We start from the raw sequence: 48735 nt of genomic DNA, 5'->3' as shown, positions 1-48735 counted from the left end.
GATTTCCATTCTTATATTTCAATCCACGCTCCCCATACAGGGAGCGACGTTCATCGATTATGATGTCAAATTGTTGGATAAACTATTTCAATCCACGCTCCCCATACAGGGAGCGACGCAGGATTATCTTTCCACTGTAAGGCGACTGCATCTATTTCAATCCACGCTCCCCATACAGGGAGCGACTGCGAGATATTGACAAATCCAACATTTCGCCTCTACATATAGTAGTCTATCCATTACTTTTCACTAATTCAATCAAAATTCCTTCTATTTCCTTAAGTAAACATGCATATTCTGCGCGAACCTCCCTGGAAAATCATGGTCACTTCGGGTTCGCGCATTAAAAAATCAGTGGCTTTTCTACTTCAAGCGACGGTTTAGCACCTATATGCTTCACCTTATTTTCATAATTGTTCCCTAAGCGATAGAACCGAAGACTATCAACAGATGGATCGATGATTGATTCTAAGCTTAGTTCCAACTGGCGTAATTGCGTACTGTCCACCACACACTCAAATACAGAATTCTGCACTCGGACCCCGTATTCCTCACACTTCTTAGCTACTTTTCTCAATCTCTTTTGGCCACTCGCAGACACCGTCTGGACATCATAGGTTACTAGTATTAACACTTTCTTCACCTACCTAAGTAAAATTGGAGGATATGCATCAAGGTCTCCCCTTAAAAATCTGGCTAATAATAATGCTTGCACATGCGGGATTAATCCCCAGGAGATTTTTTCTTTTAAATACGGGTGAGTAATTTCAGACTCCTTATTTTCCTGCCATAGCTGCAGAAATTTCCTTCTCGCATCATCTTTAAGGATGACAGCACCATTTTCTTTAATAACAAAATCCTTTGCATGAATCTGTTTTCTATTAACTATCTTTAAAACAAATCGGTCTGCAATCAATGGTCGCAACTCTTCCATGACATCTAAAGCAAGAGAAGTTCTTCCTGGCCGGTCACGATGCAAAAAACCTACATACGAATCAAGTCCGACCCCTTCTAGAGCAGCCGCTGTTTCCGATGCCAGTAAAGAATACGAAAAAGACAGTAAGGCGTTTATTCGGTCTAATGGCGGTCTCCGGTTACGATGCGAGAATGTGAAATCTTCTTTATTCTGCAGAATGCATTCGTCAAAAACACTATAATAAACACTTGCGGCGTTTCCTTCAATTCCTCTTAAATCTTCTAAATTGATGCATGTAAGTATGTGCTGTCGGGCTTTTGCAAGACTACTGATTGCATGTTTAATCCGCTCTGAATTCACGCGCAGTACATGGTCTCTCCACGTACGATTTAACAGTTGCTCACTGTTAAAGATTTTCCCAACGATCATATGTCTAGCTACCCGTAAGCTTTCATCTTCTGAGTCGGAAATTCTATATTGTTTTTTCCGCAACAAAACGTTGCCATTCGACTCTCCCGTTAGCCGCCCGCGAAATCTGCCCGCGCTTGTGAAAAAGGTGAGACTAATATTTTGTTCCATGCATTCAGCCATTAGTGCTGGGCTTGCTCCTTGATGTCCAAAGGTACAAATCGCCTGGATATTATGAAGCGGGACACGTGCAATTGATTCATCTTCTTTTATAAGGTTTAGATTTTTTCCTTTAAGAGCCAAATAGATATCGGGCTGAGAAACGTAAACAGTATTAAGTAATTTTTTCATTCCGCCAACATCCTATTCATGTACGCAGATACTTTTTCTCTTTCCAGCATTTCCGGCAAACAGATATCCCGTAATGAGCATCTTAAGCAATGTTTTCCAGTTTTTACCCTTGGAGTGTGCTTTCTACCATAGTAATGATGCATTTCTTTTAACATTTCTTTTGCTCTATTCCTGAGATTATTTGTGATAGGGACTGGTTCCCTTCGTTTGATTTCATGGTAGTAGAGTGCAGCCTCCTCAATCACTGTTCCGAGCATTTCCTCGAGACACAGGGACTGGGCAGCTAGCTGCAAAATATCGGCATCATGCTTTTTGGGTTTGCCCTTTTTATATTCTATTGGTTTTACAGAATACAGCCCTTCCTCTTTGTCTAAAGGAATACCGTCTTCATCTCTTGTAAATTCCACCATATCGCAGATGCCACTGATGCCAAGCGAGCTTGAATGAACAGGCAGCGCGCGGACAAAAATGGTATCTCCCCTTTTTTCGCGTATGAAAGGGTCGTCAGCCTTCTCATGGAGGGCATTTCCTTCTACCGTCAATACATTCTCAGCCCACTCCTGCTCCACATGAATAAGCGCCCACTGCCGCTTGCAGAATACAAAATGCTGGATCCCTGAAAGCATCAGATAATCTTGTTCATTATAGCCCGTCATGTTCTTCAACTGGCAGTCCTTCCAGCTCATCTACTGTAATCTTGTAATTTTCAATAGAATGAGGAAGATTGTCTTCTACCTTTTTCACGTGTACGGTCCGATGAACTTTAGCAGAAGAATAATTTCCTAATTTCGAATCATGCTCCCACCAGAATACTTTATTTACCTCCATACTACCGTCTGGTCGTGCGGAAGATGCATCGTTTGCGAACAATGTTTTTAACGCTTCTTTCAGTTTTTGTGCATCTTCATAAGTAAATCCAGTACGTTCAGCGAGCTGCGGATTAATGCTTCCGTAAAATACATATACACCAAAATCTACTCGATGTTTCATCCCCATCGTGTCGGATGTTTTTTGACCCGGATCTTTTGTATTTGTGATCGAGTTAACACTCTTTGTAATCTGCATACTAGATATATCTACCGGCTCCACACTTGTTGCAGTATGAATAGATACCGGACCGCGGATGCCGATAGACATTTTTGTCCCTTTAAATGCAAACACTTGTCCAAAAGCACGCACATCATACCAGGTGTTGCTTGCTATCATTTCAGCTGATTCTTCGTCTGCTCCTGTTGCTTTCGACTTGGTCAGTAATTTTTTCAATTCTTCCACTGAATCTACCCTGTCTTTGATACTACGGAATGCATCAGATCGCCTTTCATCCGACTGAACAAGAATTTCCTCCCCATCATCCTGTAATCTGTTACGTAACTTCCGCTTAATTGCCACATCAGATACCTCTCCATATCCTAAAAAATCCTGACGTGGACGATTACCATTTAACGGGTCCCCGTTTGGATTTGCTTTATCGACTGTAAATACTACTGCAAAGTCAATTTTATTCTGCAACGCTGTCATTTTCATTTTCCTCCTTTTTTGTATATAAATGTTGGATTTGACTGCTGTACCCCAATAGGAAAACTGGGCTGAGCGGGGCGTCGGTCATATTCTCCACTGCCAGCTTATCTTCTATCTGCTGAATGAGCATTGCATAATATCCTGTTTGTCCTCCGGAACGCTGAAAATATGGATTGAGCTGCTTTCGGATGACCATCCAGGTACGGGCAGGATGCTGAGAAAACGCATTAAAATATCTGGTGGCATTCGTTGCTCTACCTTCATCTCTTTCTTTCAGTTGTCTTTGCTCCATTACTTCCGCAATACCCAGCAATCTTCCAAACAAATAATCTCTTGATGAGTTCTCTCCCTGTAACGCCACGGTAAATCCCTCCTTTTCGTATTGCTTATTAATCAGTGCGCATGCAATGTTTATAACAGAATTCCACTGTCCCAATCCCTCAAAGCTAAATGGATTTTTTACCCTATTAAACAACGTCTGAACGATATCTTTCGGGATTGCCTTCTTTTCTGTAATACTCGGGAGCAACCTTGTATATAACTCTTTCTTCATCCTTGGATCTCCATTCCTCCCATAGACAGCTTCTACAATCTGATAGGTGGAAGGAGCACCATGATATGAAATCCATTTATTTTCATTTTTAAAACTCATAAGCCAGTAACATGTACGATGCCAATGGGCTAGTGCTTCATAATATAAATCCGCATTTTGTTCCTGATAGTACACAATAGCAAGCCTGCCTGGCGTTGCAGCATCCACGGACATAACGATAATATTTTCCAACATATCTTTTTTCAGCTCATGCCTTTTTCCTTGCAGCGCCTTATTTAATTCCTTCGCTACAATTTCTTCTGTATAAATGTGCGTTTTAGTATCTTCATCCATTTCCACAGAGAAGAAATCGAATAAATGATTTGCTGTTCCTTCAAGCGGATCAGCCACCTCTACTTCCTCTACACCAAATGAAACAAAGTAACGGGAATCCACATAAGTCCCCTGTCGTTGTAGGAGCCAACGCAGTGCATGATGTGCTTTTTGAGAGACATCGTAGCCGATTTGTACTGCTTCGGTTGGTTTTGCGAATCTTCCGCGGTATGTGTAACCGCTGTTGTCATTGGCAGAAATCAACTTCGACATGTCACCGGCGTTTCGAATCCGCGAGCCATGCTGTGTGGTCAGTATCGTTTCCTTTCCCGTAACATAGCAGTAGCCTTTTTCCATCTCTGCAATTGTTTCCTGGTATTCGATATAGTCATCAAATAATTGTTTATCTTCCCAGATAAAAGGATCATCTGCTCTTTCGTGAAGCACATCAAATCGAACAAATGCAGATAGAATGTCACCAGGTACCACTTTATAAATCAATGGCTTTTCCTCGGATGAAGTCCACTTGGTGATTACTTCATTGTTGCTGTCTACCGGGATTACTTTTTCATTAATTAGGTCCTCTATCACATTTCCTTTTTTGACATATTGATAGATTGCTTTCACTTTTTTTGGTGCGTTTGGAAATTCAGCCCATTCTTTCATTTGCCCTAGGTAATCCTGATGATGTTTTTCACGCTTATTCTCCCCGGTATAAGCTACGTAGTCGCCGGCAACGTAAAACAATTTGTCATGGATATAGTGGGGCGCACTCGAATTACTGCGGTTTGCTGATGCGGAGGTAGCAGGCACAATCGTCCGCGCATTCTCTTTCTCAATAACTTTCGCACTCACAAATTCTCCATCTCTATTAATCAAAATTTCAATTTGGGCACTCTGCATAACGTGAGAAACAGGGAGCAACGTTATCCGCTGATTCTGCCTTTCCTCAAACTCTCCAACATGGTCCATATTATTTTCATACACTTTGCTTAACTGCTGCATCCAGCTCATTTTCACACCTCCTTAAACATCTCTTCGTATTCTTGATCCACATCGGTGAAGTTTTCTCCTTTGGTAAATTGTTTCATGGAGCCTTTCCGGACGTCCCGGATGATTTCACATTCCTCCGGGCGCTTGAATCGGATAATTCCGTTTTTCATCGTAGGTACCCAAATTCGTGCCTGGAGCGTTTCCTGATCTCCCTCATCCGGATAAGTAAACCCGTGGAACATCGGACCAAAACTTACTTCACCATAATCATCATAAAAACTTTCGCCTTCACCAAACGCGCAATCTTCTACATACCCCTGACATTCACGTGTTCCGAGAAATACATCACGCCGACCGCCTTTTTTCACCGCTCGCTTTGCGATGTTGTGATGTTTGTGCTCGTTTCTGTCATAAGCAAGATCGGGTCTGTTTTCATTGAATTCAAAATGGGCCCGTACTTGGTAGACAGGCTCACGTAAGTAGGTGTAGTACATTAAATCATTGGAATTGCTTTGATATTTGATCGGACGAACTCCCTTAACCTCTGTCTGGATTGGGTTCATGACACGTACCTCATCGATATACCAAGTCAGCGTTGGCTTCCAGTACACCGATTCTACGATTCCCTTTAAAGCTTGGTATGTGGGGATTTGGTATGTAAATTTCTCCCCGCCAATCCGAGTCACGGGATCGGTGAACAAGGCATATTTGCCATGAACAACAAATTCAATCTGGTTCCTCATTGGTATCACCTCCTTAAAAGTTATAATCCATCATCGAACCTTCTCCATCTATCGTGACGCCGAAATCTTCATCATACGCCCGCTCCGTGAGACAATAAATCGAATTGTCGTAAAGGGGTACGAGCAAGTTATTTTGACTGAGTTTCTGTATTTCATAGTCAAAGAGATTTACGGAATATTGCTGTGCCTGTTTCATAATGTTGCTGAATTCTTTGATGTCGAGGTCTTGGTTGAGTGAAGCAATAATATCTTCGCCTCCCGCGTAAGGAACGATCACAGATGTTGTAGGCGATTCAATTGCTTCAAAATGCTTTTCTACTGTCTTAAACATACCTTTAGAGATGGTGCTTGCTTTTCCCGCGTTAGGATGTCTCCCGTTCAGGTGACTAATAAGAGGGCAATCCAACGGTGGTGGCACTACTTTTATCACACGTCCAGCCTGGGCATCGAAATGTCTGAAATAAGTCTGGATTGCCAAAGGACTTAAATAATTGCCGTCAAAGTCTTCATTATTCAAGATATAATTTGCCAGCACTTCTCCGCCGATTCGGATTTCGGGCAGTCTTGAAAGATTTTCTTCTGCGGAGCGGATGATATAAACTTTCCCTTCTTCTCGCTCCCCATTTCGGTTGCAGCGACCAGCCGCTTGAGCAATCGAATCGAGTCCCGCCTGAGAGCGGATCACGGATTCAAAGCTAATATCGACACCAGCTTCAATCAATTGTGTACTGACACATATGATTCGTTCTTTACCCAATTTGTCCCGTATCTTATCCAGCTTCTCCATTCGGTGCGCCGGGCACATTGAGGTGCTGAGATGATAAACTTCCGCTATATTCAATTCTTCCAGCAGCTTATAAAGCCTCCGGACTTCTGACTTTGTATTTAAAATGATCAAAAGTGATTGGTTTTCTGACATGACTTCTTCTGTGAATGATGCTATTTTTTCGAGATTCCAACCGCCCTTGTCCACTTTATTGATGATTGATACTCTTTTAAACGCGTCGACAGTCTTCACAAGGTCTGGTACAATTTCCGCATTTTTCCCCAGGTGTATTTTATACTTCATTTCAGCTACTTCCGGCTGTGTTGCTGTACAAAGCAAGATGCTGCTATTTCCGACCATTTGGAGAAAATTCATTGCTGTATTAAACAGATGGAAATGTTTGTAAGGAACAGACTGTACTTCATCCACGATAATTACGCTATTCGTGAGATGATGGAGACGCCGGCTTTTTCTCGTTCCTTTTTGGAAAAAGGCATCCAGAAACTGCACCATTGTCGTAAAGATAATCGGATAGTCCCAATTATCACGCCCGAGCTGCAACTGTTTATGATATGCCTCCTGATAATAGTCCGGTTCATCATCCAAACCGCTGTCATCAATGACATTCGCATGATGTTCAAGGACAGCTTCTGGCTGTTTGATAATATCGCGGACGGCCGTAGCATTTTGTTCCAGAATGGTTGTGTAAGGAACTACATAAATAATCCGTTCTTTTTTGTACTGCATCGCATGTTTTAAGGCGTAACGGAGGCTTGCAAAGGTTTTCCCGCCCCCGGTCGGGATGGATAAAGTCATGATAGATGAGGCTTCATCCGCTTTTCTATCACAACTCTCGGACATCTCGTTCCGCAGTTTATAAATGGGTTGAACCGCCTCTCCCCATTCGTTCACTTGATTCATCAGGTTTTTATATCCTTCTTCAAAAACAGCCGAATGATCTGAGAGCGTTACTTCCGTATCCTCTTCAAAACAGCGAGTATCAGTACGGTCCGCATCGATCAAGCAACTAAACACGAGTTTTTGCATATAATTTAAATGAATGGTTCGTTCTTTTCCATTTAGGTGCTTAATCCGCTCCATAAATTCCTCGACTTCTTTTTTAGCTTCTTCGATCAATTGAGTTACCTTTTCCACGTTTCCAGAAACAGCCTCAAAGTTGGCTACTACCTCTTGATAGTGTGGTAAATCAACATTTGTCACACGGCGGATATAATCCGATTGACTCGTATCGGGCTGGATAAAATTCTGCAGGCCGGAGTGGTGAGATAAAATAGCCATCCCTACCGTTTCTACTACGAGATTTTGCAAGGGATCCTTCCCATAATAATTTTCATATAAATATTTTGCTCCTGCGGTGGAGTGATCAATCTTAGTGCTCGCCACATCATCATAAAGCACCGCGTTTCTTATGTAGGTCGTAAAAGCTTCCGTGTATTTACCCATATCGTGGAGTAAACCAGATAATTCTGTGTGAGCAGCTAGCGCTATCAATTTACCATATCTCCGCGCTAGCCAGGCAACCCCTTCAAGGTGGTCTTGAACCGTTTGGATTACATGATCACTTTTGCGAATATGAGCTATAAACAAAGGACACCCTCCTCTAAATTTATTAATTTTCCATATTTCTATTATAAAATAAAACGCTTACAAAAAATTGTATACCTTAGATGTTATAAAAAAAATATACTAGACTATCAGAAATAAAGAAAATATCCCCATTACTTTACAGCATACCTTAAGACCCGAGTAATTTCTACCATTTTTTGCTTTTTCATACCTGAAACGACCCGATATTTGTTATATTTTTGTTAGATGGAAACTTGAAAAAGCCTTTACTATATTTAAAGCATCTATTAGCGGATGAAGTTCTTTACTTATTACCTTGTGTTTGACAGTCTCTATTCTTATCGTCGGAACCAATTCTGAATCAAAAAATACTTGTGACAATCTGTATTGAAACAAGAAGTGCCACTATATTGCTAATGCGCGGACCTGAAGTGAACATGGTTTTGTGGGGAGGTTTGCGCAGAAAATGCAGGTTATGTGCATGAAATGAGTGAATTTTTGACGTGAATCAAGGAAAAGAAATGAATAAAACTACTATATAGAGGCGAGGTGTTAGGTTTGTCAATATCTCGTGTCGCTCCCTGTTTTGGGAGCGTAGATTGAAATAGCAATTAAATGGGCTGGGTGACATAGCTTGTGCGTTGCTATATTGGGAGCACGGAATGTTATCATAGTTTTATATATCCAGCTCTTTCAACTAATCTTCAAGAACTATAAGCAGTTGGTTCAAAGAATTAGAAGATGCTCAACTAATAGAGAAATTGCAGTTCGAACTAAATGGAACAGCACACACATTTATTAGGCCTTACGTTTCCAAAACGATTAATTTAAAAGATACTTTATCTGATAATTAGTGTGTTTACCTATATTAATTTTGCTTTTTACTTATCATATTGCTGATAGAAGCCCCCTATTTTATCTGATTTTTGCGGGAACCTTCCACTTAGTAAGGAGAAATTCTCTTACAACCCTTTGTCACTCCCATATTGGGAGTTTGAAGATCAAAATATTCATAACGGTCTATGATTGCTTACAGGAGACAGTTGCCATGTTTGATTTTGTTATTCTTTTCTCAAATCTTCAGCATAATTACATTTGCTCTAAGCACTTTAGTACAGGCTTTCCTCATTTCGCGAGAAGGAATGTAAACGCTGTTAAAGCTATTTATAACCTGTTGTATTTTCATATAATTTGAATTTGTTGATTACCATGAAGTTAGTGAGCATACCTCGCCCTTAAAGTCCTTCTATTAATGCCTTTTTCTCTGTTTGTATGACAGATAGCTCCTTTGATTTTCCCTCCAAAGTCATTTCTAATTTTTGAATAATCGTTACGACACCAGCATGTTGATCCCTAGCTTGCTCTAAGGAATCTTTAATTCTCCCTTGGACCATCCAATCTACAATGAAACCATCAAAGAAAAAGTCGGCAAATTTCAGCATTCCTGAAATATCTATTTGCAAATCCGACACATCATCAACATCTAATAATTCCTTTTGAAAGTTCCGCATGCTCGTTTGCGCTTGGTGAATATAATCTGTTGCCTTATCAATATGATCATGCTTTACCATACTTGAAATCATCCCACCACCAAACATGTCCAATGTCCCCCAGCCTTCCGCACTTTCTAGTGACTCTATAACATTGCTAAGCGCATGCTTCACTTTGTTCCCAGCTTCTATAGCTTCATCAAGTTCCGTCATGTATGCTTCCAGATCTCCTTCATTCTCATTTAATTCGAACAAACGATTCCCGAATTCAGCATCTCTTTCCTTGATGATTCTTTCCTTTTCAGCTAAAAGGAATTGATAGTTCTGCTCAGCCTTCATAACCTCTTGTAATTTATTATGCAATTCATTCATTGATTCATTAATTTCTTGCTTCGTTTTTTCAGCTTCTTCAAGCTGTAATTGTATCGCAATTACTTCTTGCTTTTCCTGTCTCAGCTTTTCGTGCTTCGATCCAAAAAATGTTTGTATCAGGTTTGTTATACCAATTCGCTCTAACCTTCTAACATCTTTTTTCTCAGCAATAAGCTCCTTTTCCAATCTACTAATCTCATTTTCAACCTCTATTAATTCCGTATGATAATCAGCAAGCTGTTTTTCCCACTTCAGTTTCTTATTGATTGCACCTCTGACTCGAATCAATTTCCCATTTATTTCTGCATACATAAAATGCCTCCTAGAAATATAGGTTCTGTTTTTAATTACGTTGAAGCATGAGGATTGGTTTCATTTTGTAAAAAATATCAGTAAATAGAACCAATGAAATCCATTGATTTCCTGCTTCAATCGTACTTATGGATGCTCCTTTTTTATAAGGCATTTCAGTTGATTTTCTATCATCTTAAGGTTGTTTTCTCCCCAAACATTGCAAATCCATGCTTCCAGCTTTTAATCTGTCATATATTTGTTTACTAATTCATAACTTCTGTCCTTTGTAGATTCGTATAAAGACATATATAATGCAACATTTTCAAAAGTTCCGCCTTCATATTCCAGTCTTTCTTTATTTGCCTTATCTTCTTTTTGGTCTATCCATTGAATTTGTTCTGCTTTTAAATCCTCCATGGTCTCTGGGGACAATTCTTTTTTTAGTAAAGCATAAATCTCATTTAATTCCTCGTCATACATTTCATAAGCACGCCCATAATAGTTTTTCATAGCATTGGTGACACCTTTATCAGCATGTTCCTTTTCTGGTAAAGCATCAAGTTCCTTTTGGATATTGTCTAGTCTTTCAAGAAACTCTGCTCTCCTTCCCTCTACTTTTTCCTCTTGACTTTCACTTGTGATATTTGCCGAAGTAGTATCTTCTGTATTATCAGCCTGCTCTTGATTATCTTCTACTTGAGTACTTTCAGAATGCGTATCATTTGATTGAGATGAATCATCTTTGCTCTGTGGCGTACTTTCAGAGTTTGACTGATTTTTAGTTGAGGTAATGTCATCATCAGATGAATTGCTGCTGCAAGCGGACATTCCGACTAATAAAATAACTAGCAGAGATGCCGCAATTAAGGAATTTCTTTTTTTCATGTAAATAGCTCCAATCTTTTTTAATTATAGTACAAGAGTGCATAAATTATTTTAACATAACGAATAAAGTACTTAGGGAGCTTATTGGAGGTTCATTTATAATGGAAGCATATCATTTCTTAAATTTTTTATTATTTTTTCCAGATCAATACGTTCACCTAAAATAGTATCGAATAGAATGAGATAATCCTTCATATTGAACTCCTTGAAACACACGGAGAAATAACTTTCAATTATCGGATCGCTCCATCCGCATAACGATATAACGTATCAATAAGAATACTATTCCAATTGGAGCAATGAATAAACTCAGATGGAATATAACAAGGTCAAAAATAATCATTAATTGTTCAAGATTATGGGTAGGGCCTTGTTGCTTTTTAAGTATATATCTTAACTTAAACCCAAACAACCTATCGATTAACACTTTCGCAAAAGGATATAAAAGGAAGCTTACAATAATATAAAATAAATGATTATTATTTTTACCAGTAAGTAAGAACAAAATAAACGGGAAAGCAAATAGAATAAGGTCGTACCCGTAAGATTTTAAAAAGTATGAACGATTGATGGATCGATCAATCTGCTGGAATGGATCATACTTTTTCATAAAGTCTGCTTCTTCATTGATTGCATTGTCATTGACGGGAGCTGTGTCGCTTCGTTTTTGTTGAATAATAAGATCCAACATTTTTAATAATGCAGGGCGTTCCGGTTTTCGAACGGCTTTTGGATTAATCGTAAACAGAGAAAGCCCAGCTATCCGATTCATAAATAATCTCATTTTATTATGAAACGATAGTTGAGCAAAATAATCACCTTCGTTATATAAAGCAATCTCTATGACACTTTGAAACGTAATTTCAAATACCTTTATGTATTCAATATCCGTAAAATAAAGGCTTACTTCACTTTTCGTAAACGAATCTAATTGAAGATATTCATCTGTGATCGTAATATAAGGATACCCTCGGATCACTTTCAATATATTCGAAACGGCAAAGAAACTAAATAAAACAATTATAAATAATGCCAAAGTGATAATTAGTATCGATTCTTCCATATATGCAAGATATGCCATAAAAGCGCCAAAAGCAACAAATAATAATGAAAAAATGATTCCGAGAAAAAGCTTCCCTTTTGATTGATAAAACTCTCTTTTATTTTCTATCAAAATAAAAAACTCCTTACAATTAAAAATACAAATAGATGTCTTTCAGACTATCACACCAACCTTTTCAAGTAAAGTGGCTGCTTTTAGTTTTACACCTTATTCGTGCCTGGAAGGACTCAGAATTTGTCATATTTTTATTGGCTTGAAGCAGGAATAAGCCTTTACTAGATTGAATACACCTTTAGTAAAGACTAACGGATTAAGTTCTCTAATATTTAGTTACTATCCTCATTAATTTGAATGTGCTGCACTTAGACTATACATCTATTATAACTAAGATATGAAAATAATTTAATTGAAAACTATGAACAAAATACGCGAACATGAAGCGCCCATGAATTCCCCGGTAGATTCGCACATAAAATCCAATATATAAGACGGATACTTTCTGATTAATACCTTGTTTTATAGATAGTGAAAGTGATACGATACTACATATAGTAAGATAGAAATATTTTTATCAATATCTCGCTGTCACTCCCTGTATTGGGAGTGTGGATTGAAATCGACGATGGACCAAGACAAAGGTGCATACCTTGGGTCACTCCCTGTATTGGGAGTGTGGATTGAAATTCATCATTTGTGTTTTCGGTAGTTTCTGTTTCCGTCACTCCCTGTATTGGGAGTGTGGATTGAAATAGAAAATAGGAGGAATGCAGTTGGGGAAGGCAAGGTCACTCCCTGTATTGGGAGTGTGGATTGAAATTATTTTGCTCTTTGTGCCATAAGCGTAAAAGGTAGTCACTCCCTGTATTGGGAGTGTGGATTGAAATTCCTATCGGGTCTCCATCTAAAAACGCAAAATAAGTCACTCCCTGTATTGGGAGTGTGGATTGAAATATCTGCCAAAGAAGAAATGGAGTCAATGCAATCTGTCACTCCCTGTATTGGGAGTGTGGATTTAATCGTTAAGTCCTTCTTGTCTTTTAAATATTTCGCAACTTCTAAAGTAGTTGTACCAAGATCTATTATTAATGTTTCCCCATCATGAATTAATGAAGCTGCAAGTTTACCAATCATCTGCTTTTCATTAGGGCTTACTCTTTCCCTTGAACGATAGGAAGGTTCTGCAGCTGATTTACTGTGTGGTACAGCTCCACCATATACTCTTTTTAATTTACCTTCTCTTTCTAAATGTTCTAAATCCCTTCTTACTGTTTCAATCGAAACATTAAATATCGTGCACAAATTAGCGACTTTTACAACCTTATCACTTTCTAGCATATCCAGAATAATTTTGTGCCTCTCTTGAGCTAACATGCTATCCCCTCACTTCGAAGCTTTTCTATAAGTTTTTTGTATTTAAATTTTAGACTTAAAAATTATATTTCTATTTTACCAAAATAAAACAAAAGAAGTGAGACATTCAAGTTATCTTTTATGCCTCACTTCTAAATATAAATTTAAAATATATTAAATTATTACATACTCTCCTTTGCTTGATTCACCTATACATAAATATGCTTTATTTTCTGAAAGGTTCATTACGAGTGAAAACACTGTCTTCATTTGCTTGTGTTTTGGAAATGATGGAACTATTGGATGGGAGATAGTAATTGGAATAATTAACTTTATCGGATAGCCGTGTTTGAATATGCTCACTGGTTACATCATAACTTTTCTTAGTTATAGTAAATTGATTCCAAGATAAAAAGCGGTAGAAATTCAATATCCACATTCTGAGCATAACTGAACTAACAGATGCAAAATATGTATTTGCAAGTACTGAAACTTATTGTAACGCTTCCTATGTTTTAAGACTTGAACGATGTACATTTGAAGTTAATTTTAATATTTTTATTTCTGTCTTTAGCTTTTTATAAACCAGAAAACATCACAGACCTAAAATAAATCTCAGTTTAGCATAAAATTGCTTACAGTTTTAAACGCCTTCAAATGAGTTTTACGTAATCCGTTATATTGCTTTAAATTCTCTTCAACATCTTCATCATAGTGTGCTGGTCGAAGTAAAGCTTTCCGTTTTGAGACATAACCATTACTTATATAAAAATTACTCGTTATAAAGACGCATTTTTTTCTTAGAACATACTCTATTACCTTAAACAATTTATCGATATTCCTTGTCAGCATTTTAAAGCAATCAGTATAAAATACTGGTTGTAATTCTGGCGATATGCGCATCAAAACCTCTAAAAGACCTTCTTCTAACTTTTCATCGATTCCACTTTGTATTTCTGTAACGGCCACTTTATTTTGCAGATTAATTGAAGTTGTTATCTGGCGTAATTCAGCTATTTCTAATGGTGTATATTTAAGGCTTTCAAAAACCTGTGCTTTATTGGACCATTTACCCAACTCTGACAAGGCTTTCCACGCTACTGGATATTTCTCTTTTAAGTCACCGTAGAGATCATTACTGTCACTAATTATTACATTCCTTGTCAAAATCCGTTTGCTTGAAATGCCTTATTGCTTCCTGTGTAAAAGTTTTAACATCAGTTTCTGGTATAGGTGACTTTTTCAATCCCAATGCTAATGCAGCCTTTCGATTACTAACAAGATTTTCAAACAAGCTATTTCTAATAGCAACCACAACAAAACATCTTAATTCTAAATTCACATTAGGTTCATAAAAGGTTGCCTCTTCTAGCCCAGTTGTTAATAAGACTCGCCTAAATTCAATCTCATTCCAACGAATCAAAAGAGAATAAATTCGATCTTCTATATCTTTAGTAACAACTTCAATAACATTCTTTGGTATATTATATCTCGCAAAAAATGAAGGCAGCACATCTTTAATATAGCCATTTATAAGGTTGTTCATCTTTTCCTCTCCCCTTCAAAAATTAGATATAATTGAAAATGTAATCTAGATATAAAATTTAAAATACCCATATTTTCAAGTTCCTTCAACATTTTAGCTATCATTGTTTGTTTATTTGTCCTGTCTTTAAAATTTGTTTCAATTTTTTAATCCTCTATTCCATTCACTTTTCGAATATTTCGCATTATAATTAGCTTGTTCAGTATACTTTTTTCTCGACTTGATTAAGAAGCACGTGCACTACTACTAATTAAAACTTCAATTCACCCTCTCAATTCGGCCCGCACCATCCTCTAAAAAAAGGGAGCTCGACTACACTGCCAGCTCCCTTTTTTTAACCTTTTGTTACCATACTTATTAAACACACTTCAATGCTAAACAACTAATTCTATTTATCCCAGAGCGCCAGTATCGTTTCATGACAGTTGCAGCGAACATTGTATCATCTTAAATTCTCCATAAAACACCGCACCAATCCATTCACCTACCGCATCTCCACCGGCATTTCCCAATAATCAATATACCCCTGCTCTATTTTCTTACCCGATTGCGCTCTAATCTGATTAACCAATGCATTCCATTTCCCATTTCTCGCTTGTTCATTTTTAGCAGTTTGAACATCCATAGCTTTCTTCAATAACCGTTTTTCCATTTTTTCATCGAGATAACCTTGATCTTCTCCTAATTCCACTAATTCATCCAGTTCAGATAGGGAGAGAATTGCTTCTACAGGAAACACTTCTTCCGTGACATGCCCTGCCTCATCACGTGCAATAATTTTTATTTCATAATTTCCAGGTGTATAATCTAGAGGCTCAATCGAAATATCATTTTCCATTGTATTGTCTTCCATCTCAATAATGACCTGAGCTAAATCTCCATCTTCATCATACACATCAACCGGAATTTGATAAGATTCCGTAATATCAAATGTCGTGAAATCTGGAATAGGGTTAATGATTGGGGCAGAACCAGAATCTGCCGTCTTCTGGATATGGTCTTCATCCACTACTAATAATTGATACGTATCTTGAAAAATCGAAGCGATACCAGATACCGAAACTTTTTCTCCCTCTTCATAATTGCTTACAAACGCTTCATAGGATATATTCGTTCGGTCATCGACTCGCACTCTCGTCAAATTTTCACCGTTTCTTACATCAAATTCAAATGCATTCCAGTGGGACACGATATTTTCAATTTCACCCTGAATCGTAACACGCTGCCCTTGGTTGGCATCGTCTATTTTGTCGACCACTGCAAATTCCGGGAGTTCACTTTCACCTATTACATCGATTTGTTTCAGATCTGAAATTTGCTTTAAACCTTGAAATGTTGTTACGACACCTTCAAGCTTCACTTTATCTCCAGGACGAAACTGCTCGTCATGTTGAAACACATAGATTCCTGATGTTTCATCTTGTAAATAAAAACCTTGCCCACCGAATAGTCCTGGTTTTGTCGTAATAACGCCCTCTACTTCTACAGGTTTACCATCCGCTAAAGCACGAGCTTCCTGAATTGAAAGTTTTACAGTTTCTTCCGCTTCTCTAATCAGCGCGGGATTTGTAAGGACGTTTGTTGAACCTTTACGCAAGCGTACATTCGCATTTCCATCCGCATTTTTATCAAGCTGTACGTTTAAGGTTTGCTTTGCAATACCGTCACTATTTGCTGTAAGTGAAAATTGTTCACTATAACCATAATCAGAAGGCCAGCTTCCATCAGCATTCTGAACTTTGGCTACTTGCTTTCCACCATCTAAATAAACACCAAGGTTATACCCCGTAATCGTTTGCCCGGGATTTAAACCTTCTGCCACAACTTCAATGGTAAAGAGCTCGTTTTTTGGTAAAACAGATGGATAACTCAAGGATAGTTCCGGTTCCGCAACCGGATCTTCAGGTGAACCAAAAGAGCCTGGTGCGAATGTTGCTGGATCAAACCAATCATAAGATTCTAACGGTGTAGACCAAGGTTCCTCCTCGGGTTCTGTTGAATTTTCCGGTATTTCCTTGTCCAAGAAGGGCGAAGGTTCATCTAACGGGATACCTACCTCGGCAAAGTTCTCATAGGATTCATCCTCCGCTAGCCAATCAATCATATTTAATAGTAATTCTCCGTTGTCAGCATCTTTAAATCCATCATACGTTGTTTTCTTTGCACCGGTTTCTTCATTTCGGTATTTCGGTGTCGCATCTTCTACAGGAGAGGAGTCGCCAATAAAGGCAGCTTTACCTTCCTTCAATTTGGAAATAGCGGCATATGGACCTTCTTCTACTCCACCACCATGATAAATTCCTTCATCCACTGCTGGTCCCCATTTATCGCTTTCATCAAGACCTTCTGGCAAGTACAGAATTCCTTTTGCTATTTCTGGATCTGTTATAGCTAGTGTCGAACCAGCATGCATCGTTACTTCGCTCACACCTTGTGTAATCCCAAATGTTTCTGCTGGGTCCACTACTTGATCTGCTATTACTGTCCCCGCGGCATTGTACCTGAAACGGATACCAAAGTTATCACTTAGCCAATCGGACCCTTCCACGCCTTGCATGGCTTCAGAGTTCTTTTCTTCCTCTGACATTCCTTTTGTTGGATCATCATGTGCTCCGCGACGGTATCCATTCATCACTTCCGAAGAATCCCAGCGATTTTTATTGCGATCCGCATTATAATGATCGGAAATAAAGAATATACTTCCACCATTTTCAACATACGTAATCATCGCATCCTGTTCTTCTTTCTTGAACGGAATATTTGCCTCTGGGATGACAAACACATCATAATCCTCCAAGTCCTCTACAGCTAGCGGACCGTTTTTCCGAAACTCTTCCACATAATACCCATTGTCGGCTATCCCTTCCGCAAAATCGGAGAAAGCCCCATCAATCACCCAATCTGCTTGTCCAGCCGTTTGTGCGTGGGTATTATCAAATAATACTTTCTTTCCATTTGGGGTTTCCGGCTGAATGATTGGAGCTGGGTCATCCATTGTCTCCGCCTGAAATGGCATTGGTAAAACGGTAATACTTACGATTAGCGTGAGCAGCAACATCCATAAAGCATAAGCATTTCTTTTCACTTTTACCCTCCTAGTCAGATCATTTATTTTTTCATATCCACTCTATCAAATCATTGTTGTATTCCTAATGAACCTCCCTCCACTTAAAGATGAACATCTTTTGAAATGGGGGTTTCTTATCTTAAAGAAAAAGAGTTCCCGTGCGCATCGGTTAGGAGACGCTCCACCTGATGGTGGTGGGTGTTCTTTATCTCATAATAAGCAACACATCAATCCATGTGGGCGGGAACACGCCATTTACTACTCATTGTTTTATGCAACTCGTAGATACGTTATCTTCTTGCTTGTCGGTACCGGCAGCATCTTTTTGTATTTGGATTTCGTTAAGATGTTCGCTGCACCATGCAAATCACGATGCGCCTCGTAACCACAAGAACAAGTATAGGTTCTTCCGGATGGTTTTCGTCTGTTTTGACAAACAGGACATGTTTGTGTGGTGTAGGATTCATCTACTAATACGACCTGGATACCTGTTGCCTCCGCCTTATAGACGAGGTAACCTAGTAGCTGTCCTACATTCCAATTCGACATTTTTTGTCGATTGGTTCTGTTCAATCGTTTTCTCTTTTTCGTATGTTTACTGACATTTCGTGCGTCACCAACATGTAACGTGTGGACCGATTCTTCCACCGCCCACTCCATGAAATTTCTCGTAATTTTATGACTCGCATCACGTAATTGTTTATCACTTTTTGACAGGATGTACTTTTTAGCACGCTGGTATTTTTTCCATTGGTTCGAGCCTTTTTTACATTTACTCATTTTGCGTTGCAGTTCTTTTAGCTTTTGATTGCGGAAACGGTGAATACTTCGCAGCTTCCGGCCAGACAGAATCACACCTTCCCCATTTTCAGCGATCGAAGCGAAGGAATGGATTTCTCCCATATCGACACCCGCCTCTTGGGTTCCTACTCGCTCTTCTGGAAGCTGGCCATCATCAAAGGAAACGGACAAATATAAGCCGTTGTCATAACAAAGCTCGATTTCTTTGATATCGCCAGATGGTAAATCCGAGACGAAGACAACAATCGGTTTACGTTTAGCCCCCATGGATAAGGTGATTTTGTTTCCCTCTATTTTGAAGGCTTTGTCCACCCACTTCGTATTATAATGGCGTTTTTTCTTGTAGGGATAGCGGGCAGTAGAAATCCCTTTTTCTCTGGCTTTCTTCGTGCTATCTCTGGCATCCAAGTAATTATGTGCCACTGCTTGGATACTTTGACTGTGAAGAGGGACCATTTTCTTGATTGCTTGTTGTAAATGGGTTCGATTGATCCACTTACCTGCTTGCAGATGATGGTTTTTAGCAACTTCTAAACAAGCATTCCACACATAAGCGGACAGACGATTGCATGCAAACAAGCGATCGATTGCTTCCTTCGATGCATGAAAAGAAACTCGCTTTCCACGATACATGATACTCACCCCCTCGATCGGAACGTTCGTTCTATTGTAACCGAAAAGAAAATAACTATCAATAATTTCTGACAAAACAAACGATTCATCTCCCACCACACCATGCTAATAGGAGGGAGACTTCTCGTTTTAATTAGTTAAAAATCTGTAAATTATAGTTTATACAACAAAATGGATATCCTACCCCCGTACGAGTTTGTTCCGAATTCGATTAGAGAAAAATTCGACCAATAATATTAGCACAACTAAACCAATAAGAATCGAACCAACCTCAGACCACCGGTAAGCATTCATCGCAAAGATTAGTGGCGCACCAATTCCCCCTGCCCCTACAATTCCAAGAATCGATGCTTCTCTTAAGTTCATATCGAAACGGTAAATGATGATGGAAAGAAACATGGAAAAAAGCTGTGGCCATATACCGTAACGGATTTTCTCAAATGTATTGCAGCCAATCGAGTCAAGAGATTCCAAGATATTTGTATCGAGCTCTTCAATCACATCGACGAATAATTTGGCGAGCATCCCGATTGATGCAAGTGAAATGGTCAACACACCGGCAAATGGACCTGGCCCTGTGACGCGAATAAACATTAATCCATAAACAAGGGCCGGAATCGTACGAATGATAATTAATAAAAGTCTCGTAACACTCGCAACAGGTTTTGGTACAATCTTAGAGGCGGATAGAAACGCAAGCGGAATCGCCAATATCGAACCCATAATCGTACCGAGAAAAGCAATTGCTATCGTTTCAATAAGTAAATACAACACACCCTGGGATGTAAAACTAAATAATAAATCTAAATCCGGATTCAGAATCCCTCCAATAATCCCTGCAGCAATCCCCAACCCGCTTTCAGATACATTATCTAGATTCACAGTAGTGAGCGACCAAATAAATAAAAGCAGGATGAGTATGGCTATGGTAAAGATATAGCGTAAATTTCGCGGTGAAGCATGAAGCTGTTTTTCGATTGCATCCATATGAATATACTCCTTTAGATTAACTTTTTGCGAAAATGCTCGCTGACTTTTTCAATGAGATATACCGTAATAATCAGCATGAGCAATATCATCCCAACACTTGAATAATCGCGCCAGCCAAGTGATTCATCTAGCAATAGTCCAATCCCGCCAGCACCGACATACCCTAAAATTGCGGCATACCTGACGTTTCCTTCAAAGGAAAATAGCGAGGTTGACAAGTAGTTAGGCAAGACTTGGGGGAAAATCGCATAACGGAACGCTTGCAGACGGCCCATTCCAATTGATTCCATCGCCTCAAAAGATCCCATGTTGGCATTTTCAATTTGTTCATATAGCAATTTCCCAACATAAGCAATCGTAAATAGAAAAATCGCTACCGTACCTGCCAGTGTCCCGAGGCCGAATATAAAAGTAGCAATCAATGCCGTAACAAGCGTCGGCAATGTGCGGAGAATACTCAGGAAAAACTTTGCCACCGCAGCTACTGGCTTACTTACGATATTAGAAGATGCGAAATAAGCTGCTGGAACGGCAGCAATCGAGCCGAGAATGGAACCCAATAATGACATCTTAATGGTATCGAGGAGCGGCTTCCAAATATTATTTAAATAATCCCATTTTGGTGGAATCATTTGACCGATTATCACAAAAAATTCATGCCCTCGCTTAAACAATGTATTCAAATCAAAATTTGTAAACCGGACCGAAATAATCGTAGCGAGCACAAGCAGTACGAGAATGATCGGTGCCCGCGACTTTTTCTCATAAACGATCTTTCCATTTGGGAGTGTAATTTTAGCTGGGGGGAAAATTCTATCATACATCCGTTTTCCCCTCCATTTCATTTGATTGCAATTCTTCTGTCTGCCCTTTATATATGTAATTAAGATTTTCCTCTGTTAAATCCTCCGCTTTTCCATCATAAACAATTTTTCCTTTTCTAATCCCGATAATCCGGTCCGCATATTCAAGCGCTATTTCGACATGGTGGATGTTGATAATGACAGAAATATTCGTTTCCCGATTTATTTTTGTGAAATCATCCATTACCTGTTTAGCTGTCACAGGGTCGAGGGATGCAATCGGCTCATCAGCTAGAATAATGTCGGGGTTCTGCGCAAGTGTTCGTGCTAGTGCCACACGTTGCTGTTGTCCACCAGACAATTGATCAACTCGGACATACGCTTTGTCCAAAATTCCAACTTGGTCAAGTGCCGTCAACGCCTTCACTTTATGCTCTTTAGTATACAGCCCGAGCACTTTTCTCCAATAGGGAAGCTTTGGAGCGAAGGACACGAGGACATTTTTTATAACGGAGATTCTTGTAACAAGATTATAAGATTGAAAAATCATGCCAATACGCTGCCTGAATTTGCGAATCTCTTTTCCTTTCAATGAGTTTACTTCCACTCCGTCAACAATTAATTTTCCCTCAGATATATCATGCATTCGGTTGATGCAACGAAGCAATGTAGATTTCCCAGCACCTGAAGGACCGATAACCGCAACGAATTCACCTTTTTCAATCCGCAAATTAATATCTTCCAGTGCTTTCATGTTATTCGAATAAGTTTTTCCAACGTCGATAAATTCTATCATCTCTTACTCTCCAATCTTGAAAAATGAGAACATCAACAAGTGATGCTCTCATTTAACTAGCATTCTATTGAATGATGCGTTTGATTAGTTCAGACTTTGAACCATTTCCTGTGCATCTCTTTCATTGTCATAATCGGCTGGATCAGCTTCTTGGTATCCTTCGTGGTTGTAGATAGAAATGACTTCTTGTCCTTCTTCTGACTCACCAATATTGATAAAGGCTTGCTGAATAGCTGCTTTCAAGTCATCATCCATAATTTCAGAATTCTTACTGACACTAACCGTGTCATTATAAATAGCAGGAGTTACACCAATGACATTCGTTTCATCCCAGATCGTTCCTTCTCCGCCGAATTCATCTTGCCACTGGTCTTCATTGTCACGTCTTGCATCTGCGTATGCTACCATGACGTCAATTTGACCTGCTGCAAGTCGTGCAAATGAACTTCCATAAGAATCAGATTTTACTACATTATCAAGGTCCGTAATCGTATTTCCATAGTTTTCATCCAACCATAGAGCAGGGTAAATATAGCCTGCCGGTGAAGAGGAAGACATCACAGCCCAAGATGCACTATTCACATCATCCCACGTTAACTCTTCGCCATTATTTACCTTTTCCGACAATTCCTGTCCTTTTGCAGACGGACCAGCGATAATCAAAGCACGGTAGCTTGTCGTCTGTTCATCGGAGTCTTCTGTCGGCTTATTATCATTCCACTCTTTTGCATCATCAGATTCAATACTTAATCCAGCTCGTGTTGCTGTCAAAACAGCCTCTGCACCATCATCATATAGCACATATGTACCACCAGGAATAAGCCCAATATCCGTTGTCCCAGCTGAAAGTGCTTCACCAACCGCCTCGTAGTTTGTCCCTACTGTAATATCGATTTCACCTATTTCATAACCTTGAGCAGACATTTCCTCTTTCAATAAATCTTTCAAAGGTTCTGTTGCTGTGATAATTTCTTCTGGCTCTCTTGATGGAACAAACCCGATGGATAGCTTGTCAATCGACGTTTTCCCATCTTCTCCAGATGAAGATCCTCCTTCATCCTTTCCTCCACAAGCCGCTAATACAACAATAATTGCACTTACCATGAATAAATATAAGAATTTCTTCAAAGCAATCTTCCTCTCTTTATTTAATGGTGGTAAAGACTAGTTTATAAAATAAGTCTTAAATAACTATGAACGGCAGGTAAACATTTGTAAATTTTTATAAAAGTTTTTTTACGTTGAAACGTTTTCTTTTTCCATTATCATCATTATATGTAGCTGCTTCCCTCTCCCCTAACGCTTCGTAATTGCCCCCTTCTGTTTTAAGTGACGGGATTCCTAAATATAGAAACCTATTAATTTCTAATGGGTTAGCTCCACGAAAGTGCTTGCGGTTTATTCGCAATACTTTTACGAGATTTACTACTTGTGTTAAGGTTTAAACAAATGCTGCCCTTAGCACGCTTCCCATTTTTCTCAACCCATCACGTTTTAACGTTTGCTATTTTTAAGTATATTACTAATAGACAAACCCTACATTCTCATTATGTCTTATGTCACAGTTTTTGACAATATTTTATTATAAAAATATAGCTTTCTTTTGGTAAACTATTATTAGGAACACTTCTCCAGGAAAGGATGAACACACTTGACGGAACAAACGACTATTAAAGTGCTTTATACAAGCGATATTCACGGGAATATTCTCCCGATTAACTATGGAACAAACGAAAAGGCAGAGCTCGGTTTAGCAACATACGCTACACTTGCCCGGAAAAAACGCCAGGAAAATGAGCATCTGATTGTGCTCGACAATGGTGACCTTATTCAAGGGACGCCACTGATGTCCCATTACGTAAAAAATCATGCAGCAAAACCGAATCCAATGATTGCAATTATGAATCGAATCGGTCTTGATGCAGGTGTCCCCGGCAATCATGAATTTAATTTTGGTAAAACGATTTTACAGGACGCTGTCAATCAGTCAAACTACCCGTGGCTATCCGCTAATATATTGGATAAAAAAACGGGAGAACCTTATTTTGGTCCGTCCTACATCATTAAAACATTAAGTAATGGGATTAAAGTGGCGATAACCGGCGTGACAACGCATTATATTCCAAATTGGGAAGCACCGGAACATAATGCGTTGTGGCGATAACCGGCGTGACAACGCATTATATTCCAAATTGGGAAGCACCGGAACATATTCAAGGGATACAATTTGCGGATGCCTTTTCCACTCTAAAAGATGTCGTAAAAGAAATACAATCTAACGAAGACTACGATCTCATCATCGCCCTCTATCACGGAGGATTCGAAAGGGATGTTGAAACAGGAGATATAACAGAAAATTTAACTGGTGAAAACCAAGGGTATGAAATGGCGGATAAAATAGACGGGATCGACATCCTTTTAACCGGCCATCAACACCGAACCTTAACTGGTACAATTCGTGATTGTCTTGTCATTCAGCCAGGAAATAATGGAGAGGCCTACGGAGAAATTGATGTAACATTCAAGCGGGATGAAGACAGCTGGGTCATAGCAAATAAGCAAGCAGACGTGAAAACGTTAGAAGGGATACAGGCGGATCCAGTTATTTTAGAAGAAATGGAAGAATTGGAGCAATCCACGCAAAATTGGCTGGATGAACCAATCGGAAAAATCGAAGGCGATATGATCATCAGGGACCCATTCAAGGCGAGAGTGAATAAGCATCCCTTTATTGAACTGGTGCAAAAGGTGCAAATGGAGGCGTCAGGTGCAGATATTTCAGTCACAGCTCTGCTGGGGAATGAAGCAACTGGATTTCCTTCGAGAATAACGATGCGTGATATTGTTACAAACTATAAGTTCCCGAACACACTCGTCGTTCTTTCACTAACTGGAAAGGATATCAAACAAGCACTGGAAAAAAGTGCAAATTATTTCACGCTTGATGCGAATGGAGAGTTGACCGTCAACCCAGATTATCTCATTCCGAAGCCGGAGCATTATAATTATGATATGTGGGAAGGGATCGAGTATTCCATACGAGTATCAAACCCTAAAGGAAGCAAAGTGGAAAACATTACGTACAAGGGCGAACCACTAGATATGGAAGGAAATTACAATGTCGTCATGAATAATTACCGTGCAAGCGGAGGCGGCGACTTCGATATGTTTAAAAACAAACCGGTTGTAAAAGAAATTCAACAGGATATGGTGGAGTTGATTAGTAATTACATAGAGGAGCGGGGAACGATTCGGGCGAGTGTGACGGAGAATTTTTGGGTGGAGGTTTGAGTGTTAGGAACTAGAGAGCAGTTATTACTACTTGGAGTCAGATGCAAGTATTGTATGTATTGTCAAAATTTGTAATTGAGAAGACTGCTATCTGGACATTTGATGAAAATTATTTAAAAACAGCAGAATTTAAAGTTACTTGCAATGATTTATACAAAGCTAAGAAAGCTGCACCCAAATTCCTTTCGATTTTTCAAATCCTAATAAAATGCAGTCCCTTCAATTAGAGACTGCATTTTATTATACCTCGTGACTAAGCTGCCAATGTATTCCAAATTTATCAGTAACACGTCCGTAGAGTTGACTCCAGAAAGTTTCCTGTAACTCCATCTCAACGATTCCACCATCTTTCAGTTTTTCAAACCATTCCTTTAACTCGTCCTGCTTGTCACTAAGCAATGCCAATGTTACATTGTTGCCCTGCTCGAAAGGCTGACCTGGGAATGTATCAGAGAACATGGCCCTGCTCCCGCTAATTTCAAGTCGGGCATGCATGATTCGGTTTTTTGCCTCTTCGGGAAGTGTGTAATCCGGATGCTGTGGTGTATCCTCGAAAGTAGTTAGATCTGTGATTTCCGTTCCAAACACCTGTGAATAAAACTCCACTGCTTGGCGACAATTGCCGTCAAATACGAGATAAACTTCTACTGCCATTTTAAAACACTCCCTTTTATTATATGCTCCTTATTATAGCGGATCTGCAAAATAATAATCAAATCTTGAGCGATTAGCCTTGTTTAATTCGAAAAATGATGTAATAAAGATGTGTTCAAGATACGGGGATAATCTAATCCTTTTTATGTAATCTACATACCACCTAGAAACTTTTACAACCCCCCGATTGTAATTTCTGTTTTTGTCCCATAGCTTCTTGCGGCACCTTGATAGACACATATGTAGCCGGCGCATCTCAAACTTTACCGTTTCGTATCCGCTGATTCTATCTTCAATGCGTTGTTCAAGGAAAATAAGACCTCTATTCCTTTCCCCTTTTCCCAACCATAAATTACACTACTATACACAATCCAACTTTTCATATTGGTTTACAATTATCTAAATATCCAAAATACTATTGACTCATAAATGAAATATAGCTATAATAAACAAAATATTAAGTGAATGATGATAATTTTAATACAATTGCAAGAGAGGTAGGTGATAATATGATTTTAGAAAAGAATAGTCCGATTCCTTTGCATAGACAAGTCAGACAATATTTAGAAGGTAAAATAGACTCTGGTGAGTGGGAACCTGGCTTTAAGATCCCAACTGAAAAAGAACTTTCATCCCTATTTAAAGTAAGTAATATAACAGTAAAAAGAGCTATTCTGGATTTAGTCAACAGCGGTAAGTTGTACCGACAAAGCGGAAAAGGAACCTTTGTAAATAAGCGTCAAGAAACTAATTTATCACAACTTGTTTCTATCCATAATAGATTCGAAGATGAAAAGTCGTATCCCCATCGCCTACTGAACTTTAGCACAATAAAAGCAGACTGCAGATTAGCAGAAAACCTACAACTCAAAGAGAATGACGAATTATACTATATATCCCGACTCAAACTAGAAGAAGAAAAACCTACAGTAATTGAACATTCCTGGATTCCAAAGTCGTTATTTCCTAATTTAACTCAGGAAGACATTGACAATAAACTTTTTTATAACATCTTTTCCAAGAAATATGGACTTCAACTGGATAAAGCAAAGGTGTATATTTCCGCTCAGACAGCTAGCAAGGATGAGGCCGCACTCCTTAACATACCTATCAAAGAGCAACTGCTTGTGATGGATCGATTCACTACTACAAATCAAAAGACTATCGTGGAATACTCAAGCTTCATAGCACCTTTTAAAGATGCACAGTACTATCTTGAAATAGATTTATAAACTTATATTCTTACAACTACCAAAGAATGAACATAAATAGTATAACGTTATAATATTATAATTTGTAACTAAAAATTTCTGATTATAGTTAATATTACAATCACCTTAAGAGGAGGATGGAAATGCAAATAAAAAAACATCCCATATTAGGAGAAAAGTTCACGGAAGAAATTACATTTTACTTCAATGAGAAGCCATTAAAAGCGATGAAAGGACAAACTGTAGCTGCAGCATTAATGAGAAATGGAATTCGTAAATTTGGAGTTAGTCGAAAACTTTTTAAAGCACGCGGACTTTACTGTGCAAACGGTAGGTGCACTAGTTGCTATGTAACTATCAACGGACTCGATCATGTATTGAGTTGTTCCACTCTTGTAGAAGATGGTATGAATGTTCATTCAAATGAAAGTGATCCAGATGTTGGGGGGATATATAATTGAAAACGGATTTACTTATCATCGGGGCAGGCCCTGCTGGTATTAATGCCGCACTTACAGCTGATGCAGCAGGAGCTGAAGTAATCCTTGTCGACGAATCACTTCAGCCAGGAGGGCAATTAAGACAGCAGACACAACTTTTCTCTAACTTACCAAAAAATAAGAAGAAAACTAGAGGTACCTCATTAAACAACCATTTAGTAGAAAGTTTAAATGCTTCTAATGTAAAAGTACTCTCAAATCATGCAATGGTTGGCTCCTACTTGAATGGAAATATTGGTGTAACAGATGGATTTAAAACTTTTGAAATCCATGCTAAAAAATACATTCTTGCTACAGGCGCTCAAGAGGAAGGTAAGATTTTTCCAGGTTGGACACTTCCTGGCGTCATGACTGCCGGCGCAGCTCAAATACTCATTAATAGAGAACTGGTATTACCCGGGAAAAATGCTGTTATTGTTGGTTCGAATGACTTTGCATTTGAAGTAATTAAACAACTTAGAATTTGTGGCGTTTCAATAAAAGCAGTAGTTGAAGATAAGGATCAATTACAAAGTGAGAAGCAAGATTTACTAAGTGATCTTGGAAACATCACTTTTTTGACAAATAGTACGATTGAACTTGCTTCTGGTTCTGGAGAGGTAGAACATGTCTCTATTCGGACTCCAAGCGGTATAAAAGAATTAGAAGCTGACTTCATCTGTATTTCAAATGGATTTACACCGATACTTGAACCCTTCGAAGTAATGAATTGCAAATTCACTTATAAAGAAATCCTTGGTGGCTGGTTACCTGCATATAACATGAATTTCCAAACAACAAATTCTAATTGTTATCTAGCAGGAAGTGCAGCAGGTATCACAACTCTAGGCCCCATTTTATTAACTGGAGAAATTGCTGCTTGGAGTGTTTTAGAAGAACTAGAATTCATTAGCCCACGAGAAGCCCATAATCAAAAAAAAGAGTGCTGGGAAGAATTAATGACGCTTGAGAATAATAATGTATTCCAAAAAAGAACTGAAATAATTGCGGATTCTCTACTTCAAGATAATTGGAATCCAAAAAGCTATTTTACTGAGCTACAAGGAGGGCAAATCCATGGATAAATCAACCATCGTCTGTCGCTGTGAGGAAATTAATATTGATGAAATTGAAAATGCCTTAAAAAATGGAGCTCAAACATTTGATGATATTAAGCGTTTAACAAGAACCGGAATGGGTTCTTGCCAGTCAAAAGTCTGCCTCCACCCTGTCAGAGAAATTATAGCCGATTATCATAATAAAGACCTCCAAGATGTTGGCATTTCAAGAATGAGGATTCCTTTAAAACCAATCAGAATGGGAACACTTGCAACCGAAAGCAAAGATAGTAATGTAGCTTCCGTCTTTGGTGAGTCTGTGGAGGAAGGTGATGAGAATCGATAAGACACATGATGTAATTATTGTTGGAAGTGGTGTTGTTGGAAGCAGTATCGCTTACCATCTATCCGAAAGAAAAAAGCATAGTATTTTGCTAATTGATAAGGGTTTCCCACTCTCCGGAACATCTGGTTCGACTCAGGCTTGGGTCTGGGTTCACAGCAAAGTCCCTTCATGGTATGGAGAATTAAGTTTGTATAGCGCAGAACTTTATCCATTTTTAGAAAGAAAAATCGGCGATGTAGAGTATAAAAGAACAGGAGGTATAGCACCTTTCTTCACGGAAGCTGAAAAGGAAAAAGCTTTGAAACTTGCCGAAAAACAAGCAGAGGTAGGGATAGACATTGAGGTGCTATCAAGGGATGAAGTTCTTGAAAAAGAACCATATCTTTCCCCGAATATTGCTGGTGCAACTTTCAGTAAAATAGATGGAAATGTCAACCCTTTTCGTCTTGTTGAACTATATATAAAATCAGCAAAAAAGAACGATGTTCAGACTTCATTTTATAATCAAGTTATAAGCATTCAAAAGAACGGAGATATCTTTCACTTAGAAACACTCAAAGGCACTTTTAAAACGAAAAAGCTAGTTATTGCTGGCGGACCATGGTCAAAAGAACTTGGGGAAATGCTGAATGTAAACATTCCTATTAAACAAGTTCGAGGTCAAATTCTAATTACAGAACCACTCCAGCCATTTTTAAAACATACCATTGGAGGAGTTCGCCAAGCAGACAATGGAGAAGTATTGATTGGCTATTCAAAAGAAGAGGTGGGATACGATAGAAGAACAACATTAGATATTGTTCAGCAAACTGCAAAAATGGCCATTGATTTCATTCCCCATCTAAGAAGAGCAAATGTAGTCCGTTCATTTGCGGGGATCAGAGTAATACCCCTTGACGGTTTTCCCATTATCGGTGAAATTCCGGAAGTAGAAGGTGCATATATAGCAGCAATGCATAGTGGAGTAACTTTATCCCCTCTTGTAGGTACTCTTTTAACCGAGTTATTAATAGATGGAGAAACATCCATCGATCTTTCCCGTTACAGTCTAGAGCGATTTAATGAATCAAATATAAAATCTATTTAAAGTAAAGGAGGTAAATCATGAGTGAAACAGCAGCAATTATTATTAGTTCGATTGTCATTTTGGGGATTGGTGTAGGTATTTCAATTTATGTAGGGAGAAAGCAAAGAGGGATTGAGAACTGGAACGTCGGAGGTCGATCACTACCGATGTATGTTATTGCAGGAACACAATTTGCTACAGGAATGGGGGGAGGTGTACTCGTAGCCCACGTGGGGATAGGGTATAGTGCAGGTTGGTCAGCTATTACTTATAATTTACTTTATTCATTGGGGATTATACTTCTTGTATTGCTCGCAGGATGGCTAAAAAAACACGACTTCTCTACCCTACCAGATATTTTTAAAAAGCTATACGGAGAACATAAAATAATGATGAGTACTGTTACATTACTGGCCATTATTGTGCCTTTTGGTTGGCTGTGCACACAACTAGTAGCCTTTGGTAATTTATATACCGAAATCACTAATGTTTCCTTTACCTTGTTAGTTGTTATATTTGCAGCCATTAGCTTATTATTTGTCCTGCCTGGTGGAATGGCTTCAGTTGCATGGACAGACTTTATATTCGGTTGTTTTATGCTTATACTTGCCTTGGCAAGCGGGGTGTATATGTTAAACCTAGCTGGAGGCTGGTCAGAAATTGTATCAAATGTCCCACAAGAAATTGTTGGATTCCCAGAAGGAATGGGAGCAGTCGGACTTACAACAATCATTCTTTGGATTTTTGCCATTTTCCCCGGGGCCCTTACGAATCAAATGTCTTATCAAAGAATTTATTCTGCTAAAGATGCAAAAACTGCTAAACAAGGGTTTTTCCTAGCAGTTTTTGCAACAATTACTAGCGGAATATGGGCATCCTTTATGGGTATTGCGATTCTCTCCCAAAATCCTGGAATGGAAAATGCTGAAATGGCGTCAGGATGGTTTCTTACACAAATCCCAACCTGGTTTCTGGCACTTTACTCTGGATTCATTATTGCAACGATTATGTCTACTGTAAGCAGCGCGATCCAATCAGTAGTAGTGAATCTAACTAATGATATTTATAAATCATACATCAACCCAGAAGTAAGCGATAAAACTTTACTCGTATATTCTCGTCTACTTTCCGTAGGGATTATCGTTGTTGCTGTTTTATTATCTTTAGTTTACCCTCAGGCACTCGGCTGGCTACAAGCAACCTATGCTTATTCAGCTGCTGGATTACTTGTCCCAATCTTCCTTGGTATTGCTTTACGGAAAACAAAATTTCTTTCAGCAAAAGGCGCTCTGGGAGGAATCTTTACGGGTATATTTGGTGCAGGAATCGCTCAGATAGTAGATGCTGCAATTCCCTATGCTGTATATGGCATTGCTTGTTCTTTAATCGGATTTCTATTCTTCAGCTTCATTTTTAAAGAAAAAAATACAGAAACGAAGAAAGTAGCTTAGTATACAACACTTTTAATTTCCAGAAAATAAACTATAAAATGAATAATAAACTTATTATTGTAAGCTAAGTACAAATAAACGAGGAGGAATAATTGTGGATGCAGAGGTTGGGATTATTGGTTTAGGAACGATGGGAAGTATGACAGCATGGCAACTCGCTAAAAATAGAGTTACTGTTCTTGGGTTTGAAAAGTTTGGAATAGGAAATGATAGAACCGCAGCAGGTGGCGAATCCAGGCTATTTCGAACAGCTTACATGGAAGGACCAGAATATGTTCCCCTCCTTAAAGAAGCAAAAGTACTTTGGCGAGACCTAGAGCAGGAAAGTCAAAACTCTCTCTTAACTTTAAATGGTGGACTGATGATTGGAGAAGAAGACAGCGCAGAAATAAAAGTTATCAAAGAAAGCATCGAAGAGTTCCAATTAGAACATGAAATTTTAGACAAAGAAGCAGCTAGAAAACGTTATCCCCAATTTAAATTATACGATAACGATGTGGTCATCCTTGATAAAAATGCTGGATTCATCCGACCGGAGTTGGCTGTTGTGTCCGCAGCGTACCAAGCAAAAAAGTATGGTGCTGAATTAAAACCCTACTCCAGTGTTGAACAAATTATACCAGATGATGATGGCGTAGAGATTATTACCTCTGGAAGAACTTTCAAGGTTAAAAAGGTTGTTGTCACAACTGGAGCATGGTCATTCAAACTTCTTCCAGAACTGAAAGATAAATTGATTCCTAAAAGATTATTACTCACCTGGTTTGCACCTAAAAATCTCGATCTTGTTCTTCCTAATAAATTACCTATCTTTGCCAGATTGCGTGGGGACTTTCGATTAACAGGAGCTCCTACTTTAGATGGAACGATGGTGAAAGCTTCTTACACGAAGGATCCGTTAACGATTGATGATCCCGATTTATTATATAGAGATGTCTACCCAGAAGAAATCGAAAAACTTACAGAATCCGTAAAAAGACTTTTACCTGTTTTGTATCCAGATCCTGTTCGGGCAACCCCATACATGGATGCATATACACCAGACAACCACGCAATGTTAGGAGCGCTGTCAAATTTAAAAAATGTCTTCATTGCAAGCGGATTTTCTGGTCATGGATTCAAGTTAGCCCCGACCATTGGTAAAATTATTTCTGAATTAATCATTCATGGGAAAACAAATTATGATGTTTCCCACCTTGATCCGAACAGGTTCTCAAACATTCAGCTACAATGAATAACAAAAAGTAATTAAGATACTTTTGAATCCACTTCTGATAGGACATTGAAGAATCATGCATCCTCTATCATGATGAAATTGAAGGTTATCGGATGAATGCCGTGCTTGCTGCAAGAAGAAATAATTGGGTGAGTATGTAAGCATCCACTCTCTGAAAAATATAATGTAAAGAGACGAAAAGATCAAAATAGGATTCTTTTCGTCTTTTTGTGCTGACTACGTGTTTTTCCTTTAGTGTACATAATATTCTTCAATACCTGATTTGGCCGCTTTCTAGCATGGGAGATTCCCACGAAAAGTCTGAGTAACTATCTAAAATAACGAAAGGTATAAATGGTTCCAGCAGTTTATTTCCAGTTACTCTCACACCATCCCAAAACATTACCAAGAGAAAACTTTTTCTATACACCTATTCACCTCATATCAATTAGGCAGTAATAAATCGATAAAGCTTTCTTGGTCTACCGCGAGAACCTAACTGCATTTCTCCACATAGCTCTATAATACCTGCCTTTTGCATTTCACTTACAATCCTTCTACCGTTACGCTCTGTACATTGAACCCAGCGCGCAACATCTTGGGACGAAAATTCAAGCTTTCCATATTGCTGTGTATATGCCTCAATTTTCGAAACAACTACAGGACTTACGTTATTCAGCTTATTCATCCAGGCTTCACCTAGCTGAACCGGTCGATAAGAAAAATTAACCTCGTCCGGACCTTTTACGACAATAGAATGGTCATTCTCTACAACTATGATCGACTCATCTGCCTGGCTCTGATTAAAACCATATCTTACATGGTGTTCTGCTTGGAGAGCAGTTTCCCCATATCCAATGGAAATACTCAAATCGATATTGTTTTGAAGTTTCACATCTTCTTTGATGATAAATAAATCTTTTTCTCGAACTGGTCCAAGCTCTCCTCTTGTTGTGAATATAAAAAACAGACCATCCCCCAACTGCATGAAAGAGCCATTTACCTTTTCGGTAAAATGTAACAAAGTACGTTTAAGATCAAGTTCTTTATTCTTTAATTTAAAGGAATAATGGAGATCATCCTTCTCCCTTGTATTAAACTCTCCACGAAAACCGATAATAGCCATTTGTGCATTTTTATAACGATTCGTCTGCGCCCTCTCTATCAATAGTTCAAGCGAAAATCGAATCGCAAGATAGGATGGAGTTGCTCGGTAGGCAGGGATTCCTTTTTTTTGTAACGCTGTACAAATTTCTCGAATAGATGTGATTGCAATTTCTGTTCGTCCGCTTTCATATTGTTCTTTATGAAATTCTACTAAGTCAGAAATATTTTGATAGCCTTTCCATTGGCTATTATAAAAAGTCAGATTACTCAGGTTGCTAAAGTGTAACACGTTATCCATTTCTTCCGATTTAACAACGTCCACACTAAAATGCTTATAGATTTTTCTATCCTTCACCTGCGCTTCTAGAAGTGTTTCCAGGAAACTCGAACCATATAGTTTGGGATAGATTGCCCTGTCTTTATCTATTAGCTGATTCTCAATAACATAGGAATAATTCAAAATCCCAGAAAAGTACCATTGATCATATCGATGGCCATTTTCTTTTAGAATCGCATCCAGTTCGCTATGCTTTTCATAAATAAAAGCATCGAAAGTAGCTTCTGGAAATCCTTTTGTGACAGTTTTTATTTTTTCAACTGAGTCTTTAGGCCCTACGATAGCAATCCGTATGTTCATGCTATTCACCAGCTTCATTTTTTAAATAATATACCATGGTTCGGATACCTTTTTCAACATCAGCTATCTCTGCATGCTCCTTCGGGTGGTGGCTAAGTCCGTCTCTACAAGGAATAAATATCAACCCTGCTGGCCATTTTAGCGCCATATTCATGACATCATGGCCAGCACCACTGTTCATAGATAACGTCTTATATCCCTTGGTACGACTTGCTTCTAATAAGTTTTCATGGACGCGATCATCAAGCATAACTGAATCATTATCAACCAACGTTTCAACCTTTATCATTACATGTTCCTTTCTTTCAATGTCACTGCAAAATGCTGTTACTTCTCTTGCAAATGTACGTTTTAGTTCATCATCTACACTTCGAATGTCAATTCCAAGCTCAACTTCTTCTGGGATCACATTCATGGCATTGGGCTTCAATTGAACTGTACTCACGGTTGCAACAAGTGGAACATCTGATGTTTCATTCCATTTCAGGGCCTCTTCTCGAACAAAGGTAATTAAGGGAGCAATTGCCGCGAATGCATCTTTCCGTTCGTTCATCGGTGTTGTACCAGTATGATTTGCGTGACCCTTTACTTGAACTTTTAGTCGAACCGGACAGGCTATTCCACTTACAATACCAATTTGGGCCCCTGCATCTTCTAAAATGGTTCCCTGTTCAATATGAAGTTCAAGAAAACGTTCAATTTTCTCTTCCGGGACCTCTGCTTGGTCAATCAAGTCCCATTTGACACCAAAGGATTCCATTGCATCCTTTAGATAAATGCCATCTTTATCTTGAAGTTTCGCCATCTCTTCCTTATTCAGTTTCCCTATAACTGCTTTACTTCCAACGGTAGATACAGCAAATCTTGCGGACTCTTCCGACACAAAACAAATAACTGCCAGATTCTTTTTCGGAACAAACCCTTCCCTTTTCATCAGCTTGATTACTCCAAATGCCGCCAATATCCCAGCTGTCCCATCATAGCCACCACCGCCATACACCGTATCCAAGTGAGAGCCCATCGCAATGATTTTTTCATCTGGGCTCACTTCCCACAATGCCCATTGGTTTCCAATTACATCCTGATAGGTTGTTAGTTCAAGTTCAACTGCAATATTTTTAAATTGCTGATGCGCCTCTTTTTCCTCTTCGGTAAAACTGAGGCGTGAAAAGCCATCAGGAACATTCATCGTTTTCGTGAGGTTTAGTTCAAGCAATTTTTCTTCCAGCCATACGTGAAATTCATTCATTTCCATGCGCCTCCCTAATCACATTTATAAACGCCTCAATCGCTACAGACAACACTACTTCCTGAAAATCAAACGGGGGATGATGATGCGGATAATTTAAATTCATTCCAAACATCATATAGGTCGCCTTGCCTACACGCACTTGAACACGGTTTATCATAAAACTGCAATCCTTAGAGCCAGAAACAGCTACTTCTGGGAAGATTTCTCTTGCATAGAAACTCTCTTTACAAGCCTGCTGGACCAAAGGAATAATCGCATCATCACATGTAAATGGATCGATAACACCAATATGATCTATCTCACAATCAACATCATGCATCGCCGTCGCCTTGTGATGCGAATCACTTCACACTGCATGGATGCTGCTGCAGTCGCTGCGAACAAATCTATGGCATTCTCACCTATAAAATGTCTTAAACTTAAGTTTCTGTAGTTATTTATCCAACTTATACGTGGTCACATATTCCATAAACCCTAGTTCTGGAAACTGATAAAAATCTCGCCGCCACCCCTAAGGCGTCAGTGTTAACTTATTTAGAAATCCACTCATTTTATTCTTCTCCCCGTAATCTCTCTAATGTATCCACAGCAACCTGCGCAAGTAATCCGGTTCCATTGGACAAGGCAGCTTCATTTATTTTAAAATGGGGATCATGTAGTGGCACTCGCTCCTCTTCATTCTCAAGTTGTACACCAAGCCAAATAAAGCAACCAGGATATTTTTTTAGGAAACGTCCAAAGTCTTCTCCAGCCATCGAAGGTTTGACAACTGGGGTCGCATCTTCTCCTAACACTTTTCTTGCAGACTGCCTAACTGTCTCTGCCCATTCCGGCGTATTCACAGTTGCTGGATAACCATCTTTATATTGAATAGCTACTTCTGCTTCAAAAGCTTCTGCAACTTGATTAACCATCGTGAAAAAACGGTGTTTTAACTTTTCACGAATTGCTTCACTGTACGTTCGAATCGATCCTTCCAAAACCACCTCAGTTGGAATGACGTTCGGCATACTGCCAGCACGGAGGACACTTACCGTAACGACAGATGCTTCTAATGGATCCAGATTTCTACTCACAATCGTCTGTAGGCTCGTAATTAAATGCCCTGCAGCTACGACTACATCACTTGTCTGATGTGGCATGCTTGCATGACCTCCACGGCCTTTTAAGACAATCTTAAATCGGTCAGATGCCCCCATCATTTCCCGGTCGGTTACACCTACTTGTCCAGTTGGAAGCGTTGGCCATACATGCTGTCCGTAAATAACATCTGGTTTGTAGGTATCGAACACCCCATCATCCATCATCACTTGTGCTCCACCAATTGGCGAATCTTCTTCCGCCGGTTGAAAAACAAGTAGTACGGTCCCGTGCAACTTCTCCTCCATCTGTTTTAGTACATACCCTGCACCAAGTAACATCGCCGTATGCGCATCATGCCCACATGCGTGCATGACGTTCGGGTGCACGGATACAAAGTCATGATCGTTCTCTTCCTGCATTGAAAGCGCATCCATATCTGCCCGTAAAGCAACCGTTTTTCCAGAATGCTTCCCTTTAATAATGCCAAGCACTCCATATGTTGCAAATCCGGTTTCAAAAGAAATTCCATATTCCGTTAATTTTTGTTGAATATAATTGGAAGTTTCTTTTTCCTGGTTACTAAGCTCAGGATATTTGTGAAGATGTCTTCTTATCTCGATAACTTCCTTTTCAATCTGATTCACGTAATTCTTTAATTTCACGATAAAAACCTCCATCAAAATAGGAAAATGTCCATATATATTCCTTTATTCAAATTATACATAATATCTGTTAACTTGTATAGTACTGTAGGAAGGTTGTTTGTCTTCAGGGAATTGTTTCGTTCTGGGCAGCTGGATAATTTACAGATTGGTTTGCAAGCCATGTTCGAATCTTCAGCGACGTTGTTGCTACTAAACGAACAATCCAAGCCATTGTCAGATAAGTGTTGAACTTGAAATAAACAACCAATCCCCTTAAACCAGGAAAGTACGAACCATTATTCAAATATGGAAATGCGAATTCTATTACATATACAGAAAAAACCATCCACAGATAAACGTGGACGATTTTTTCTGTTTTTCACACATGCTTACTCAATTTTAAAAGAGCATGATATAACACTTCAACTGATGGTAAGAGCGTTTCTTCATTAATATCAAATCTTTCATTATGATGTCCTGCTGCTAGTTCCGTTCCAAAGATGCAATAAGTTGCCAAACCACCATTCTTCTTCACTTCTTCCATGAAGAAGGTCGCATCCTCAGAGCCAGCACTTTCATTGCTTTCTAACAATGATTTTTCAAAGAAAGGATGTTCCTTTGCACTTGTACTTAATATTTCTGCTAATTCTATCGATCCAGTACTACTTTTCGCTTCACCAACAACCTTAATCTCATATTCATTTTGATACATTTTTGCTGCACCCTGAACAATTGATTCAATTTGCTTTCTTACATATTGATTAATTTCGGATGTCTCTCCACGTGTCTCCACTTTCAATGTCGCCTGATTCGGAATAATGTTTCTTCCTGAACCTGCGTGCATTTCTCCAATATTCACACGTGTTACTCCATGGGAATGCCGTGGTATTGCATAAATATTTAATGCAGCAGTTGCCGCAGCGAGTAAAGCATTACGACCTTCCTCCGGTTTACTACCAGCGTGAGAGGCAACACCATGAAAAGTAACGTCTAGCTTAGATGTAGCTAAAAATCCATTATTCGAAGCAACAAAATGCCGATGCGGAACCCCTGTTCCAACGTGGATGGCAATGAAATAATCAACATCCTTTACAACATCTGCTTCTACCATCGCCTTTGCACCACGAGTTCCCTCTTCAGCAGGCTGAAAGATTAATTTTATAACTCCGGTAAGGTTATCTTTATTCTCAGCAATCATGGTTGCTAGTCCCAATCCAATCGATGTATGTGCATCATGACCACACGCATGCATCTTATGAGGAACCTTTGAGCGGAAACCTTCTTTTACGGGAACATGCTCTTCATCTAAAACTTCATCAATATCCAGTGCATCCATGTCAACTCTAACTGCAATGGTAGGACCTTTTTTCCCAGTATCATACGTGGCAACGATTCCTGTATAACCTTCTTCAAATTGATACAAATAGCCAACCATTGCGCCATTTTCTTTTGCCCACTTCAAATGGTTAGTCGTTTCCATCTCATTAGGCTTCCCCATACAAGCCTCTTTTGCCATAACCTCTTTTCCTAACTGTAGAGAATAACCTAATTCATCTAAAGTAGAAGCAACAATGGATGCTGTTCGCATTTCCAAGAATCCTGTTTCCGGATATTGGTGAAAATCACGTCTCCAGTGAATTAATTTTTCTGCTAATGACTTGTTCACTATTAATCTTCTCCTTATACATCAACTATGTAAATCCTAGATCACTAGCTTCCTAACTAGTTTCAACCCTAAATGGATATCTTATCCCATTTGGTTTGGTTTTTAATTTCTACTCTAAGAATACTGGCGATCCTGGACCTAGTGGCATACCAGTGAAGTAGAAGATTGCAATTAAAATAATCCATGTGGTCAAGAAAGCAAGCGAATATGGAAGCATTAATGACATATATGTTCCGATGTTTGCATTCTTATCGTACTTTCTCATAAAGGAGAGGACGATAACCATATACGGAAATAGTGGCGTCATAATATTTGTCGAAGAATCCGCTACCCTGTATGCTACCTGCGTAAATGCAGGGTGGTATCCTAATTGCATAAACATCGGTACGAAAATAGGTGCTTCAATCGCCCATTTAGCGGAACCAGATGTAATTAAGAAGTTAAGCAATGATGTAAAGATAATGTATCCAAATATTAAACCAAATCCCGTAAAGTTAATACTAGTTAGGAACTCTGCACCGTTCACCGCTACCCATAACCCAAGGTTCGACCAATTGAAGTAGGCAATAAACTGTGCGATCGCAAATACTAGTACAATGTAACTCGACATTTCTTTAATGGACTCAGACATATAACGACTAACATCTGCACCCGACTTCACTCTACCAACCGTAACACCAAAGGCGACACCAATTGTAATAAAGAGTATTAAAATAATCGGGATGATTCCATCAAGAAACGGGGAAGGTACAATCCCACCTTGTTCGTTTGTAAGTGGACTGTTTGGTACGAAGATAACAATTGCAACAATAGCAATATAGGCTAAACCAGCAATAATTGCATTGATAAAACCTTTTTTGGCATTTGGTAACTCTTCTTCACTACCATCTTTTTCTACAGCCCCGCCTTTATATTTACCTAATCGGGGTTCAACAAATTTATCAGTAATTAAACCACCTATGATTGTTAATATGAAAACTGAAATAATATTGAAGTACCAGTTGGCTAAAGGTGTGATAACAAGCGTTTCATCAATAATCGCTGCAGCTTCGGTTGAAATACCCGCCAGTAGTGCGTCTGTACCAGCTATAAATAAATTCGCGGTAAATCCAGCTCCTGCTCCAGCAAAACCTGCAGCAAGACCTGCAAGCGGGTGTCTTCCCACTTTATAAAACACTAGCGCTGCTAGTGGTGTAATAATTACTACCGCAGCATCAGATGCTAAGTTACCTAAAATACCAACGAACACGAGAACATACGTCAGCAAAAATGATGGTGCCTTTAATACTGTCTTACGAATCGCATAATCTAATAGACCAACCTTCTCTGCTAACCCAATACCAAGCATCATAGATAGTACAAGACCTAATGGCGCAAATCCAGTAAAGTTATCAAGCATCGAAGTTAATATAAATTGTAGCCCTTCACCCGAAATCAAGTTATTAATGTCTAGTTCTTCTCCAGTCCCAGGATGAACAACACTTGCATTAAACAAACTAAAAATCCATGAAACAATAATCATTGCAACTGCAAGTATTACGAATAAAATAAATGGATCGGGAAGTTTATTACCGACCTTTTCAACAATATCTAAAAACCTTTGAAAAAAGCCTTTCTTCTCTTTCTTCATGTCATCACCCGCTTTTTAATTTTCTTTAATCTTTCTTAAACTTTGATGGTTTAATATGTTGCGGAATTGGATTAAAATAGTTATTCTTCTTCCTAAATGCTTGAAATTCTTGCTGGACTCTTTCTAATCTTTGTGGGTTCGTAACCATTTCTAAACCCGTTAGAGCCATGCTCTGTGCCGCACGAAACATACCTTTATGGGCTATAGTCGTTAATCCTTGACTCGTCATCTGCCAGGAATGTAAGGTCGTCCCTAGTACAGAAGTAGCTGAAGTTAATTGCGCAGTGGGCACAACCCAACTGACATCGCCTACATCTGTAGAGCCTTTCAACACTTGTTCAGATGCTTGATAAGGAGAAATAGAATCAGAAAGATATTTTCCTTCAAATTCTTTCTCGTCACCAACATAACCAAAGCCCTTCATCACATTGACAAAACTACTCTTTTCACCATCTGTAAGCGTATTCCATATATTTTCAGCAAATGATTTTTCTTCTTCCGTGTAAGGTTCTACCCCTGTTTCTACAAACTTTTCATGTAAAACCTCTTCCAATTCACGATTCGGTACATAATTAGAGCATGCTTTATCAAAGTCGATCGATACGTCTGTCTCGGTCATTAGCGCAGCACCCTCAGCAATCTTACAAATCCGTTTATAGATACTATCCACCTCATCAAGCTTTGGCGCACGAATCAGGTAAAGAACCTCTGCGTTTGCTTGTACCACATTTGGGGAGGTCCCGCCTGTATTCGTAACAGCATAATGAATTCTTGCATCTTCAATTACATGCTCCCTTAAGTAGTTGACACCCATGTTCATTAGCTCGACCGCATCTAATGCACTCCGTCCTAAATGTGGAGAGTTAGCAGCATGAGATGCCGTTCCCTTAAAACGGAAATATACTTGATAATTAGCTAAACTCGATAAACTCATAATAGAATTAGAAGGAGACGGGTGCCATGTAAGCGCAATATCAAGACCTTCAAACACACCTTCTCGGACCATAAAGGTTTTACCAGATCCGCCTTCCTCTCCAGGGCAACCATAGAATTTCACTGTTCCTGGTAAATCGTTCTTTTCTAAATACTTTTTCACCGCACACGCAGCAGCAAAAGAACCTGCTCCAAGTAAATTATGACCACAACCATGGCCATTATCATTTTCTGTAGGCTGATACGAGACTTCATTTGGTTTTTGTCCGAGTCCGGATAATGCATCAAATTCACCTAAAAATCCAATTACTGGTTTACCAGACCCATAAGTAGCAACAAAGGCAGTATCGATATTTGCCACATTATGCTCTACGGTAAATCCTTGATTTTCACATGCTTCTGCAAGAAACGCAGCAGATTTATATTCTTCAAATCTTGTTTCTGGATGGTTAAAGATATATTCAGAAACACTTTCAAAATACGCATTATTTTCTTTTAAATAATCCTCGATAAATGCCTTCATTTATACTTTCTCCTTCCATACTACATTCATTATTAGATATATAAAGCGCTATCAAACCGTCTATTAATTAAATATAAAAAGGTCCAAATGGTATAAAATTACATATTTCACGTTGTTTTCTGAACATTCATCTAATTTTACTTCCGAATTAAATCTATCAATTCGTTTCATCCGAATAAATGGAATTTATTTAAGACGGCAAGTAATTAATTCCTTACCACTTTTTTCATTTAACGAGTAGCTAACAATTCAAAACCCATGTATATTGACTATTACAAATAATTAGAATTCACGAGATAGACTGCAATAGTTTTGTCTCTACGTTGCACATATGTATCATTCAATATAGTTGAAAAACTGTATAACCATTTCCATTTTAAATACAGAGTGTTATTTATCTTCTCTCCGTTATGAAAGCGCACCCATAGCAACCCTTTTAAAAAGGCGCTTTTTATCTTCCTGAAAGTTTAGACTGAATTTTCCCAGAGAAATGTCTTTACACACTCAGAATCCCTTCACCTATTTCACTCAATCATTTATTAATTTAATGTTTCACCCCCCAAAAACCCCTTTCGCTTTCTTTTTTTATTTAAGGAATAATACCTTTAATATTCCATTAATCAGTATTATATATAATGCCTTCAAAATTGTAAACATCTTTCGTCGAAAAATCAAAAACTTAATGTTGTTAGATACTTGATATATGGATAATATGTGTTTAAAAATATACCGTAATCATTGAAGATAAAGTTAATGTACAAATGAAAAGAATAATAAAAAATCAACGTAAATAGGAGAAGGAAAACTCCCGCGCTGTAAGGTGAAGCCAAGGACACTCACTACATTCCCTTTCCTTCGAATGACTATTCAAACAGTTACATAATCACTAAATCAGCTGTTAAGTTATATTTATAGACTAACAACTGATTATATCGGTAAAAAAAACACTGTGGCCAATAGGATTCATGCCTACCATTTTCTACATTGGTTTTCTTTTATGCAAAAATGGGATATAATATGTATAGAAAGTCATAAAATAATAAAAACCGTTTGACGCGACAACGCCAAACGGTTTAGTGCAATAGCCCTTCAAGGGGACAACTCACATATTAGCACGAAAAATAACCACACTAATTGCTTGCTAGGCTATGGGTGGTTATTTTTTTTGGTGAAAAGACAATATAGCGACAACTAATGATGCAAAGGATATGCAAAGAATTAGGCTTTGAAATAATGTCACATCACTCACCTCCTTCCCATAAAAATGAAGGAGTGAGCCGCCACCTGTGAAAAACCTTATGCACTAAAATTCATTATAACGCACCTTTGAGAATACATTTTTGGGGCAGACGATTCTAGCCGATACTACATCCAAGCCTTAGCCTTCAGATCCCGCACCCCCAATTCCAAAGCATCACCCAAGCCTTCTATAGAAATATCCAGACGGCCATTTGTAATCGCACTTCCGCGATCTTTCCTATAATGCATACTTTCTGATTTTTAACTTGTTTTATTGATAGTGAAGATGATACGATAGTATATATAGTGTTAGAGATAGATTTGTCAATATCTCGCGTTCATTGGCTAAATTGAGAGCGTGGGTTGATGGATTTATTTACTCTCTTTATAATGAAAAAGGACTGAAATGCCTCTCCGTAACTAAAGGAGTTAACTATCAGACTGTCGCACCCTGTATGAGTGCGTGGATTGAAATTTTATCTTATTTTATAACCACCTTTTGAAAGAGTGCCCAAAATCGGGCACTTTTTTCTTTTTCTCCATTGACGGCTAGCCTAATCTTTGAAAAACTAATTAGTTACCTCTTTATATAATAAAATAAAGAAAAATAATTTCAATATGTATATTGCCCATAATTCCCCAAACAGCTCCAAAAACCACAGAATTTAAAAGACCGCAGAGCCACTGTTGAATGTTTAGTTCATCAATTCACTGAAACCTTTGATCCATTTGCCTTGAGAAAAATTTCTGCCATTATGCATGAGCAAGGTAAAAAAAGCAAACCCTTCATCATTTATATCAACTCCCCTCACAAATAGCGTGGCAGCGTCGTTCAACACACTATTGGAAGGGTCATTATTCTCTAAGGCTGCAATTGTTTTTCCACTTCCTGTTGGCGCATGGAGGGTAAAGAAGTTTTCCTTTTTAAAAGCTGCCTGTGTTGTTGAAGCTTCAAAAACTGTTCCCCGCATAAGATTGGGCGAGGTTAAAAGAGAATTCTCGGTTAGTATTTTTATATGTTGTTGCAGTTTTGGTAAAAATTCTGCTGCTTTGGGTAAGGTATAGGAACGTAAAAAAGAATTTCAAAAGCAACGCATTATTTTTACACACTTCCATTAACAAACCTTACAGAACAAACAAGCAAAACGTATCATTCAATCTTAGGAGATGAGCATGTTATCGAGCACCATTCCCAACTTAACTTTGATGATACTCAAGAATTGATGGAAAAAAAGACTCGAAATGAAAATTTGCCCCATTTCTACATCGTAATCACCACCGTCCAACTAACAACCGTTTATCCCAACATTAAAAATAATGGGAATTTTAACTTCGTAAATCAATAAAAACCTTATAAATAGGGTATGGTAGTCCAGTCCAAATCCCTAATCATAAGGAGTTCATCCATGGATAACCATACCTTAAAAAACGGTATTTAAGGAATACATTCATCCATTAGATTCGAAAGTAATCCAAAAATGATTGATGTTGCGGGTTTAGATAAGTCGCTTCATTTGACTGATTCTCCGAAGATTTCCATGTGTTTAGCGGGTTCGAGAAAGGAAGTCGGGGATTGAATCCATGCTTCTATTTAGTTATGCGACGGAAATGTCTCTCTCAATAAAGTGATTCCAACTCCCGCCCGGTCTGCAGACGAGACACAACTGGATGCATTAATCAAACATGATAAAGATGTTTCTCATGACGACCGTGGTTACTTCAACTTTAAAACGTATGATGCCTATTCTGAAAAGGGAATAAAATTTGCCACACGCATCAAAGTCAAGACGAATCTACTTATTATTGAAGAATTGCCCGTTGCCGCACCTTCTCCTGCTACACGCCATGCCATTGTGAAAATAGGAACCATGAAAAACAAGCTACAGCTGGTAGTAACATTCGGTAGCCACTCTGTACACAATAGCTTAACTCGCGTAGGGTGCAAGCCTCTGTGATAAACAGAATGTTTACAGTGAAGGGATTTTAAGTTGAACTATATCGAACTACAATAATTCAATTCTTAATATCCTCATCTTCCTGGTAACTTATCAAATCTCGATAATCCCAAAATAAAATACCAAATTTAGATCTTGATCTTTCAACCCTATCATTGTTCCACCTTATATTCAATTTCTTGTATTTTTGAAACCTCATTTCAAAGCGGTGAGACGCTCTCCCAGTATCTTCTAATACAGAATTTCAATTTCATCATTTATAACTAGCTGTTCAAATTCCCTGTTATCCATTTTCTCTTTTTGTTGATTTAAGTTCAATACCTTGTTTATCTTTCTAAAATATCGTGTTTTTCTATCTGGTTTTCTGAAGATAGGAATCAACTTAGCCAAAGCTTCTTTATCGACATTAATTCTGTAACAGCTCTGGAGGAGTGTGTCATTGCTTAACAAGACGATATCATTTGAAAAAGGACTAAAATTTGTTGTAGAAAAATAGCTTCTTTCAACAAAGTCATACAAATCATGATCCATTCCAACAAATGATACAGTTGTCTTTCCTGGTAATTGCTCAATTATAGCGGCAACCCATAGCAAGGATAGCTCCCCTCTATTAGCATTTGTAGACTCTTGGAAAAAGGAATCAAATGCTTGGTATATAATTTTTTCCGATTGCGAAAATCGTTGTTTCGCAGCCTTAACTTGTTCCTTTAGTCGTTGAATACTCCTAAAGGCTCTTTCACTAGCAATCAAGAATTTACTTCTTGCAGAACCTAATTCATAGTCTGTTTTTAGTAAGTCAATTAAGTTTTCTTCCTTTATATAGAGAACTTTATCAAAATGTGACAGGTAAGTCAGATATCGATGTTCCACGTCTTCAACAAGTCTCATTTCTTTTGCAATGGTGTCTGTCAACAGTATAGGGAAGCCTTGCGTGTATTTATGAAATGTAAGATCATTAATTTGCTGAAACACGAGTTCATGAGAAGATATGGCAGATGTATCATATAAAAATACACTTCCCATATCATAGAGAATATCTACGACTTCTTCTATGTCCGTAATAAAGGAAGTTTTTGTTTGTATATATTCATCTAACGTTTCACTCATTCTAGCCGCTTCCCCTTTCCAATGCCTGAAAAGAAGCGCTGTACCTCTTCCAGTATTTCCCTATTAGATGTTTGAGCTACTTCTGGGAGAGTATGATAATCCATCAAGTTTTCTAAGCTTCTAAAGTTAACCACACCACTCGATTCAAGAATAGAGGTATCAAGTCCAAGTTTCCGAAATGCTTCTACAAAGTCTATCTTTTTATCAAAAAGTTCCTCTAAATCCTCGATTGAAATTAGGGAAAGCTCATACAGCCTTATAAGAATTGCCTTATAAGGTGCTTTGAATGCATGCATACTGAGTAGAATTTTTGTAAAAAGAGTTTCCCGCTTATTTTCGGGTCCAGTAAAGAAAGAACGTAACGCATGTTCATCAAGCAATAACAAGGAAGCAAAGTAATCTGCTTTTCTTTCTTCATTTCTATTGTCCATCTCAGCTTGGACAAGATGCATTTTTTCTATTTTCTTAAAGCGATTAATTAGATGATACAACTCGTGAAACACCACGAAGTTTTGATACATTCTTGGTTGGGCAGTATTAATGTAACAAATCATTCTTTCCGTATTTGTTGTTCTTATAAACCCACCAAAAGCCAAATCCTGTATAGGTGCTTCAATTAAATAATGATTCTGATCTATATATTTTTTAGCTCCATCTATCAGGTTCCAACCTTTTGGATGATAGTTTTGTAAATAATAATTTACCGTCATACGAATTTCTGAACCAATTTCTCTATTTTCTTCCAAAACTTTTGATAAATCACTAAATGTAAGTTCAGGCATTTGGCCTATCCTCCATGTTATACGTTTCAATCATTTCACAAACACGGAGTAGTTGGTGTAATCCTTCTTCGCCTTCCTTTGATAAGGCACCTGATGAGAATACAGTTGATCTGGTATCTGATTCCACTGGTTGATAATCGAATCTAGGATTCATAAAATAATTTTTTTCAAGTCCTAAAACTTCGGCTAATTTCACAGAAAAGTCAAGAATATTGGATCGTTTCCCATTTAAATAATCAGAGAAATTTGATTCAGACATCCCCAGCCTCTTTGCAAGTCGCTTTCTTTTTAAACCTTCACCGTCAATAAAGGTATTAATATTCTCCAATGTTTGCTTTACATGACGATCTAATGATGATTGTTCATGAAAATTTGTCATTTACATCATCTCCTTACTCTAAGTATAACACGAACACCTTGAAAAATTCTTAAATACCGAATAAATCTTCAGTACTTTTAATTATAATGTAAAAAGTAAATGTATATTCCCTATAAAGTTCGCCTTAACCGTAGAAATGTTATTCTAGCATGGTAGATTTCCGAACTTTTATGTTATTATTGATACAATTAAAAAGTTAGTATTAGGAATTTTTTTCTTCAAAAGAAACGAAAGACTTATTTAAACATAGAGAAACCTCGCAGTAAGACTTTTCCAGTTTTTATCCATCTCATAACCTACATCAAAACCTCAGTTTTTATGTCAGTCTTCACATCCAATAATAGGTTCTACAAGTTAAAACAATGTTCAGGTAGTAATAGGCTTTGAAATTATTGGAAAACGTTAATTAAACGTGCGAACCTGAAGTGCCCATGATTTCTCTGGAAGATTCGCACATAATACTTTCTATTAACAATGGATATTTTCTGTTTTTAACTTGTTTTATAGATAGTGAAGATGATACGATACAACATATAGTAAGTTAGAGATGTTTTTGTCAATATCTCGCAGTCACTCCCTGTATGGGGAGTCACTCCCTGTATTCGTGATTTGTCCTCTTTTAGGTACTGCCACCACAGTCACTCCCTGTATGGGGAGTCACTCCCTGTATAAGATAATGCATAAAGGAACAGGCTCCACGTTTTACGTCACTCCCTGTATGGGGAGTCACTCCCTGTATACTGTTTGCGGTCTAAACTGTTGTCTTTATAAAGAACTTTATAGCCAAAA

Annotated in this window: 36 protein-coding genes, 2 pseudogenes and 1 CRISPR repeat array; of the genes and pseudogenes, 8 read left to right on the top strand and 30 right to left on the bottom strand. The window is 38.4% G+C overall.

All coding sequences use genetic code 11. From position 1 onward, the window contains the following. Nucleotides 1–343 precede the first annotated feature (343 nt). The 19 genes and pseudogenes from cas2 to IEX94_RS11875 all read right to left on the bottom strand — a co-directional run bounded on the left by cas2 (nt 344) and on the right by IEX94_RS11875 (nt 23341). Entirely contained in the window at nt 344–634 is a 291-nt protein-coding gene (cas2, locus tag IEX94_RS11970) for a CRISPR-associated endonuclease Cas2 (protein WP_156855253.1), read from the bottom strand. Between the two features lie 9 nt (nt 635–643). Continuing rightward, on the bottom strand, nt 644–1675 hold the full coding sequence (cas1c, locus tag IEX94_RS11965) for a type I-C CRISPR-associated endonuclease Cas1c (protein WP_188857700.1): 1032 nt from the start codon (nt 1673–1675) through the stop codon (nt 644–646). After that, nucleotides 1672–2331, bottom strand: a complete 660-nt coding sequence (gene cas4 / locus IEX94_RS11960; RefSeq protein WP_156855254.1) for a CRISPR-associated protein Cas4 — start codon at nt 2329–2331, stop codon at nt 1672–1674. The genes cas1c and cas4 overlap by 4 nt, the downstream gene beginning before the upstream one ends. Continuing rightward, nucleotides 2318–3193 (bottom strand): type I-C CRISPR-associated protein Cas7/Csd2, encoded by an 876-nt coding sequence (cas7c, locus tag IEX94_RS11955; protein ID WP_156855170.1) that lies wholly within the window; start codon nt 3191–3193, stop codon nt 2318–2320. Before cas7c ends, cas4 begins: the two co-directional genes overlap by 14 nt. Beyond that, on the bottom strand, nt 3174–5072 hold the full coding sequence (gene cas8c, locus IEX94_RS11950; protein ID WP_188857698.1) for a type I-C CRISPR-associated protein Cas8c/Csd1: 1899 nt from the start codon (nt 5070–5072) through the stop codon (nt 3174–3176). The genes cas7c and cas8c overlap by 20 nt, the downstream gene beginning before the upstream one ends. Nucleotides 5073–5074: 2 nt before the next feature. Beyond that, nucleotides 5075–5794 (bottom strand): type I-C CRISPR-associated protein Cas5c, encoded by a 720-nt coding sequence (cas5c, locus tag IEX94_RS11945; RefSeq protein ID WP_156855174.1) that lies wholly within the window; start codon nt 5792–5794, stop codon nt 5075–5077. A 13-nt stretch (nt 5795–5807) separates the two neighbouring features. Further along, entirely contained in the window at nt 5808–8168 is a 2361-nt protein-coding gene (gene cas3, locus IEX94_RS11940) for a CRISPR-associated helicase Cas3' (RefSeq protein WP_188857697.1), read from the bottom strand. A gap of 1214 nt (nt 8169–9382) precedes the next feature. After that, nucleotides 9383–10321 (bottom strand): coiled-coil domain-containing protein, encoded by a 939-nt coding sequence (locus tag IEX94_RS11935; RefSeq protein WP_188857696.1) that lies wholly within the window; start codon nt 10319–10321, stop codon nt 9383–9385. 222 nt (nt 10322–10543) lie between these two features. Next, nucleotides 10544–11188, bottom strand: a complete 645-nt coding sequence (locus IEX94_RS11930) for a lysozyme inhibitor LprI family protein (protein WP_188857695.1) — start codon at nt 11186–11188, stop codon at nt 10544–10546. Between the two features lie 229 nt (nt 11189–11417). Next, nucleotides 11418–12362, bottom strand: coding sequence for an STM3941 family protein (locus IEX94_RS11925; protein WP_188857693.1), 945 nt, complete (start codon nt 12360–12362; stop codon nt 11418–11420). 473 nt (nt 12363–12835) lie between these two features. Next, nucleotides 12836–13269: direct repeats of the CRISPR family, unit length 33 nt; unit sequence GTCACTCCCTGTATTGGGAGTGTGGATTGAAAT. Between the two features lie 56 nt (nt 13270–13325). Beyond that, nucleotides 13326–13622 (bottom strand): annotated as a pseudogene (locus IEX94_RS20285) (DeoR/GlpR family DNA-binding transcription regulator); the annotation flags it as partial. Nucleotides 13623–14216: 594 nt separating this feature from the next. Beyond that, on the bottom strand, nt 14217–14768 hold the full coding sequence (locus tag IEX94_RS11910; RefSeq protein ID WP_188857690.1) for a hypothetical protein: 552 nt from the start codon (nt 14766–14768) through the stop codon (nt 14217–14219). Further along, nucleotides 14746–15147 carry a hypothetical protein gene (locus tag IEX94_RS11905; RefSeq protein ID WP_188857689.1) on the bottom strand — a complete coding sequence of 134 codons (402 nt, stop codon included), beginning with the start codon at nt 15145–15147 and terminating at the stop codon, nt 14746–14748. Before IEX94_RS11905 ends, IEX94_RS11910 begins: the two co-directional genes overlap by 23 nt. A 484-nt stretch (nt 15148–15631) precedes the next feature. Beyond that, entirely contained in the window at nt 15632–18232 is a 2601-nt protein-coding gene (locus IEX94_RS11900) for a DUF3945 domain-containing protein (protein ID WP_229782699.1), read from the bottom strand. 252 nt (nt 18233–18484) lie between these two features. After that, nucleotides 18485–19648: an RNA-guided endonuclease InsQ/TnpB family protein gene (locus tag IEX94_RS11895; RefSeq protein WP_188857687.1), complete on the bottom strand. Its 1164-nt coding sequence runs from the start codon at nt 19646–19648 to the stop codon at nt 18485–18487. A gap of 180 nt (nt 19649–19828) precedes the next feature. After that, a complete protein-coding gene (gene phnE, locus IEX94_RS11890; RefSeq protein WP_188857686.1) occupies nt 19829–20635 on the bottom strand; it encodes a phosphonate ABC transporter, permease protein PhnE in 807 nt (268 codons plus the stop codon). Nucleotides 20636–20649: 14 nt separating this feature from the next. Continuing rightward, nucleotides 20650–21462: a phosphonate ABC transporter, permease protein PhnE gene (phnE, locus tag IEX94_RS11885; protein WP_156855190.1), complete on the bottom strand. Its 813-nt coding sequence runs from the start codon at nt 21460–21462 to the stop codon at nt 20650–20652. After that, entirely contained in the window at nt 21455–22237 is a 783-nt protein-coding gene (gene phnC / locus IEX94_RS11880) for a phosphonate ABC transporter ATP-binding protein (RefSeq protein WP_156855192.1), read from the bottom strand. The genes phnE (IEX94_RS11885) and phnC overlap by 8 nt, the downstream gene beginning before the upstream one ends. An 84-nt stretch (nt 22238–22321) precedes the next feature. Next, entirely contained in the window at nt 22322–23341 is a 1020-nt protein-coding gene (locus IEX94_RS11875; RefSeq protein ID WP_188857738.1) for a phosphate/phosphite/phosphonate ABC transporter substrate-binding protein, read from the bottom strand. Between the two features lie 547 nt (nt 23342–23888). Here IEX94_RS11875 and IEX94_RS11870 point away from each other — a divergent pair. Next, nucleotides 23889–25528, top strand: a pseudogene (locus IEX94_RS11870) (bifunctional metallophosphatase/5'-nucleotidase). A 240-nt stretch (nt 25529–25768) separates the two neighbouring features. On the opposite strand, the gene IEX94_RS11865 reads toward IEX94_RS11870, so the two are convergent. After that, the gene (locus IEX94_RS11865) at nt 25769–26182 is read right to left on the bottom strand and encodes a VOC family protein (RefSeq protein WP_156855196.1); all 414 of its coding nucleotides are present in this window, start codon (nt 26180–26182) and stop codon (nt 25769–25771) included. Between the two features lie 509 nt (nt 26183–26691). Between IEX94_RS11865 and IEX94_RS11860 the strand changes: the two genes are divergently transcribed. From IEX94_RS11860 to solA, 7 genes are all read left to right on the top strand, one after another. Then, complete coding sequence (locus IEX94_RS11860; protein WP_229782697.1) at nt 26692–27414, top strand: GntR family transcriptional regulator; 723 nt, start codon at nt 26692–26694, stop codon at nt 27412–27414. Between the two features lie 122 nt (nt 27415–27536). After that, the gene (locus tag IEX94_RS11855) at nt 27537–27854 is read left to right on the top strand and encodes a (2Fe-2S)-binding protein (protein WP_188857684.1); all 318 of its coding nucleotides are present in this window, start codon (nt 27537–27539) and stop codon (nt 27852–27854) included. Then, on the top strand, nt 27851–28957 hold the full coding sequence (locus IEX94_RS11850) for an NAD(P)/FAD-dependent oxidoreductase (protein ID WP_188857683.1): 1107 nt from the start codon (nt 27851–27853) through the stop codon (nt 28955–28957). Before IEX94_RS11855 ends, IEX94_RS11850 begins: the two co-directional genes overlap by 4 nt. Beyond that, a complete protein-coding gene (locus IEX94_RS11845; protein ID WP_188857682.1) occupies nt 28950–29276 on the top strand; it encodes a (2Fe-2S)-binding protein in 327 nt (108 codons plus the stop codon). The genes IEX94_RS11850 and IEX94_RS11845 overlap by 8 nt, the downstream gene beginning before the upstream one ends. Then, nucleotides 29269–30363: an NAD(P)/FAD-dependent oxidoreductase gene (locus IEX94_RS11840; protein ID WP_188857736.1), complete on the top strand. Its 1095-nt coding sequence runs from the start codon at nt 29269–29271 to the stop codon at nt 30361–30363. Before IEX94_RS11845 ends, IEX94_RS11840 begins: the two co-directional genes overlap by 8 nt. A gap of 17 nt (nt 30364–30380) precedes the next feature. Continuing rightward, a complete protein-coding gene (locus IEX94_RS11835) occupies nt 30381–31793 on the top strand; it encodes a sodium:solute symporter family protein (protein ID WP_188857681.1) in 1413 nt (470 codons plus the stop codon). A gap of 94 nt (nt 31794–31887) precedes the next feature. After that, the gene (gene solA / locus IEX94_RS11830; RefSeq protein ID WP_188857679.1) at nt 31888–33027 is read left to right on the top strand and encodes an N-methyl-L-tryptophan oxidase; all 1140 of its coding nucleotides are present in this window, start codon (nt 31888–31890) and stop codon (nt 33025–33027) included. 430 nt (nt 33028–33457) lie between these two features. Here solA and IEX94_RS11825 read toward each other — a convergent pair whose 3' ends face one another. The 10 genes from IEX94_RS11825 to IEX94_RS11770 all read right to left on the bottom strand — a co-directional run bounded on the left by IEX94_RS11825 (nt 33458) and on the right by IEX94_RS11770 (nt 47946). Beyond that, nucleotides 33458–34753 (bottom strand): hypothetical protein, encoded by a 1296-nt coding sequence (locus IEX94_RS11825; protein WP_188857734.1) that lies wholly within the window; start codon nt 34751–34753, stop codon nt 33458–33460. A 1-nt stretch (nt 34754) separates the two neighbouring features. Beyond that, nucleotides 34755–36002, bottom strand: a complete 1248-nt coding sequence (locus IEX94_RS11820) for a M20 family metallo-hydrolase (RefSeq protein WP_188857677.1) — start codon at nt 36000–36002, stop codon at nt 34755–34757. Further along, the gene (locus IEX94_RS11815) at nt 35995–36324 is read right to left on the bottom strand and encodes a M20/M25/M40 family metallo-hydrolase (protein WP_188857675.1); all 330 of its coding nucleotides are present in this window, start codon (nt 36322–36324) and stop codon (nt 35995–35997) included. Before IEX94_RS11815 ends, IEX94_RS11820 begins: the two co-directional genes overlap by 8 nt. Before the next feature lie 232 nt (nt 36325–36556). After that, entirely contained in the window at nt 36557–37750 is a 1194-nt protein-coding gene (locus IEX94_RS11810; RefSeq protein WP_308425599.1) for a M20 metallopeptidase family protein, read from the bottom strand. Nucleotides 37751–38111: 361 nt separating this feature from the next. Continuing rightward, entirely contained in the window at nt 38112–39398 is a 1287-nt protein-coding gene (locus tag IEX94_RS11805; RefSeq protein ID WP_308425598.1) for an amidohydrolase, read from the bottom strand. A gap of 109 nt (nt 39399–39507) precedes the next feature. Then, nucleotides 39508–41028 carry an AbgT family transporter gene (locus IEX94_RS11800; protein WP_188857673.1) on the bottom strand — a complete coding sequence of 507 codons (1521 nt, stop codon included), beginning with the start codon at nt 41026–41028 and terminating at the stop codon, nt 39508–39510. Between the two features lie 25 nt (nt 41029–41053). Beyond that, nucleotides 41054–42484, bottom strand: a complete 1431-nt coding sequence (locus tag IEX94_RS11795; protein WP_188857670.1) for a M20 family metallopeptidase — start codon at nt 42482–42484, stop codon at nt 41054–41056. A 3425-nt stretch (nt 42485–45909) separates the two neighbouring features. Further along, a complete protein-coding gene (locus IEX94_RS11780; protein ID WP_188857663.1) occupies nt 45910–46785 on the bottom strand; it encodes a hypothetical protein in 876 nt (291 codons plus the stop codon). After that, the gene (locus tag IEX94_RS11775; protein WP_188857661.1) at nt 46782–47567 is read right to left on the bottom strand and encodes an ImmA/IrrE family metallo-endopeptidase; all 786 of its coding nucleotides are present in this window, start codon (nt 47565–47567) and stop codon (nt 46782–46784) included. Before IEX94_RS11775 ends, IEX94_RS11780 begins: the two co-directional genes overlap by 4 nt. Continuing rightward, complete coding sequence (locus tag IEX94_RS11770; protein WP_188857659.1) at nt 47560–47946, bottom strand: helix-turn-helix transcriptional regulator; 387 nt, start codon at nt 47944–47946, stop codon at nt 47560–47562. The genes IEX94_RS11775 and IEX94_RS11770 overlap by 8 nt, the downstream gene beginning before the upstream one ends. Nucleotides 47947–48735: the final 789 nt, after the last annotated feature.

This window comes from Oceanobacillus indicireducens (assembly GCF_014647195.1).
GTDB classification, from domain to species: Bacteria; Bacillota; Bacilli; order Bacillales; family Amphibacillaceae; genus Oceanobacillus; species Oceanobacillus indicireducens.
This window is presented reverse-complemented; position numbering and strand designations above follow the sequence as displayed.

Coding starts and splice junctions, on each gene's coding strand:
- cas1c (WP_188857700.1), bottom strand. CDS start 1,675: ATGAAAAAATTACTTAATACTGTTTACGTTTCTCAGCCCGATATCTAT.
- IEX94_RS11825 (WP_188857734.1), bottom strand. CDS start 34,753: ATGAACATACGGATTGCTATCGTAGGGCCTAAAGACTCAGTTGAAAAA.
- IEX94_RS11820 (WP_188857677.1), bottom strand. CDS start 36,002: ATGAATGAATTTCACGTATGGCTGGAAGAAAAATTGCTTGAACTAAAC.
- phnE (WP_156855190.1), bottom strand. CDS start 21,462: ATGTATGATAGAATTTTCCCCCCAGCTAAAATTACACTCCCAAATGGA.
- IEX94_RS11775 (WP_188857661.1), bottom strand. CDS start 47,567: ATGCCTGAACTTACATTTAGTGATTTATCAAAAGTTTTGGAAGAAAAT.
- phnC (WP_156855192.1), bottom strand. CDS start 22,237: ATGATAGAATTTATCGACGTTGGAAAAACTTATTCGAATAACATGAAA.
- IEX94_RS11780 (WP_188857663.1), bottom strand. CDS start 46,785: ATGAGTGAAACGTTAGATGAATATATACAAACAAAAACTTCCTTTATT.
- cas4 (WP_156855254.1), bottom strand. CDS start 2,331: ATGACGGGCTATAATGAACAAGATTATCTGATGCTTTCAGGGATCCAG.
- IEX94_RS11930 (WP_188857695.1), bottom strand. CDS start 11,188: ATGAAAAAAAGAAATTCCTTAATTGCGGCATCTCTGCTAGTTATTTTA.
- IEX94_RS11865 (WP_156855196.1), bottom strand. CDS start 26,182: ATGGCAGTAGAAGTTTATCTCGTATTTGACGGCAATTGTCGCCAAGCA.
- IEX94_RS11935 (WP_188857696.1), bottom strand. CDS start 10,321: ATGTATGCAGAAATAAATGGGAAATTGATTCGAGTCAGAGGTGCAATC.
- IEX94_RS11905 (WP_188857689.1), bottom strand. CDS start 15,147: ATGAACAACCTTATAAATGGCTATATTAAAGATGTGCTGCCTTCATTT.
- IEX94_RS11860 (WP_229782697.1), top strand. CDS start 26,692: ATGATTTTAGAAAAGAATAGTCCGATTCCTTTGCATAGACAAGTCAGA.
- cas5c (WP_156855174.1), bottom strand. CDS start 5,794: ATGAGGAACCAGATTGAATTTGTTGTTCATGGCAAATATGCCTTGTTC.
- IEX94_RS11800 (WP_188857673.1), bottom strand. CDS start 41,028: ATGAAGAAAGAGAAGAAAGGCTTTTTTCAAAGGTTTTTAGATATTGTT.
- cas8c (WP_188857698.1), bottom strand. CDS start 5,072: ATGAGCTGGATGCAGCAGTTAAGCAAAGTGTATGAAAATAATATGGAC.
- IEX94_RS11815 (WP_188857675.1), bottom strand. CDS start 36,324: ATGCATGATGTTGATTGTGAGATAGATCATATTGGTGTTATCGATCCA.
- IEX94_RS11845 (WP_188857682.1), top strand. CDS start 28,950: ATGGATAAATCAACCATCGTCTGTCGCTGTGAGGAAATTAATATTGAT.
- cas7c (WP_156855170.1), bottom strand. CDS start 3,193: ATGACAGCGTTGCAGAATAAAATTGACTTTGCAGTAGTATTTACAGTC.
- phnE (WP_188857686.1), bottom strand. CDS start 20,635: ATGGATGCAATCGAAAAACAGCTTCATGCTTCACCGCGAAATTTACGC.
- IEX94_RS11835 (WP_188857681.1), top strand. CDS start 30,381: ATGAGTGAAACAGCAGCAATTATTATTAGTTCGATTGTCATTTTGGGG.
- IEX94_RS11795 (WP_188857670.1), bottom strand. CDS start 42,484: ATGAAGGCATTTATCGAGGATTATTTAAAAGAAAATAATGCGTATTTT.
- IEX94_RS11770 (WP_188857659.1), bottom strand. CDS start 47,946: ATGACAAATTTTCATGAACAATCATCATTAGATCGTCATGTAAAGCAA.
- IEX94_RS11875 (WP_188857738.1), bottom strand. CDS start 23,341: ATGGTAAGTGCAATTATTGTTGTATTAGCGGCTTGTGGAGGAAAGGAT.
- IEX94_RS11895 (WP_188857687.1), bottom strand. CDS start 19,648: ATGTATCGTGGAAAGCGAGTTTCTTTTCATGCATCGAAGGAAGCAATC.
- IEX94_RS11855 (WP_188857684.1), top strand. CDS start 27,537: ATGCAAATAAAAAAACATCCCATATTAGGAGAAAAGTTCACGGAAGAA.